This window comes from Sphingomonas sp. DBB INV C78 (genome assembly GCF_042693015.1).
GTDB lineage: Bacteria > Pseudomonadota > Alphaproteobacteria > Sphingomonadales > Sphingomonadaceae > Sphingomonas_E.
This window is the reverse complement of sequence record NZ_CP170544.1, coordinates 2,273,526-2,331,196: the sequence shown is the minus strand read 5'-3', so window position 1 is coordinate 2,331,196 and position 57,671 is coordinate 2,273,526. Positions and strand designations below refer to the sequence as shown.

The following is a 57,671-nucleotide window of genomic DNA, read 5'->3' as shown; positions in this document are numbered from 1 at the left end:
GATCCGTACCGCGCGACGACTCGAAAAGGGGCCGGGCGTTGGAATTCCTGCGAGGGAACCCGATGCTTCGGGAGCGGCCCGTGCCGACGACCGCTTGCGCAATCATCCCCTGGCTGTCGACCGCGCCTTATCTCACGGCGCCCGGCTCACACCTCGTAGCGGCGGGACAAACGGAAAAGCAAGGGATCCGTGTGCGGTACGCTGACAGGCGCAAGTCGTTGGCTAGGCGTCCATTAACCGACCCCGCGAGTTCAGCGTGAAGTTGCCAGCCGGCTCTATAGAAAAAGGGGCGACGCCAGTGTCGTGGCGTCGCCCCAGAGTGTGAGAAAGACCGCGCTGGAGAGGAGAAGCGCGGCCCGTCTCCCCCGGCTCTCAGAACTTGAAGCTGGTCGTGATCCCGAACTCCCGCGGATTGGTTGCGGTGATGATGCGATAGCCGGACAAATAGTCGCCGCCATCGGTCGCCGTGCGGGATTCGCCCTGCGATATGTTGGTGATCCGCTTCTGGTTGAGAATGTTCTTGGCGAACAGGCTGACTTCCCATCCGTCTCCCAGGCCGCGCAGACCGACATACAGGTCGAGCAGTTCACGACTTTGATAGTCGAAGTTCGAGCGCTGCGAGAACACGCTCGGACGATAGGAGAAAAGGCCGCGAACGAACGGCTCGAGATCGCCGACCGCAAAGCGAATTTCGGTATTGGCGGTCAGGCTGAAATCAGGAACGTCGCCAAGACGGCCCTTGCTGGCGCAATAGCTGACATTGCCTGGGCCAGTGATCACCGCGTCGCCCTCGGCATCGGGTTCGCCGTCGCCGTTGAAGTCGTTGCACGGCAGGACGGCGTCGTCGAAGCGAGCCTCGACGTAGGAAGCGCTCACCGAGAAGTCCCATGCGTCAATCGGACGGCCGGCGATAGTCGCTTCGATGCCCTTCACGGTCGCATCGCCATTATAGTTGAAGTCGAAGGCGCCATCGACGTTGCCATCGGGCGGTCCGACCGGCTGGCCGAAGACGTTGAGCGCCCCATTGTCGTAGCTGATGCCGGGGAAGCGCGAGATGTAGCCATCGAACTTTTGATAGAAAGCCGACAGGTTCAGCGTGAGCCTGCGATCGAAGAGGGCCGTTTTCAGGCCAATTTCGAAGGCGTCGGAGCGTTCCGAATCTGACTTGATCAGGTCATTGGAAAGATTGACCGGAACACCGACACCCGCTGTACCGGCGCGGAAGGAGCGACCGTAGGCGGCGTAGGCGGTGAGATCAGGCGTAAACTCATAGGTAAGCGTCGCGCCACCCGTCAGAGGATGGTTTGTCGTCTTCGAGAGTTCGGGAGGAATGGCGTCCGAGGTCGACGAGAAAGCCGGAATGAAAGGAATCCCAAAGGCCGGGAAGCCGGGGAAGCCAGGCGAGGTTGCCGTGACGGATGCGCGCTGGATATTCTTGAGGTCCGAGTAGCGCGCGGCAACCTCAAGTCTCAGCTTGTCGGTGAACTGGAAGCTCGAGCTTGCGGAAATCGACCACTGCTCGCTGTTGACCGGGACGACGATGTCGGCGGTGATCGGCAGGAAGAGGCCAAAGGATACCGGCGTGTTGACGAAGAACCTGTCGGCCTTCTGGTTCACCGTCACGGTACCGGTCTGCTTCGAGTAGAATGCGCCTACCGACCAATTCCAGAAAGCATTGGAATTGGACACGAGGCGAAGTTCAGCGACGTCCACATTATAGGGTGTCTTGGTGGTCTGGATGGACGTGTAGTTCGGAATGGCATTGCCGACATCCGAATCTCCCACCTGGACGAGGCGGGAGTCCTGGTGACCGCCTACGAAGTTGAGAGTCGCAAAGTCGAGATCCCAATCGAACGCCAGATTGATGAAGTGCGAATTGTTCTGGTAGCGGCGTGGTCCCTCGTGGACGGCAATATAGTCGTCGACGTCGGCGGGCGGTCCGCTAAGCGTCGGGTCGAAGAGCGCAGGCGCGTTGCCCTCGCCGAAGACCTGATATTGCTGCCGGTTATCGGCATGGAGATATTGATAGGTCAGATTGGCGTTGAAAGCGTCGCTGGGCTGCCAGGCGAGCGAGAGACGAGCGCTCTCGGTGCGGCTGCGCGAACGTTCGTCGCGATTGACGTTGTAGACCTGGTTGAGGCGATTGCCGTCCACGAGCGCTGAAACGCGCATCGCCAGTTCACCCGGAACGAGCGGCAGCGACACGCCGCCCTGCACATTGTAGGCCGACCGGTCCGTGGCAGTCGCCTGGATGTAGCCGTCGACATCGTCGAGGTCGGGACGACGAGTGCGGAAGGTGATCGCACCGCCCGGCGCCGTTCGTCCGCGCAGCGCGCCCTGCGGACCGCGCAGGACTTCCACCTGTTCGAGGTCATAGATCGCGGTAAAGGCCGTCTGGGCGTCGACCGGGATTTCGTTGAGATAGATGTCGACCGACGGCGATGTGCCCTGGTCGGGATTGAAGGTGATGCCGCGAAGCGTGGCGGCATTGCTGCGGCCGTCGGTGTTGGTGAGCTCAAGGCTTGGCGCGAGGCGCTGGATATCCTTGGCGTCGAACAGATTGAGCTTCTCGATCTGATCGCCCGTGACCACATTGATGCTCATCGGCACGTCCTGGAGTGCCCGGGCGTCGCGGGTCGCCGTTACGACGATGTCATCCAGTTGGCCCGTCGATGCCGCGGGCTGCTGGGTGGTTTGCGCCATGGTGGTCCCGGGCAGGGCCGATACACCGGTGCACAGCATTGCGATCAAGATGCGCTGGTTGTGCGATTTCATAATTGCCTCCCCTTGTTAATGTTCCGGTGGCATCTCGTGGCAAATTAGGATGCAACCTTAGCGAGTACTGACTCACATATTTTATGTAGTGACTACTTACATAACGCAACTTGCACTCGGGTGACGGGTCTCGAACCGCGTCACGGATACCGTAGGTCTTAAAAATCGAGATCAAAGCTCTGGTCGAAGCGTACGAAGCGACGCGAGATCTTCCAGCCGTCGGGCGTTCGCTCGACAGTGTCCCGGTTTCGACCGCTTGTGACGATCTGTCCGGTGAGCGGCTGCGCCCCGGCATTCACGTTCAGGAAGAAATATTCCGCGATGACCGCACCGTCGGCCTCACCCACCAGGAAATTGAAGAAATAATGCCGGTTCTTGCCATTGGTCTGTTCGGCCGAAACCTGTGCGTGCCGGATCTGGTCGGCGATGCCTTCATAGCGAATGGCATGGCCTTCGAGCTCGGTGACGACATCGGCCGTGTAGAGGGTTTCAAGCGCAGCCCAGTCGCCATAGTCGGAGCAGTGCGCAAAACGCGATATCAGTTCGATGATCGCAACCTTGTCGTCAGCCGTGAGACTAGCCATCATGTGTCGTCCTCGTCCCGGATTTAGGCGTCGCCCCTGAGACGCGGCGGTGCGATCCCCGCCCGTTCGCACGCCAGATCAAGCAATGCGGAATAGTCCTGCGATGCGAAGGGTGTGGCGCGCGCGCCGCCCAGGACCGCGTGAGCGGCCGCGCCGACCGGCAAGCCGATCCGCTGTTCCGCCGCCGCCGTCATCGCCAGGGTCAGGTCCTTGAAGGCGAGGTCGATGGTGAAGCCGGGCTGCGTGTCGCCTTTCAGCACCTTGTTGACCATCAGCGTATGGAACTGGCCATTTTGCGCCGTCGTGGCACCGGTCACGTCGCGCATCGTCTCGACATCGAGGCCAAGCTTGCTGCCAAGCGTGATCGCCTCGGCGCAGACCTCGGCCACGGTGAGCAACATAAAATTGTTAACGAGCTTCATTCGCGATCCCATGCCGGCGGGGCCACAGCGATGGATCGCGGTTCCCATGGCATCGAGAAGCGGCTTCACCCGCTCGAACGTCGCGTCATCCGCGCCGACCATGAAGAGGCTTTCGCCTCGCTCGGCATGAAGGACCAGGCGACCAACGGGACAGTCGGTGAAGGCGACGCCGATGTCCGCGCAGGCCTTGGCGACACGATCCGTTCCGTTCGCATCGATGGTCGACATGTCCATCAGCACGGCGGTCCGATCGATGTGGGCGAGAACGCCGTCGGGACCGAGTACGACGCTTTCGACATGGGGTGTCGCCGGCAGCATTGTCACGACGATGTCCGCCCCGCGCGCGGCCTCCGCAATCGACGATGCCCTGCGCGCGCCCAGCTCCGCGAGCCTGTCGATCCGCGCTGGATCAAGGTCGAAAACGTTGAGGTCGAAGCCTTTCCGCTGGAGATTGGACGCCATGGGAAGACCCATCGCGCCCAGTCCGATAAATCCTACCTTCGTAACCAATGTCCGCTCTCCCCAGGCGCTCAGAGGACGCCGTGATTGATGTAGGTGGTCTTGATCTCGGTGAAGAATTCGGCGCTCGCGGAGCCCTGTTCGCGTCCCCCGAAGCCGGACGGCGCCCGCCCTCCGAACGGAACATGATATTCGACGCCGGCCGTCGGCGCATTCACGGTCACCATGCCCGCCGTGGATTCGCGGCGATAGCGTTCGGCATTCCTGAGACTGGTCGTCGCGATCCCCGATGAGAGGGCCAGCTCGCAGTCGCCGGCGACCGCAATCGCCTCATCGAAATCCTCGACCTTGATGATGCCGGCGACGGGACCGAAGATTTCCTCGCGATTGAGTTCCATCCTGTTGTCGGTGTCGAGGAACAGCGTCGGCGCCAGGAAATGCCCCCGCGTGCGCGCCTCGACCAGGTGGCCGCCGACCGCAACTTCAGCCCCGCTTGCTCTCGCGCGCTCAATGAAGCCGAGATTCTTCTCGAGCTGTGCCAGATTGGCGACGGGCCCGATCTGGGTGCTGCTATCCAGCGCATGACCGACCCGGAACGCGTCAACGGCCTTGATCAGTCTCTCGACAAAGGCATCGTGAATGCCCTTGGTGACGATGATCCTTTCAGAGCCCGTACAGCGTTGCCCGGTCTGACCCCAGGTTCCTTGCGCCGCGGCCTCGACGGCAACATCGAGGTCTGCATCGTCGAGAACGATGAAGGGATTCTTGCCGCCCAGCTCGAGCTGGACCTTGGTCATCGCAGGTGCGGCCATCTGGAGGATGTGGCGGCCGGTGGGAGTTGCACCCGTGAAGGTGACGGCGTCGGCTTCCTCAACAAGCGTCTGGCCGATAACGCGACCATTGCCCAGGAGCAGATTGAACACGCCTGCGGGCAGTCCTGCCTCGACGAGCATCTCGGCAAGCTGCACGGCGCATCCCGGAGCGAATTCGGACGGCTTGAGAATGACGGTATTGCCATAGGCAAGGGCTGCCGCGGTCTTCCAGGCCGGGATCGCGATCGGAAAATTCCAGGGTGTAATCGCGGCGACCACGCCCACCGGCTCGTAGCTGACGATGACATTGTGACCGTCACGAAGCGAGTCGTGCCATTGCCCGGGATGGCGAAGCACTTCGCCGGCGAAATAGTGGAACACCTGTGCTGCCCGAACCGTCTCGCCAATGCCCTCGGCGAGGGTCTTGCCTTCCTCTCGCGCAAGGAGTGTTCCCACATCATTGGCGCGCGCCAGGAGCAAATCGCCGGTCTTTCGCAGGATATCGGCCCGCTTCTGGATATTGGTGCGCGACCAAGACGGGAGCTGGGCCCGCGCAACGGCAAGAGCCTCCTGCGCATCCGCCAGGCTGGCCTGCGGATATTGGCCGACGATTTCGTCCAGATCCGACGGATTGACCGTCGGGATAAGCGTGCCTTCGCTGCGCCATTGTCCATCGATGAGCTGACGGCCAAGCATCAAAGGGACTCCGCGATAATGCCATCGGCCTTGAGCCGGGCGATCTGCTGTTCTGAGATGCGGAGCACGTCCGCGAGCACGCTCGCGGTGTCCTCGCCTGAGCGTGGCGGCGCGCGACGATAATCGGCTGGCGTCCGCGAGAGCCTGGCTGGAAAGCCGAGGACGCGGATCTCGGTGCCATCGGAGCGCGTCATGTGCCGGATGAGCCCGCGCGCCGAAATTTGCGGGTCGGCGAGAATCTCGGGTATCTCGTTGACCTTGCCACCCGGAAGCTTGGCCAGTTCCATGGCGGCAATGAGCTGGTCCGACTGCCAGGTCGCGACCGCAGGGCGAATTGCGTCCTGCAGCGCTTGCCGGTTGCGATTGCGAGCGCCGTTGTCGACAAAGCGCGGATCCGACGGCAGGTCGGGCAAGCCTATGAGGCTGCAGAAGGATTGAAACTGGCGGTCGTTACCGAGCGCCACCAGCACATCACCGTCCGCGCAGGCAAAATCCTGGTAGGGCACGGTATTGGGATGTTCATTGCCCAGGCGGCGCGGTGTCATTCCCCCGTTGAGATAATTGGAGGCCTGGTTGGCGAGGAGCCCGACCTGCGTATCGAGAAGGGCGCAGTCGATATGCTGCCCAAGGCCGGTCCGATGCCGGTCCTCTATCGCTGCCAGGATCGCGATCACGGCATAGAGACCCGTGAAGAGATCGCTGATCGGGATGCCCACTTTCATCGGGCCGCCGCCGGGCTCGCCGTCGGGCCGGCCGGTGACGCTCATCAGGCCGCTCATGCCCTGGATGAGAAAGTCATAGCCTCCCCGGTCACGATACGGGCCGTCCTGTCCGAACCCGGTGATCGAGCAATATATGAGACGTGGATTGAGCGCGCTGAGCGAGGGATAATCGAGCCGGTACTTGGCAAGACCGCCCACCCTGAAATTCTCGACGACGATGTCGGATTGCGCGGCCAGTTCCCGGATGAGGTCCGCGCCTTCGCGATTCGACAGATCGACCGCGATCGATCGCTTGTTGCGATTGGCGCACAAATAATAAGCCGAATCCCCCGACCCATCGTCGAGAAAAGGCGGGCCCCAGCGTCGCGTATCATCACCCTGGCCGGGCTGCTCGACCTTGATCACCTCAGCGCCCAGGTCACCCAGGATCTGTGTCGACCAGGGTCCGGCCAGCACGCGCGAGAGATCAAGCACCTTGAGCCCGGCGAGCGGACCGGAAGCGGTCGCGGTCATCGCGGGCTCCGCTTGGTCATTCTTGTCATGGATAAGGCCGGGCAGGGCAGGCGCAATTCGCTTCTCCACGGAAATTGGTCGATCGTAGAGGCGGGACGCCGAAGCATCTCGCCCGGGCATCTCTTCAGGCCGCCAGCTGCTGGTGGGGACCGGGCGCTTCGAGCGGGTAGATGCGCGGCGTTCCGAGGTCATAGACCGACGTCAGCAACTTGATGAACGCGCGGTCATGGAGCGGATCGGTCGGAACCTCGAAGCGGTGGCCACGGTCGACCATATCCTTGATGAACATGTCGAAGACCTGGTCGTGGGTGAGGTCGTCGCTATGCTCCATCACCATCCGGAGCTCGTCGAGGTCGGAATAGATCTCGGCGCCCCAGTGGACCAGGAAGCGCATTTCACCGGCCGGTATTTTCTGGATGACTTCGCCATCGGTGGTGATCTGCCAGCCGTCTGCGACGGCCGGGTCGGCCGCGAACAGGGAGTTGAATGCCAGCCCTTCGGGCATCCTCTGGTCGACCGGGCCATTGGCCTCGCCCCGGTGGTACATCATCTCGTTCTGCACGACGACGGCCCGGTTCCACATGGGCGCGGCAAGCCGCTTCGGCTCTGCGAGAGGGCCCTCCGGCCAGTATGTGAAGCCGCCGCCGATCGTCCCCTTGTAGAACCAGGCGATGACCTGCGCCTTCTTCATGAGCCAATGCTGGAAGAGACCGGATTTGGTCATGGTGTTCATGAGCCAGATCGGAGTATTCTTCTGGCTGATCCCGCGGAACTGCGTCGCATCCAGGTGGGCCGGGTCGTGGCTGTGCGACGGTCCCTGGATGTTGAACAGCATGTTGTCGGGACGCGCATAGTCCGCCTTCCAGTAGGAGCGGGCAAGCGCGAGGAACTCCGAATTGTGAAAGCAGTCCTCGAGTTCCGGGTAGAGGCAGGTGCCATATTTGGCGAAATAGCCCCGGAAGTTGGGGGTCAGGAACATGTCGAAGGTGGGGACGACGCCTTCGGGCATCGCGCCCGACATGGTCGCGATCACCTCTTCGGCGGAGGCGAAATGCTGGGCAAGGATCAATTGCCAGGGACCCTCGCGACGGACGACGTCGACCATTCGGCGATGCTGGTCCGCGCTATAGGCGCCGTCCACGATGCGGGGCTCGGCAACCGGTCGGATAGCGGATGCGAGATCTCGTGCCACTTCTGTTTCCTCTCGTCGCGATTCTTGTAGTTAGTGAGTGCTTACCATTTTGTGCGCCGGCTGCAAGACGGGATTGGCTCCGACGCCCGAATTCCGGGACTAATTGTCATTCCAGGGATGGAATGGGGGAAGCTCGGATGCTCGTCCCCTGAAGACGGGTTTGCGCTTGGCGACAAAGGCGTCGACGCCTTCCCGGCCGTCGGCAATGCTGGTGTAGAACATTGCAAGCGACTCCACCCGATGGGCGTCGATCGGATGGCGAGCACCTGCGTTCCGATAGATCATCTGCCGGATCAAGGCGGTGCTGACGGGCGAGCGGTCCGCGACCAGCCGGCGCGCAAAGGCGCTGGCCTCGTCCAGTAGTGTCTCGGGCGCATGCACCGAACGAACGAGGCCGGCCGAGAGGGCTTCCTCGACCGGCAGAATGCGCGCGCTGAAGAGCCACTCGAGGGCTTTGTCGAAGCCAATGATCCGGGGCAGGAACCAGGTGGAGCAGGCCTCGGGCGTGATGCCAAGGCGGCCGAATACGAAGCCAAAGCGGGCGTCCGACGATGCGAGGCGGAAGTCCATGGGCAGGGTCATGGTGGCGCCGATGCCTACCGCGGCGCCATGGATCGCGCCGATGATCGGCTTGGTGCACCCGAACATGGCCAGGGCGACCGGTCCCCCTGTGTCGCGAACGCCGCGCTGGATGTCGGCATCCTCGAGCCGGTCCTGCATGTCCGCCAGCGTCGGGTGCAGGCTTTCGTCCAGACCGAAGACATTGCCGCCTACCGACAGATCCATGCCTGCGCAGAAGGCGCGACCGGCGCCACTCACCACGATCGCCTTCACCGCATCGTCGGCACTGGCGCGCGTATAGGCATCGACCAGCTCATCGGCCATCTCGACGGTGAAGGCGTTGAGATGGTCAGGCCGGTTCAGCTGCAACTGCAGCAGGCCGTCGTCCATGTCGTAGCGGATGGTCGCGTAAGACATGCTTTCCCGATCCTCAGGCCGCCAGCCGCGCCGCGGCGTCGAGCGACGCGCGGCAGTCGACGACAATCTGTTCGATCAGGTCTGCGCAGCTCGGGACATCGTCCATCAGCCCGATCGCCATGCCGGCCCACAGGAGCCCCGCATCGACGTCGCCCGATTCCAGCGCGCCGCGTCCTCGTGCGCCCGCGACGAGCGGCTGGACGTCGGCAAAGCTCGCGTCGGGCAAGCGCTCGCGCGTCGCCACCTCCTCGGAGATGGCGTTGCGGAAAACCCGCGCAGTGTTGCGGAACGGCTTGAAGATGATCCTTGTGTCGCGCTCGGTGCCCGCGACGATCGCCTGCTTGATGCGGTCGTGGATCGGCGCCTCTCTGGTGAGCATGAAGCGCGTACCCATGTTGATGCCATGAGCACCGAGCGTCAGCGCGGCGGCAAGACCACGGCCGTCGGCAAAGCCGCCCGAGGCCAGGATGGGGATGCTGAGCGCGCGCGCCGCGGCCGGGATCAGGACAAGGCCCGGGACATCATCTTCACCGGGATGGCCGGCAGCCTCATATCCGTCGATGCTGACCGCATCGACGCCATTGCGCTCGGCCGACAGCGCATGGCGAACCGAGGTGCATTTATGAACGATCCGAACCCCTGCATCCTTGAAGCGGGCGACGAATTCCTTCGGATTATTGCCGGCCGTCTCGACGATCGTGACGCCCGCCGCAATGATCGCCGAGACATAGTCGGCATAAGGCGGCGGGTTGCTGCTGGGCAGGAAGGTCAGGTTCACGCCGAACGGCTTGTCGGTCATGGACCTGCAGCGCTCGATCTCCTCGACAAGCGCGTCGGGGGTCGGCTGGGTAAGGCTGGTCAGGATGCCCAGGCCTCCGGCATTGGAAACGGCAGCGGCGAGTTCGGCGCGGCCGACCCACATCATCCCGCCCTGGACGATCGGATAGCGGATGCCCAGCAACTCGGTAATCGGTGTTCTCATGCTGCCATGTCCGTGTCGGTGATATGCCGGCGAACGAAATTGACGCTCGAGAGCGCCGGCGCGGCCAGCCGCAATCGGCCAAGCTCCGACGCCCAATAGCCTTCGCTGCCCCCCGCCAGCCGCCATTCGCGCAAGCGCCGCGAATAGAGCTGTACGTCGCTTTCCTCGCTGATGCCGATGGCGCCATGGATGGCATGAGCGATGTCCGCGACCACGAGCGCCGCCGCACTCGCCCGGCATTTTGCGGTTGCTGCCGCTGCCCGACCGCCGGAGATCCCTGCGCGGCAACCGATCTCGGCGGCCATGCGCGCGGCAATCACTTGCTCTGCCATGACGGCCATTTGCTGCTGGACCGCCTGCTGACGCGCGATCGGCTTGCCAAACTGCGTTCGGTCATTGGCATAAGCGATGGTCATCTCGAGCAGACGCCCGGCGGCGCCCGCGATGGCCGCGCTTGCGACGATTGCGGCAAGCTCTCGCAAATCGCGCGACGCCGGAAACGAGGGGCCCTTCAGCCTCGCCGGCCAGCGCAGGATTGCGGTCAGAGGATCCGAAGTGCTGGCCGGAACAAGCTCCGCCTGAGCGAGCGGCGCAAGGATGTAATGATCGCCGAACTGGACGAGCGCATCACCTGCAGCACGCGCCATCGGTATCGGCGCGCTGCAATGCTCCGGAACGAGCAGCACAGGACCCGACGGCTGTTCGGAGCGCTTGCCGGCGATGAGGGCGCGCGCGATCATCGTTTCGCCGACGGGAAGCGGGACTGCGTGGCGCCCGAGCGCCATCAGCAAGGGGGCTGCGTCGGCAAGCGACAATCCGGCGCCGCCAGCGTCTTCGGGCACGAGCGCGTCGAGGAATCCCGAGGCGTCGATCAGCGTCCATAAAGCTGTGGACGAGCCCCCGGCCTCGATTGCGCGCGCGACCGACGGCGGACAGCTATCCTCCAGAAGTCGATCGAAAGGTTCAAGAAGTTCGTCTCTGGTCATCAGCGCAATCCCAGTCCGCGCGCGATGATGCCGCGCAGGATTTCGCGCGTGCCGCCGCGCAATGAGAAGCTCGGCGCGATCTGGCTCAGATAGGCGACGGTCCTATGGAATTCGGGCGCGACGCTTTCCTCGGGATGCGCTGCGAGATCGTCGCCGATCCAGGCGGGCAATGCCTGCTCGAAGCTGGTGCCGAGATCCTTGACCAGCGACGCTTCGAAAACCGGGCTCTGGCCCTGTGCAAGCAGGGCGGTTACCGCGATCGACATCGTCCGCAAGGTCGCAATCTCGGCTGTCAGGCGCCCGACGAGGGCGCTAGTCGCGCGGTCGTTGCGTCCGGCGCGAGCGACATGGGCGATCCAGGCATCCGCAAGCACGATGCTGGAATAGATGCGCTCGGGGCCGGATCGCTCGAAGGCGAGTTCGGCAGTGACCTGCTTCCAGCCCTCGCCCTCCGTGCCGATGAGCGCGTCGTCGCCAAGTTCGACATTATCGAAGAACACCTCGGCGAAATGAGCGTCGCCGGTCAGGTCGACGATTGGCCTGATCACGATGCCGGGCGTCTTCAGGTCGATGATGAACTGCGACAATCCCTGCTGCCGATCGCCCGCAGTTCCCGACGTGCGCACGAGAGCGATCATATAATCGCTCTGGGCAGCATTGGTGGTCCAGATCTTCTGTCCGTTGAGCCGCCAGCCGCGCGCCATTCGCTCGGCCCGGGTGCGCACGCTCGCAAGATCGGAGCCCGAACCGGGCTCGCTCATGCCGATGCAAAAGAATGCCTGCCCTGCGCAGATGCGAGGCAGATAAAATTCGCGCTGCGCCTCGTCGCCATAGTTCAGGATTAGTGGCGCGCTCTGCCGGTCGGCGATCCAGTGGGCCGCGACCGGAGCACCGGCCTGCAGAAGCTCTTCCACCACGACGAAGCGGGCAAATGGACCGTAGCCGCCGCCGCCATAACGGGGCGGAAGCGTCAGGCCGAGAAACCCTGCCTCGCCCAGTCGCCTGCTGAAGGCTGCGTCGAAGCCCTGCCAGGAACGGGCCCGTCGATCGAGCGCGGCGAAAGGCATCGCCTCCGTGATGAAGGTTCTGATCTTCGCCCTCAGATCTTCGTCTGGCGCGGATATGGAAGTGGGCGCTAGGCTTTCGAACAAGGCGGTCACTGCACTCATGGGCCATTTCGGCGATGGGCAGCGATAATCTGTTTTATTGGTCGCGATCGTCCAATATTGTTTTGGCCTCCGGCGATACTGACTGTGTATCACTCCGGGCGAGCGCGAGAAAATTCAGGGCGGCAGGGCTTGCCCCTTCCGCCCGGATTGCGACACCGGCTTCGATGGGTTTGGGGTGATCGAGGCGGACTAGGCGGACGCCCTCGGGTACGTGGCGCGTGGTGCGCGCCGGCACGAGCGCGACGCCGAGGCCGCTTTGCACAAGGCTCAATATGGTGTGCACCTGGGTCGCCTCCTGGGCGACGCGGGGCATGAACCCTGCCTCGTGGCAGGCCATCAGCCCGATCATGTGAAGAACGCTGATGCGGGTATGGAGGATGAACGGCTCGCTCGCGAGCGAGGCGAGGGCGAGGCTGCCGGAAGCCGCAAATCTGCTGGCGGCCGGAACCGCGGCGATCAGCTCGTCGGATTCCACCACCTTCACGATCAAGTCCCTGCCATCAAGCAGAGGAAGCCGGACCAGGCCTACGTCGAGATCGCCGGTTCGGATCCGGCGCGCGATATCCACGCTCGTGGAGTCCTCGAGGACGAGGTCGACCTGCGGATATTGACGACGGAAAGGGGGAATGATCCGGGGCAGAAGCGAATAGATGGCCGAACCGACAAAGCCCACGCGCAACTGGCCGCGCTCGCCCGACTGCCCCTGTTGCGCCGCCAGACGAACCTCCTCCGCCCGCGCAAGGGCCGCCCGCGCCGGCTCGAGCGCGGCCTCGCCGGCAGCGGTCAGCATCACTCCACGTGAGCCCCTCACGAACAATTGTGCGCCGAGATCCAGTTCCAGCTTGCGGATGGCGACCGTCAGCGGCGGCTGGGATATGTTCAGCTTCTGCGCGGCGCGATGAAAGTTGAGCGTCTCGGCCAGCGTCGTGAAATAGAGAAGCTGTCGGAGATCCATGATATCCAAATCATATCGGCGAAAGAAAAATCGATATTAGCTCGGAGCGCAAGGCACGCCTAGCCCTTTGCCGTGAAACCCAGGAGGAGAGTGAAGACCGTGGAAAAATTCTTGTTGGTCGAGCGAGACGGTGCGGTCGTCACTGCGACGCTCAATCGCCCGAACGAACGGAACGCCATTTCCGAGCAGGAGCATATCGGCGAGATCGAGGAATTCTGCGCGGACGTGGCTGCGGATTCGAGCGTGAAGGCGGTGGTCCTGACTGGTGCGGGTTCCGCCTTTTGCGCCGGTGGCAATGTGAAGAGCATGCGAGATCGCAAGGGCATGTTTGCAGGATCGCCGCTGGATCTGCGCAACAAGTATCGTGCCGGGATCCAGCGCATTCCGATGGCGCTCTACGAGCTTGAGGTGCCGGTGGTCGCCGCGGTCAACGGCCCGGCGATCGGCGCCGGCCTCGATCTTGCCTGCATGTGCGATATCCGCGTCGCCGCGGACAATGCGGTCTTTGCCGAGAGCTTCGTCAAGCTTGGCATCGTTCCAGGTGATGGTGGCGCCTGGCTGCTGCCACGCGTCATCGGCATGGCGCGCGCCTCGCTCATGACCCTGACCGGAGACATGATCACGTCCGCCCAGGCGCTCGAATATGGTCTGGTAAGCTCCGTCGTCCCGGCCGATCGGCTGCTCGAAACGGCACAGGAGATAGCGAGGAAGATAGCCGCCAATCCCGGGCATGCCACGCGTCTTGCCAAGCGGTTGCTCCGCGAGGGACAGGATATGAAGCTGGGACCATTGCTCGAGCTATCCGCGGCCTATCAGGCGCTGGCCCATCATACAGCCGATCATGAGGAAGCGGTCGCGGCCTTTCTCGAAAAGCGCGCGCCAGCCTTCACCGATCGCTGACGGCGAGTGTCAGGTGGCGCACCTAAGGGTGCGCCACCTAACCAACCCAGAACCAGATGGCGCCTGCGAGCGCTGCCACGATCAGCAAGGCGGACAGGTTGGACGCTGGCCGCATATCTTCTTCTCCCGCAACCTGATCTGCCCGGCCATGGATCATCGGAGCGACGAGATTCTTCCCGCCATAGAGGCGATGAAACAGGATCGCGCCAAGATGAAGGCCGATCAATCCGAGGAGCAGATTGAAGGTCAGGGCATGTGTTTCGGCAGCGAGGCGGCCGGCGTCGAAGTCCACCAGATAGGATAAGGGGCCGGATTCCATCCCGTCGACATCGACCGCGAACAGACCGAGCAGGACCTGCGCTGCCAGGAGGCCCAGCATGGCCAGCACGCTCCAGCCGCCCAGCGGATTGTGCCCCGAGCGGTGCCACGGGCGACGCAACGGTAGCCCGGACAGATAGTTTCGGACGGCGACCGGGCTCGCGACAAAATGGCTGAAGCGCGCGGTCGTGCTACCCCATATGCCCCAGGCCAGCCGGAACAGGATAAGCGTCAGAATGGCGTAGCCCGCCAGGCGGTGCCACTCGAGCTCGCGCTGCTCGGCTGTCCACCAGGCCGCTCCGATCAGGAGGACGAGCGACCAGTGGAACAGCCGAACCGGCAAATCCCAAACCAGGACGCGTCGAGACGGGGCGATGGCCGCCGGCTCAGTCGGTTTCGCGATATCGGTCATGGCAGGTCTTGCAGGTGGTGCCGAGCGCCTTTTGCGCCTGCGCGATCTGCGCCGCATTGCCGCTTGCGATCGCCGTATTGAGGCCGTTGGCCGCGGTGACGAAGCTTGCGTGCGCGCGGTTAAAGCCAGCCATATCGGTCCACACCGTGGATTTGGCGCGGGTTTTTTCGCCGGATTCCGGGCCGCTGCCCTTCGGAAACCATTTGAGCTGCCCCTGGGCGCGCGTAGCGATATCGCGCGCGAGCGGTCGGATGGTGGCGAGGTCAGGGCTGCCCGTCTTCACCTCATCGCTGATGGTTTTGAACGCGCCGCCGATCTCCTTGTAATTGGCCTTTCGAGCCTTGACGGCAGCGGCGATGCCGGGTGGCGCCGCCTGGGCAGGCAAGAGCAACGTGCTCCCTGCGATCAGGGCAGCCAGAACCCGCCCGGTAAGATCGAATTGCATTCCAGTCCTTTCCTGCTCAAATTTGGAGTCGTCGCCCGGCTCAGGCGAGAATCTCGTTGATCGGCCGGTTCGTGCGCATGGCATCGGTGCCCCAGCTGTCGACCGCGACGCCCATGACCTGCTGCGCTGTGAGACCGACACGCGATATCGGCTGTCCACCGCCGCGCACATGCAATCCCGGCTTGACCTTGCCACCCGCGCGTCCAGCCAGCATCACCGGGACGCCGGCGACATCATGGTTCTTGGCATAGGACACGTCGGAATGGGCGACGATCAGCATGTTGTCGAGCAGCGTCCCGTCGCCTTCACGAATGGCGGCCATCGCCCCGACAAAATCGGCCCAGGCTTCCATGTTGCGAACCGCAAATGCGTCGACCGTGCGCTGGTAACCGACCGAGCGATCGATCAGCTCCTCATGCGTCGTCTGATGATATCCTGTGGTGTCGCCTGCCACGCGCAGATCCGAAGCGGCGGTCGTCAGGTTCATGTTGAAGACACGAGTCTGGTTGCACGCGACGGCCATGGCGAGAAGCTCGGCCATCAGTTTGTGGTTGGCACGACGCGTGTCGAAATCGGTGAGATCGGCCCCGGCCGCGAGCGCGCGAGGCGCCTCGGGGCGGACACAGGCTTCGGCGGGCGGCGGCTTTTGAAGCTGCAGGCTGAGCTTTTCTTCCATTTCCCGCACCGAGGTGAAATATTGGTCGAGACGCGCCCGGTCCGCGGCCCCAAGCCGCTTCACCAACGCGGCGCGTTGTTCGGTGACGCCTGAAAGCACGCTCCGCCGCACGATGAACTTGGGGTCTGGAGTGAAGGACGCGGCATTGGGATCGCGAAAGTCGGGTCCGAATATCCGTTGGTACAGCTCGACCGCGTTCGGGATGGTCGCATTCATGCTGTTGCCGTTCCTGAACGAATGGCTCGTGCGCGGATTGCCGTCCGCGCTGAGCTCCAGCGAACGAAAATAGGCACCGCTGCCGATCTGGTCGGCGATGGTGACGTCGAAGGTCGGCCCCTGGATCGCCTGCCAGATATCCGCAGGCGCGCCCGTGCGAACCGCCGTGTTGCCCGAGATGTGCGGGAGATTGCCCTTGCCGTCGAGCAGCACGTCGAAGCCGGTGAGCACGCTTACATGCTGGCGCACCGGCTCGATGGGGGCGAGTTGCGGTGGCAGGTCGTAATTCGCGCCATCGCTCTTGGGTTCGAACCGGGCCGGGATCATGCCACAGCCCCAGAACCATGTGCCAAAACGGACGGGAAGAGGCGCTCCGCCCAGCGTGGCGGCGAAAGCGGTGCCGCTATTGTTCAGCATTGCGTCCAGAACGGGAAGTCCGAGCGTGACGCCCGCGCCGCCGAGCATCCCCTTCAGCATGAAACCCCGTCGGCTCAGATCGCGCCTCATCACAATGACCCCTTGGTGGAATTGCCGGGATTGTCAGCCAGTCGCGCCGCCCGTTCGCCGGGAGCGAACTCGTAGAATTCGGGTCTGAGCGCGATTGCTCGCATCAGATCGATGAAACGGTAACCCGACTGCGCGAAGCCGGCCTTCAGCCCTGCGACCGCAGGCGCGTCAAATCCGGCGAGATTGCGTCCGTTGGCGAAACGCCAGCTCGACTGGACGAGGCAGTTGATCGGGCCATCGTTCCGCTTGAACAGCCATCCGAGCGCTGCGGCACCATCGAACGTCGTCTTGGCGAAGCTTCCCGTCGTGTCGATCGGCTCACCATGTTCGGTTTGGCGAAACTGCCCGGCGCCGTCGAACTTCTCGAGCGCAAGACCCATCGGATCGGTCAACTTGTGGCAGCTGGCGCATTCCTCATCGTCGAGATGGGCGGAGAGTCGCGCTCGCGTGGTCTTGAGCGTCGGATTGTCCACGTCCTGGACGACGGCGAAATTGACGTTGGCAGGCGGGGAGGGGATCTTTTCGCACAAAAGGATCTCCTGGATCGCCTTGCCGCGGAGCGTCGGAGAGGTTCGGCCGGGATGCGAATGCTGCGCGAGAAAACTGACCTGGGTCAGAATGCCGGAGCGCGGATCATTTTCCGGAAACTCATGGAATGTCCAGCCGCGCTCCGCCACGGGGACATCATATATGGGACCCAGCGTCCGGTTCATTGCCATCCGCCTGGTCGTGAATATGTCCCGATAATCGCCGCGTCGGTCGAGCAAGAGATCGAGGATCGTCCGGAGCGTCTGCTCGCGCGCGTCCGCGGCAACCGCGCTCGAGAAGGCCGGATAGATCCGGGCGTCTTTTGCCAGCGTGTCGATGTCGTCGAGCTGCAGGAAGTCCGTGAAGAAGGCGCGGACACCGTCAGCCAGCCGCGGAGACGCGAGCATGCCGTCGATCACCCTGGCGCGGCTGGCCGGATGATCGAGGTCGCCATTCCTGGCGGCAGCGAGGAGGCCGTCATCGGGCGGCGCGTTCCAGAGAAAGAAGCTAAGCCGGCTGGCTTTTGCCCAGCCGTCGACCACCCGACGGCCTTGCTCCACGCCACCTGGCCGGTCGATCCGGAACAGGAAGTCCGGACTGGTCATCAGGCCCGTAAGCACCGCGGCGACGCCCGCATGGAAGTCGCCAAGTGTCGCGCCGCTGGCCAGTGTATCGGCGACAAGGCCGGCGCGCTCTGTCGTGCTCAAGGGGCGGCGGAGCAGTCGCGGTGCGACCCTGTCGAAGAATTTGCCGGCGCAAGCAGCGCCTTTGGGATCGGCGGCCTCCGGCGCGCAGCCAAGCAGTTGCGCGCGATGGTCGGGCGAGACAACCTGCTCGGCGACATTGCGGGCGATAGCCTCATATTGCTCGAGACCGCTGCTGGTAACCGATACCGCGCTCGTGCCCACCGCGAGGAGGCCCTCGATGCGCAGGTCCGGTTCGAAGCGACCCACGACCTTGATATCGGATCCGAACGTGTCGGCGATTGCCCGGCGATATTGCGGCTCCGTGATCCGTCGGACGGTTGAAATGGCTTCGCCTTCCGGGGCGGGCGATGCGCTGTCGGCCGTCGCAAAGGCGATCGGGACGATTGTTGCGGCGCAAAGCAGGAGAGCAAGGCTTCGGGTAGCGATCATCGGGCCTCTTCCAATGTGCGGGTCGTCGTCGCGGCGATGCCGGTAGCGGGGCGATCATTGATGAAGGCCGCCACGCCCACGAAGCCCAGTGCCGAGGAGATCGCAGTATTCCGGCGGCTCTTTGGATCGCGATACCCATCGGCAAGCTTGTCGATCGCCTGGCGCACGCCTGGACAGGATACGCGCGAAAGATTGGCGCCATTGATCGTCATCTGCTCGATCGACTGATAAAAGCTTGCGAGCGTGTAATAGCCGTAGAAGCCGCCCTCGATCCCGCCATCCTCGAGGAGCTTTGCACGGATGCGCGCGCCCTTGAGCACGCGCGGGGCGTCGACGATCTGCTCCTTGTAATTCAGCCTGACATCGACCGGATCGGTGGTCAGCACGCCGTCGACGATGCGTCCGCGCGTGGTCGCCCGAAATGCCGGGTCGGGACTGGTATCGAACGTCGCCCGCGCCAGCGCGCCGCCAACCGAATTCTTTGCGATGGCGTCGGCACTCGCGACCACGGTGACGGTGACATCGGCGTCGTTTTTCGGGTCGTCGATTCCGGAGATCGAGATCAGCGTCGGCGCCCGCGCGGAGAAGAGGGTGGCTTTGGCCGTCGCCGGATTGCCCGATTCCCGAAAGGCCGAGACGCAGCCGATCGCCCGCCACAACTGATTGTCGACGCCCGTCTCGCCCTCCGGACTGGAAAATGAGGATCGGCCGGCCTGATCGTCCAGATTCAGCCCCGAAGCGATCTTGCCGTCATAGGTTCGATAGCCGCGTGCGAGCTGAGGAAAGTCCTCCGGATAGGTGCAGCTGTCATAGGCCAGGAAATGGTCCTGGAAAGCCAGCTTGCCGCGCCCCTTGGGGAAATCATTGAGCTTTGCGATCTCCCGGACCTGCTCGAGGGTGGGCGCTGCGCCGTCCTTCAAATCGGAGGGCAGTCGGGCGAGCGGCGACTTGCTCGACGAACCGCCGCGAAGCACCATGCGCCGGAACCCGAGACGCTCGCCCATCAGCTTTTCGAGCTCGGCGCGCTTGCCCTGGGCGCCGTAGATCGCCTGCTCCTCAGGTGACAGCGAAGCCAGGAACGACTCAAGGCCGCCTGCGGCCAATGGCTGGCAGACGCCCTCCTCGGGCGCCGATGCAAAATAGATGTTGCTGAGCACGAAGGCGCGTTGTCCAGGATCCCCGCCGGTCGGAGCATTGGCGCCGCCCACAAGCATGGAAACGAGCGGCAAAGCTGCAATCAGGTACCGACGGCGACGCGGCACTTTCCCTTGTTGCACGGTCCTTGCGCCCATCATTCCCCTCCTGCCACCCATCTGAGTGACTACTTGCTTAGGTGCCATGATCGTGCAGAATGGGCTTTAGCGACCACCCATTTTTCGATCAGGTGCCCCGGTGATGTTGACCAGATTCTCTTGTGACAGTCGTGGTTCGGCGCAATCTTGCGGGAAGTCCTGAGCGGAATATGGAGGGCGAAATCTCGCGGGCGCCCGCAGGCAGTGTGCGATTTGCCTGCGAAATGCTGGACCTCGCTCTGGCGATGGGCGTGCCGGCGACGGAAATCCTGCAAGGATTGAACCTCGCAATTCCGTCGGGCGCCTTGCGCCGATCAACCATCGAGGGTCTCGACCCGAATGCGGTGAAGCGCCTCGGTTCGCGCCTCGCTCACCTTCTCTCCCGATATTCCAGTCTCGCAGAAGGGCGGGAGCCGCTTCGTCCGCCCGACTGGCAGGTGATCCTCTATTGCCTCCTCGCAGGCAGGACGTTGCGCGACGCGATCCTCCACGCCGCTCAGGCGTTTGAGGCCATAGATGGTCGCTGCGGCAAAATGGCGCTTTTTGAAAAGGGTGCGGTGGCCGAAGTCAGGATCGATTCCCTGCGGCCCGCCCCGACACGCGTGGGGTGCGTCGTCGATCTGCATGGCCTTGCCAGCATCCACGGTCTGATCGAATGGCTGATCGGTTCCGCCTTGCCACTGAGATCGATCCATCTTGGCTATACCGGCGCCTTGTGCGCGCCACTCGATCCTGGTTTTCTGCCATACCCCCTTGTCATCGACGCGCCCTGGACAGGCTTTCGACTTGCCAGCACCTGGCTCGATTATCCCGTCGTCCGATCGCTCGGCGAATTGAGCGACCGCCCCCCGAGAAGCTTTCTGTTCGGGATGGATGCGCAGGCTGCCAATCTGCCATTACCCGACCGCGTTCGCCGGTTCGCGATAGAGACGCTGCGTTCCCGCGCTCGCCTCCCGTCCTTTGCCGAGGTTGCAGCGCATCTGGGAGCAAGCGAGCCGACGTTGCGCCGACATCTGGCGCATCGTGGCGCGTCATATCGGTTGATCAAGGCCAGTTGCCGCCGAGAGCTGGGGCTTGAACTTCTGCGCCAGCCGCACCTCAGCATTGAGGATATCTCCGCCCGTCTCGACTTTTGCGACGCCGATGCATTTCGCGAGGCGTTCCGGGAATGGTTTGGCAAACCGCCAGGAGCATATCGTAGGGACCTTGATGCCATGTCGGACCAGCCGGCGAGGTGACCGGTGCGGATTACCGATCCTGCCTAAGCGAGCCTGACAGGGTAGATTGCGTTCGAGCAGGTCGACGAACCGCGCGGCAGAGTGCGGACGGTGCCGGGCAAAGTGCGCGCCCGATTTGGCGGCATGCGCTCAGGACGGGCGGTGGGACCGGCGGGGATCTTGGCCAGCCGATTGCAATGCCGCCATTGCGCAATTAAGTGCGTGTAAGTGACGACTCACTTGTATCCAGAGGATTCTACCCATGCTCGACCAGGCCGCGCGTGAACATCTTTCCAATGTGCTGAAGCCGGTGGCGCCGCCGCGCGAGCTGGAGAATGTTTACACGCCCGACCAGCACGCCCGGTTGCTCGACGTCGTGCGGCAGAACGGACCTTGGAAACTCATTCTTGCGCAGCATTTTGCCTCAGCCGAAGAACTTGTTGCGACGCTTTCGGGCGGGTTTCCCGAAGGGGTCACCCCGACGCTCGACATGTTCCTCACGCCGACCTTCCGTGGGTTCTACGCCAATTATTCGTCCTGTCTCTTTCCCGAGATCAGCGACTGTTTCTACAATGACAAGTTCCTCGAGCTCGCCAAAAGCTATTGGGGGGCGCAATATGCCAAGCCGCAGATGATGCTTTTCAACGTCAATGGTCCCTGCGCCAATAACGATCCGGGGCATCTCGACTCGCCGAGCTTCCGCGGCATCCGCTATGAGAATTCGCCCACCTGGCTGTGCTCGGTGATGGGCAAGTCGGGGCTCTTCAAGGATCATCTGATCAAGATGGCCCAGGTCATCACCTGGTTCTCTCACGATGGCTCGTCCGGCTTTACCTATTGGCCCGAGGGTCCGCTGAAAGCGCCCAGGCGCCTGCAGCCGCCGATCTACAATCGGGGCGTTCTCGTGCAGAACGAAATGATGATGCATCGGGGCGAGGCGAACGGACCGCTCGACCAACAGCGTCCCGCGGGCCTTGCCTTCCAGACCCTGTTTTCGGGCGACCCGACGAGCAGCGACCATTGGCTCCTCAAAACCGGTGACCAGGTCATCGCGCGGCATCACACCGACGAACTTCGTTTCCTTGTGCACTGGTCTGCCGAAGTGTTCGAGGACTTCGCGGAGCTGAAGAAGAACATGGACGGCTCCGACGACCTCACCCACGATCGTGTCTTCGATACGCTTATCAAGGACGTCCGCTCGCGCGGCATCGCCATCGAAACGCCAACGGATCCGTTGCGCGATCCGCTCTTCATCCGTTCGCTCCATGCCGCCTATGACGGTGGTGCGCCGGCGCAATATCCCGTCGAGGCCCCCGTTTCTCCACTCCAGCTACAGGCGGCCTGATCTCGGCAGTAGCGCGCGCCTTGCGACCGCGCGCAAATGCAGAGTCATCGATCGGGTCAGTAGTTCGCGTCCGCATCACCGCCTGCGGACGCGAATTCGCGCCGAGGCGCGATGGCCTCACTGTCGCCTCGCATTCTCGTGTCGAGCTTATGGGGTGGATAGGCGGCAGCCGCTGAAGCCATTTCGGCCGGCGGGGGCGCGGCGACCTCCAGCGCGCTTGTCGCGGCGAGGTGACTGCGGGAGGTCTGGCGATCGTTCCAAGTCTGCTCAGGCGGCCTTGGCGCGAGCCTTTCTCGGCTTTGCCTTCGGGACCTTCGACGAGGCTGTTGTCCCTTTTCCAGCTTCGATCGCCCCGGTCGTGCCAGCCTTCCGCATGAGGTGCGCGTGGGCCTCGAGCGCCGCTTCGGTCATGCCAAGGCCGCGGGCGCAGAAACGGATCGCATCTTCGAGCAGGGCCTCGTCCGTGCCTTCATAGGATATGGTGCCGTTCTTATGGGTCCGCGATATCAGCATCATCGTGCTGATATGCTCGATGAAGGCAAAGGCGTTGCGCGCCGGGATGGGCGCGCCGACAAGGTCGCCCGCGGCACGCGCCTGTTCCATCGCATGTTCGAGGGGTTTGAGCCACAGGCGCAAAGACCGTCGATAGGCGAGCGAGGCATAGCTGCTGTCGCCGCCCATGCTCGAAACATAAAGGCGGATACCCTCGGCATTTGGCGCATTCAGACCGTTGAGGCTGTTGCGGAAGGTACGACGCAGGATGTCGATCATTCCCGCGGCGTCCGGCGTCATGCCACTCAGAACGCTGTATGTCTCATCCTGGGTTCGGATGATGCGCCGCAGAACCGCGCGATAAATCGCCACCTTGGAGGGAAAGTGCCGGAAGAGAAGTGCTTCCGACACTTTGGCAGTCTTCGCGATGTCGTTGGTTCGGGCACCGCTGAAGCCTTGCTGCGCGAACACGCTTGTCGCGGCGGCAATGATGGAATCGCGACGGTCACCGCTCGAGAGGCGCTTTCTGCTCATTCCGGTTCCGTAACCGTGTGGGGGCGGCCGTCAAATTGCCAATTCACGCGTTCCGCCGCCAGGGCTCCCATCGGGAGCATGGCCCCGTCCTCGCGTCTCGCGGATGGCTGCGAAGCCGTGGATCTGGCGGCACGACCGGAGGTGAAACCCCGCCGTATCCTTCGCCGGGCAAAATAGGGTTCGAGGATAGTCCAGGCATTGGCGGCGACGCTCAACGGCCGAACCCCGACGTCGGCTGTGCCACGAAGTCGGGCCAGGTGCGCAGATAGTCGACGAACGACGGGCTTACACTTTCGCCGGCAAGATGCGCCGTGGAGACCGGCAAGGAAGGGGACGCAAAATCATGCTGCTCCCGCACCCGCGCGGGAAAGTCGTGGCGGAGGATGGCCGCCCTCCCGATGCTGACAAAATCGCATCCCGCATCGAGAACCGATGCTGCGGCGGTCCCCGTCATGATCTTGCCGGCCGCCCCGAGTCGCACCGATCCGCGATCCAGTTCGGTGAAATAGCTGAGCAGGCTTCGGCCCCGGAAGCGCTCATCCTCGGGTTCCTTGGCGACGTCCCACAGCGACATGTCGAGATAGTCGATCTTGCCGTCCGCCATGACCCGCCCGGCCAGGGCCAGAACCTCGTCGAGCCTTTGCGCATAGCGTTCGGGCGAGAGACGAAGCCCGATCTGGAAATCGGAGCGGGATTGCGCGCGGATCCCGTCGATTATCTCCAATATCAGTCGGGCGCGATTGGCGGCGTCGCCACCATAATGGTCGGTACGCCGATTGACTTCGGGTGAAAGGAATTCGGCAAGGATATAGCCGTGAGCGCCATGGATCTCGACACCGTCGAACCCGGCGCCTTCCGCGCGCCGCGCCCCGGCGATGAAATCATCCCGAAGCTGCCGAACCTCGTCCAGGGTGAGGCCGCGCGCGCCTGTCTCCTCATGATCCGAAGGACAGACCGGCGTGCCGACAAGCGCGGATGGGGCACGATACCCGGCATGGTGCAACTGCAGCGACGATAGGGCGCCCCGCTCGCGAATTCCCGCGGCGAGGTGGGCAAGTCCTTCGACAAGGTCGTCCGCAAACGCGCCGAGTTGGCCGGGAAAACCCTGTCCGGCGGGCTGGACGTGCGCAGCGCACGTCATCACAAGGCCGAAGCCGCCTTCAGCGCGTCGCGTCAACCAGTCGAATTCTTCTGGCGACAGGCGGCCATCGGCATGGCTCTGCTGGTTGGTCATCGGCGCCAGCATGAAGCGGTTCTTCATCGCCGGTCCGCGGCTGAATGACAACGGTGCGAACAGGTCGGCCATGAGGTTCCTTCTACGGCTCGCGCGGAGCATCGCCGGTGATCCGGGGCGCCAGGGGACGCGCTCGTTGTCGCTCCCTGATTTTCCGGAACGCCCGCACTACTATGTAAGTAATAACTTATAAAGTCGGATTGGCCAAAAAGGCATGATGCGACGGGCGTCGACATTCCGTCGGGCAGGCGCGCGCGCCGCCCCTGCTCGCTTTTGATCGGTCGCGAAGATCCGGCAGCCGGCCGGGGCCGGATCAGTAGCGCTGACCGATGCCGCCGTCATGATAGATCGAGGTTCCGGTCACGAACCGCGATTCCTCGGAGGCGAGATATACGAAGGCATGCGCGGTATCTTCCGGCTGGCTCGATATTCCGAGCGGTCCCATGCCTGCGATCGCCGCCTCGGCCGCTTCGGGCGTTTCCCACAGGCCCGCCGCGACATAATCGTTCAGCCCGTCCCGTATCAGCGGCGTCATCGTGAGACCTGGATGAACCGAGTTGACGCGGACCTTCATCGGTCCGAATTCGACGGCGCCACAGAGCGTGAGCATTCGTCCGGCGGCCTTGGACACATGATAGCCGATATTATTGGCGTTGGGCATGTACGAGGCCATCGAGAGGTTGTTGATGATGCTGCCTCCGCCCGGAAAACGCCGGACGGTTTCGGCGAGCAAGGGCGCACACACCTTCATGCCCAGGAAGAGGGCGTCATGGTTCACCGCCATCACCTTGCGAAGATCCTCGAGCGACGTGTCGATGATCCCTGCGTGAATTGAAATCCCCGCATTGTTGACCAGGACATCAAGCCCTCCAAACTCGCCGACCGTCGCCTTGATGACCCGTTCCCAATCGTCTTGCCGGGTGACATCCTGCTCCAGCAAGCGGAACCGCAAGGGGCCGAAGCTGGCCTCGACGCGGGCCCGAATTTGGTCCGCTTCGTCGGTCCGCAGATCCGTGCCGATCACCGCGCTGGCGCCCTCGCGTAGAAACGCTTCGCATATCGCGAGGCCAATATTGCCCTCCCGGCCGGCACCCGTGACGATCGCGACCTTGCCGTCCAGTCTGCCCATGCCTGCTTCCTCCTGATCGTCCAGCGCTTTCAAGACAATTCCTCGTCGCGCGTCGCATGTTCGCGTCGACCCTTTACATCGGCGGGCGGTCATTTAAAATGGACAATGTTGTCCAATATGGTGTCGGATCGCCCGGACGCGCGATCATGAGCACGGATGAGGAGGGGCCATGAACAGGTGTGCAATGGAAGCTTCGTGGCCATTGGTCGGACCCGAATCCGCCGATCGAGCAGCCGCGCTGCCTGCGGTGCGGCGCGCCGATGGCCCTGGCGCTGACGCCTTGCCGGAGAGCATGTTCGATGCCCGTTGATATCGCGATCAGTCGCCGGGCCTTTGTCGCGTCGGCCATGGCCGTGCTGCCGACGGCCGTGGCGGCCAAGCCGAGTGGACGTCCAATTTACCGTGATCCCGCCGCACCGGTTGCGGACCGCGTGCGCGATCTCCTCGGGCGGATGACGCTCGAGGAGAAGGTCGCGCAGATGCGGTGTATTCAATACACCAAAGGCGACATCCTCGACGAAGGTGTCTTCTCGGCCGCCAAGGCGCAGAAGGTCCTGCCTGAAGGGATCGGGCAATTCGGAAGTCCGAGCGACACATTCGGAACGCCGCGCGCCAGCAAGGACTATTACAGAGAAGCGGGCGAGACGGTCGACTATATCAATGCCGTTCAGCGCTTTCTGGTGGAACAGACGCGCCTCGGTATTCCAGCGCTTTTCCATGAGGAAACGGCCCATGGCCTGAAGTCGCGCGACGCCACGATCTTTCCCATTCCGCTGGGACTTGGCAGCACATGGGATCCGGCGCTCGTCGAACAGATATTCACCCTTGTCGGTCGCGAGGCGCGGCTGCGGGGGGCGACGGTGGCGCTCAGTCCGGTGCTCGATCTGGCGCGCGATCCGCGCTTTGGCCGCGTCGAGGAATTCTTCGGAGAAGACCCCTATCTGGTGGCCCAGATGGGTATCGCGTCGGTGCGAGGCCAGCAGGGGCGTGCGCGGCCACTTGGCCCGGACAAGATTTTCACCACCCTGAAGCATTTCGTCCATGGCGCGCCACAGGGCGGTCTCAACACGGCGCCGGCCGACATGAGCGAGCGCACGCTGCGCGAAGCCTATCTCGTCCCGTTCGAGGAGGTCATCAAGGTCGCCGATCCGGCGATCATCATGCCCTCCTACAATGAACTGGAGGGAGTGCCTTCGCACGCGAATGTCGAGCTTCTTGAAAAGACGGGTCGGCAGCGGCTGGGTTTCAAGGGTGCCTATTTCAGCGACTATGGCGGGGTCACCAATCTCGTGACCGACCATCATGTGGCGGAAGATGATTCCGGGGCGGCGGTGCTGGCGCTTGAGGCGGGCATCGACGCCGAGCTCCCGGACGGCAAGGCGTACAAGATGTTGCCCGAACTCGTCCGCGCCGGCCGCGTTTCCGAAGCGCGTATCGATGCGGCCGTTTCGCGCGTTCTCGCGCTCAAGTTCGAGGCAGGCCTTTTCGAGAATCCCTATGTGGATCGCGCCCGCGCGCTCCGCCAGATCAATACGCCTGCGGCCATAAAGCTCGCCCGGACCGCCGCGCAGAAAGCGCTGGTGCTCCTGAAGAATGACGGCGTGCTGCCGCTCGACCCCAACAATGCTCGCAAGCTCGCTGTCATCGGTCCCAACGCGGTTGAGCCCCTGTTCGGCGGCTACTCGGCCGTCAACGCCAAGGCGGTGGGGATATTGGACGGTATTCGGGCGGCTGTCGGACCGCGCATTTCGGTGACCCACGCCGAGGGCGTGCGGATCATCAAGCCCGATCTGACGGGGCAGCATCTTCCCGGCAAGTCTGCCCGGTTCGCGGACCCCACGGAAAATGCCAGCCTGATCGAGGAGGCGGTGAAGGTCGCGCAGGAGGCCGACACCATCCTGCTTGTCGTCGGCGATGTCCCGGAAATCACGCGCGAGACGATCTCGACCAGTTCAGCGGGCGATCGCAGCACGCTCGGCCTTTTCGGCGATCAGGACAAGCTCGTCGAGGCGATGATCGCCACCGGCAAGCCGATCATAGCCTTGCTGATCAACGGACGGCCGCTCGCCGTGACGCGCCTTGCCGAAAAGGCGAATGCGCTCGTCGAGGGCTGGTATCTCGGTCAGGAAGGCGGAAACGCCTTTGCCGACATGCTGTTCGGCAGGATCAATCCAGGCGGCAAGCTGACCGTCACATTCCCCCGATCGGTGGGCGAGCTGCCGCTATTCTACAATGAGCATCCCTCCGTCAAAGCACGGCGGAGATATGTGGAAGGCAAGTCGGCGCCCTTGTTCCCGTTCGGACACGGCCTCAGTTATACGAGCTTCGATCTCTCCGTGCCGCGACTGCCGAAGGCCGCGATCAAGGTCGGCGAGGCCTTCATCGTCGAGGTCGACGTGACCAACACGGGCGAGCGCGCCGGTGACGAAGTCGTGCAGCTTTATATTCGCGACGATGTGAGTTCGGTGCCCCGGCCAGTCCTTGAGCTCAAGAGCTTCCGGCGCGTGACGCTCGCGCCGGGAGAAAAACAGACCCTGCGCTTCGAGCTCGGCGCCGATGCGCTCGCCTTCTGGAACATCGACATGAACCGGGTGGTGGAGCCGGGCACCTTCACTCTCTCGACCGGGCCGAGTTCGGCCAGTCTGAAGACCGTCAAGCTGACGGTCACCGCCTGACCGATTGGCACGCCGCACGCGCGCAAGGAGCAGAATATATGTGGAATCGTCGAGACGTGATCGGAGCCGGTGTCGCTACGGCCGCGGTTCTGGCCAGCGACAGCGTTCGGGCCCAGCCTGCGACCGAGCGCGTGGAAATCGACCTGAACGACGAGACCGGTCCCCTCGATCATATCTGGTCGAGGTGCGCCGGGTCTGATCGCGCCTCGATAACACTGCGCGAATCCTGGCGCCGCGATCTCGAACGCTTTCGAAACGAAGCCGGGCTCGAACGCGTGCGCTTCCACGGGATCTTCAACGACGATCTCGGCGTCTGGCCGGGCGGCATGGGCGGCAAGGATCCCAATTTCCAGAATGTCGACGACGTCTATGATGGATTGCTCGCCCGCGGGGTGCAGCCCTTTGTCGAACTGAGCTTCATGCCGCGCAAGCTGGCCAGCGGAACGACCCGACTGAATTTCACCTATAACGCCAACATCACGCCGCCCGCATCGCCTAGCGACTGGGGAAATTTCATCCAGGCCTTCGTGCGCCACCTGCTCGACCGCTATGGCGCCCGGGAGGTCCGTCAGTGGTATTTCGAGGTCTGGAACGAGCCCAATCTCAAATGGTTCTTCTCAGGCAGCCAGGCCGACTATTTCGAGATGTACAAGGCTGCCGCGCGGGCGATCAAGGCCGTTGACCCGGCCTTGCGTGTCGGAGGCCCATCGACGGCCGCCGTCCAGTGGATCCCGGAATTCCTGAACTTCTGCGCGCAGGAGCGACTTCCGGTCGATTTCGTCTCGACCCACATCTATGCGGGCGACGATCAGAAGGAGATGTTCGGCACGGCGGCGCTCCACCCGACGAGTGAGGTCATCCCGGCGGCGATGGCGCAGGTTCGCGCACAGATCGACGCCTCTCCCTATCGCGGTGCCGAGCTGTGGCTCAGCGAATGGTCCTCCGACAGCCCGGCCATGATCGCGCACATCATCTCGCGCTGCCTCCCATATTGCCATGCCATGTCGCAATGGGCGCTGAGCAACGTGTTCGAGGAGATCAACTTCCCGAACTTCATCCTGAAGGAAGGCGACGGCGGATGGGGCATGATTGCCCAGCGCAACATCCCGCGACCGTCGTTCAACACCTATCGGCTGCTTCATCGGCTGGGGCAGCGCCGCCTGGCGGCGACGGGGCCGGCGCTCGCCAGCAAGACCGGAAAGGGAGCGGCCGCCCTGGTCTGGAACCTGGCGGAAGTACAGCAGCCGTCGGGCATTCCCGGCAGAAGCTCGGAACGAACCGTGACGGGCAGCGCCAGGCGTTTCGCCATTGCCTTGAAGGGTGCGCGCCCCGGCGCACGGGTGAAGGTCAGCTTTGTGGACCAGGAGCGCGGATCACCGCTCCCGCGGTGGCGGGCGCTCGGTTCGCCGCAATATCCGACGCGCACTCAGGTCGAAGAGATCCGCAAGGCAGCGGAACTCGCGCCTCCCGAGCAGCGCAGGCTCGATCGCAACGCGGGTCTGCTGATCGACCTGCCAGCCGAAGGCGTCGCGCTGATCGAGATCGAAGCCTGACGACGAGCGTCAGAAAACCGGTTTGAGAAAGGGCGGCACCGCGTCGCCTGCCTGCCCGCCTTATGTTCGAGGATTTGATGAAAAGACGAACCCTGCTGCAAGCCTTCGGAGGCGGCCTCATCGCCGCCTCGCTTCCGCGGCCCGCGATGGCTGGGGGCAGGGTCAAGGTTGGTGCCGTGCCCGGAACCGTGCCGGCGCCGGGGGCTTCGCTCAATGTCGGCTGGCGATTTCATCCCGGTGAAATCGAACCCAAACCCTTGCGGGGCCAATCCGCCTCTTATGTCGCGGCCAAGGCGGGCGGGGCACGGGGGGCGGCAGCCCCCAATCATGATGATGCGTCCTGGCGGACGGTCGACCTTCCCCATGACTGGGCGATCGAGGCGCCGCCGGTGCAAACCGAAAATATCGCGCAAGGATATCGCAAGCGAGGCATCGCCTGGTATCGGCGGGCCATTACCCTCGACCGCTCGCTTGAGGGGCGCTACCTGGAGATCCAGTTCGGCGCGATCGCAACCAACGCCACCCTCTGGTTCAATGGCACGCCCGTTGAACATAACTGGTCAGGCTATAACGGTTTCAGCATCGATATTACGTCGATGGCGACCTTCGGCGAGACAAATAACATGCTCGCGATCCGTGTCGACGCGGATGCCGCCGAAGGCTGGTGGTATGAAGGCGCGGGGATTTACCGCGATGTATGGCTCGTCGATCGCGCACCGGTCAGCATCGTGACCGACGGCGTCCATGCCGATCCGCGCCGACAGACGAGCGGTGAGTGGCGGATTCCGGTCGAGGTCACGCTTTACTCGATCGAACGGGAGCCGCGATCCGCCGAGATCATGGTCGATCTCCTGGACGCCGATGGCAGCGTCGTGGCGTCCGCCAGAGGCCAGGGCACCGCGCTGCCCCTCGAACGCAGCATAATCCAGACGGAAATTGGCGGTATTCGTCCAAAGTTGTGGTCCGTCGAAATGCCCAATCTCTATTCGGTGCGGACGCGGCTGCTGCGCGACGGGAAGGTCGTCGACGAACGGACGACGCCCTGTGGATTTCGGACGATCCGGTTCGATGCGGAGCGCGGCTTTTTCCTCAACGAAGCGCCTCTCAAGCTCAAGGGCGTTTGCCTCCATCAGGATCATGCCGGCGTTGGCGTGGCGGTTCCTGCCGCGATTGTCGAATGGCGCGTGCGCCAGCTCAAGGCGATGGGTTGCAACGCCATCCGCTGTTCGCACGGAGCCCCGGATCCGGCGCTGCTTCATGTCTGTGACCGTCTCGGCATGCTGGTCATGGACGAGAACCGCAATTTCAATGTGAGCCCGGATTATATCGAGCAGCTCGAATGGCTGGTCCGGCGCGATCGCAACCACCCGAGCGTGATCCTCTGGTCGGTCTTCAACGAGGAACCCTTCCAGGGAACGACCGTCGGCTTCGAAATGGTCCGGAGAGCCACGGCGAGGGTCAAGTCGCTCGACGACACGCGCCCGGTCACGGCGGCGATGAACAGCGGCATGTTCACGCCCGTCAATGTGAGCCAGGCTGTCGACGTCATCGGCTTCAATTATCAGCATGCGTCCTATGATCGCTTCCACAAGGAAAACCCGCATCTGCCGATGCTGAGTTCCGAAGATACCAGCGCGTTTATGACGCGCGGCGAATGGCGAACCGACAAGACCAGGCAGATCCGATCGAGCGACGATAGCGAGGCCGCAGGCTGGGGGTTGACCCAGCGCAAGGCGTGGCGGGCCATCGACACGCGGCCCTATCTTGCAGGCGGCTTCGTATGGACGGGTCTCGACTATCATGGCGAGCCGACCCCGGGGTCCTGGCCCGCCAATTCGAGCTATTTCGGCATTCTCGATCTGTGCGGCTTCCCCAAATCCGCTTTCTTCATCCGTCGTGCCCTGTGGGTGAAGGATCGTCCGCTCATCGACATCCTCCCGCACTGGAACTGGGATGGGCGCGACGGCGAGATGGTTGCGGTGATGGTCGCCACCAATCTGGAGCGCGTGGAGCTGCGGTTGAACGGCAAGCCGGTCGGAAGTGGCACGCCCGATCCCTATGACATGATCAGCTTCGACGTGCCGTACCGACCGGGGACGCTCGAGGCGGTGGGATGGAAAGACGGACGGATCGCCGCCACGTCGAAAGTCGAAACCACCGGCAGCCCGATCCGCCTGCGCCTGACGCCCGATCGCGCCGCGCTTGCCGGTGACGGCGTCGACGCGCAGCCCGTCAGGATCGAGGCGGTGGATGCGAAAGGCAGACCGGTCCCGACCGCCAATCTGGCGGTCGAGCTTTCGATAAGCGGTGGCCGCATCATCGGGGTTGGCAATGGCAACCCGGTTTCGCTGGCGCCATCCAAGGGCAATCAGGTCCAGCTGTTCAACGGGCTTGCCCAGGCGATCGTACAGACCATGCGCGGAGGAACGGGCAGGATGACGCTCACCGCCGCGTCTCCCGGGTTGCGGCCGGCGCTCGCAACGGTCACCGTTGTCCCGGGCGCGATCCGCCAGGCGCTGCCACCGTCGCTGCGGCAAGCGGTCTCGGGCTGGCGGCAATCGCCCGTTCTCGTCGAACGGCCGAGGGCCATCCCCGAGCTTGCCGACAATGACATGAATAGCTGGGATCCGATCATCGCTGGTGAACGGCCGGCACCGGCCGCAGGTGATGGGTTCGTCATCCTGGCCGCCCGGATCGACCTGGGCGACGCCATGGCGAGCCAGGGCGCGCATCTCAAATTTTCCGGCATCATGGGGAGCGGGGAGGTCATGCTCGACGGCGAGGTCGTTGCGCGCAAGCCCGACAAGACGCCGGGACCGCTCGTCGTTCCCATCGCCGCTGGCCGCCGCCAGGTGACTGCGGCCCTGATCCTGCGGGCGATCGGCGGCGAACCGGCGGGCCTGTCAGGCCCGGTCTTCGTCGAGCCATGAGCGTGCTTTTCGCAATTCTAATCAAGGGCGCCATGGGCGCGGATGAGGCCTCAGGATGAAGCGAGCGCTAAAATGGTCCCTGTTTGCCATCGGAGGCGTCCTGACGCTTCTCCTCATATTGTTCGCGCTGTTTCTTCACGGCTTCGGGCTCGCCAATTTCGGTCGCATGGCCTTTGGAATCGGCCAGGGCTACGACAGCGTGAAGCCTGATCTGCCCGCAATGCCCGCCGGCACCGCGGTCCTGATTTTCTCCAAGACCAACGGGTTTCGCGACGACGAGCAGATCGCCGCCGCCAAGGCGGCGCTTGGCGATATCGCGCGCGAGCGCGGCTGGTCGAGCTTCGACACCGAGAATGCGGCGGTTTTCAATCCCGACCAGCTGAGACGGTTCAAGGTGGTCGTCTGGAACAGCGTCAGCGGCGATGTCCTGACGCCGGCACAGCGTGAGGCCTTCCGAACCTGGCTTGAAGCGGGCGGCGGCTATGTCGGCCTTCATGGGGCCGGCGGAGATCCGGACTATGCGTGGCGCTGGTATGTCGACGATCTCGTCGGCGCCCAGTTCATTGGCCACACCATGAATCCGCAATTCCAGCAGGCGACGCTCAGGATCGAGGATCATGACAATCCGGCGACCCGCCATCTCGGAGCGACATGGAAGCGCACGGATGAATGGTATTCCTTTGCCTCCAATCCCCGTGCCAGGGGCTATCGCATTCTCGCAACCATCGACGAGCGGACCTACGTCCCGCGGATGGACCTGCCGTGGCCGTTCACGGATCGCAACATCGGGATGGGGGGCGATCATCCGATGGTCTGGACCCATTGTGTCGGAAATGGCCGGGCATTCTATTCGGCGCTTGGCCATACCGCATCATCCTATGGCGAGGTCGCCCATCGACGCCTCATCGGCGGCGCCATCAGCTGGGCCGCCGGGCTCGAAGGGTCCGGTTGCGCAAACGGCGTCGAGATTCCGTCGTCGGCCGTGCATAGGAAGGAGGCGGGCCGATGAGCGCCAGCGCAATGCCCGAGCTTAGCCGCCGCGCCCTTTTCCTCGGTTCGGCAGCTTTTGCCGCGTGGCAGGCATCGCCGTTGCGTGCCGCGATCGCGATGCTCGAGGGGGGGGCGCACGCCAGCCGGATACGGTCGCTGATCGATCGCATGTCGATCGAGGAGAAGGCCGGGCAACTGACCCTCATGCCATCGCCCTGGACGTCGGCGGCGGCGGCCAGTATCAATCCGGCCGCCGCGAAGCGCAATGTCGACAATCTCATGGCGGATGCGCGCGCCGGGCGACTTGGCGGCATCTTCAACGGCTATGGCGTGGCGATGCAGACCGAACTGCAGCGCGCCGCGATTTCATCGCGCCAGGCGATTCCCCTGTTGTTCGCCGCCGACGTCATCCACGGCTATCGGACCGTCTTTCCCGTTCCGCTCGGCGAAGCCGCGACCTTCGATCCGGGACTTGCCGAACGAACGGCACGCGCCTCGGCCGACGAGATGTCGGCCGCCGGCATCGACTGGGTCTTTGCTCCAATGGTGGACGTCGGCCGGGACGCGCGCTGGGGCCGCACCGTCGAGGGCGCGGGAGAAGATGTCCTTCTGTCGTGCGACCTCGGCAAGGCCCGAACGCGGGGATTTCAGGGCGCATCCTTGTCCGATCCGCATTCCGTGGCGGCCTGCATGAAGCATTTTGCGGCTTATGGCGCGGCCGAGGGTGGGGTCGACTATAATGTCGCGGACATTTCCGAACGGACCTTGCGCGAGGTCTATCTTCCACCCTTTGCGGCGGCGCTCGAAGCTGGATGCGCCACCGTCATGGCGGCCTTCGAGGACCTGGCCGGCGTCCCCGCCCACGGCAATCACTGGCTGTTGACGGACATCTTGCGCAAGGAAATGGGATTCAAGGGCCTCGTCGTCGGCGACTATAATGGTGATGCCGAGCTCGTCGAGCATGGCCTGGCGCAGGACGCGCGGCAGGCCGCAAGGCTCGCCATCATGGCCGGCGTCGACATGAGTATGGCGAGCGGCCTCTTTCGCGACCACATCCCTTCGCTGGTGGCTTCGGGGGATGTGCCCATGTCCCGGGTCGACGAGGCCGTTGGACGGGTTCTCGCGCTCAAGGCCGCGCTCGGTCTGTTCGACGATCCGTTTCGTAGGCTCGACGCCCGTCGCGAGCGCGCGCGCACCCGACAGCCGGCAACCATCGCCCTGGCCCGCGAAGCTGCGCAGCGGTCGATCGTTCTCTTGAAAAACGAAGGCGACATCCTGCCTTTGTCGCGAACCGGCAAGCGCATAGCGCTGATCGGTCCGTTCGCGGAGGGGCAGAAGAATCTGCATGGACCCTGGACGTTATTTGCCGACAACAAGGAAGCCGTCGATCTGGCCTCGGGCATTCGTGCGAGCCTTGCCGATCCGGCGATGGTGACGGTGGTGGCCGGCTCGGAGGTCGAGACGGAACTCGAAGGGGGCATCGCGGCCGCCGTGGCCGCGGCCAGGGAGGCCGATATCGTGATCCTTGCGCTCGGCGAACGCGAGGCAATGTCGGGTGAAAACGCGTCGCGCGATCTCGTCGTCATCCCCCCAGCGCAACAGGCGCTGGCGGAGGCAATCGCCCAAACAGGCAAGCCCGTGGTCGTCGTCTTGCGCAACGGTCGTGCGCTTGCCCTTCAGGGGGCCGTGCTCGCCGCACCCGCGATCCTGGTCACCTGGTTCCTGGGATCGGAGACCGGCAACGCCATTGCCGATGTCCTGTTCGGAAAAGTCGGCCCATCGGGCCGCCTGCCGGTCAGCTTTCCAGCCTCGCCGGGCCAGGTCCCCTATTATTATGCCCGCCGCCGCTTTGGTCGGCCGAAATCGACACGCTACATCAAGGTCAAGTTCGCGGCCGCCTTCCCGTTCGGACATGGGCTGACCTATGGCAAGATCGAATATTCGGGCCTTGAACTGTCGAGAACCCGCATGACTTCGGACGGCGAGGTGGTCGTGCGGCTGACCGTTCACAACCGGGGCACGCAGGCGGCGACCGAGCTCGTCCAGCTCTATGTCCAGGATGTCGCCGGCAGCGTCACCCGCCCGATCCGCGAGCTCAAGGCATACCGCCATGTTACCCTGAAACCCGGAGAGTCCCGCGGCGTGAGCTTCCCGCTCTCGGCCGGCCAACTGGCGCTGCTGGACGCCGATTTCCGGCCGGTCGTCGAGCCGGGCCGGTTCGTTGTGACGGTGGCCCCATCGGCCGAGGCGGCCGGACTGTCCGCCGATCTCGAGGTGACAGGCTGAGGCTACCAGGCGTCGCGCGCAGCAAGCACGAGGTCGGCGCAACGCGCCGCGGCAGTCTCGGCCTCGGCAACCGTGAGGTCGCGGCCGCTTGCCTCCTGGGTCACCCAGCCAAGGATTGCGCTGGTGAAATGGCGCGCGACACCTTCCGCATCCCGGACCGGGCGGGAATCCCGGAGGGCGGCCTCTTCGATATCCTGGCGGATGAATTCGACCATGTGCAGGTAGCCTGTTTCATACATGGTTCGCGACAGGCGCGGAAATCGCTCCGCCGTCGCATAAACCAGCCGTCTCAGATCCTGGGCCTCGGTCGACATCATCGAGCGCGCGAGGTTGCGTGCGTGATAATGGAGTCGCCCGCCGATGTCCTCGGGCAGCTCATGATCGTGCAATGAGGATTCGCGCGACCATTTCGAGACGCGCTCGCGGATAACGGCATCGAACAGCGCCTCCTTGGTCGGGAAGCGCGAATAAAGCGTGCTCTTGGAGAGACTGGCGGCCTCGGCGACCTTGACCATGGTCGCGACGTCGAACCCCTCTTCGAGAAAGAGGTCGAAGGCCGCGGAGAGAATGATCGGCTCGATGGCGGCGAGCCGCGCCAGGCTCGGACGACCGCGCTTGGACCGGCTTGGCGATTGAGGCTTGGACATGAATTTCTTGTGGCAAGGTCCCACAAGCAATTCAATCAGGACGTTGCGCATGGCCGGCGCGGGAACCGAGCGAGGTTGACCGGGAGACGCGCAACAGGCAACGGACCTCCTTGTCGGATAAATAAGATATGGATGGTTTTGCCGTCGCTCGTGGCATCCGTCTGTTCAGGGGACATCAGGTGCAGGAAGATCTCGGCCGCAATCTCACCTATGGACTGCAGGAAATCCTGGGACGCGCGATCGTGGTCGGGGATTTCGCCGCGCGCGCTTTCCCCAGCGAAGCGGACATCCTGAAGGAACATGGCATCAGCCGCTCGGTCGCGCGCGAGGCGATGAAGATGTTGACCGCGAAGGGCCTTTTGGGTTCGCGGCCCAAGCAGGGAACGTTCGTCCGTCCCGAAGAATCGTGGAACCTGTTCGACACCGATGTTCTGCGCTGGCTCCTTGACCGGCCAGTTTCGATCGGGCTCCTGCGCCAGTTCAACGAGCTGCGGGTCGCGGTCGAGCCCGAGGCCGCGGCGCTCGCCGCAGCGCGGGCCAGCGGCGAACAGCTCGATACCATCCGCCAGGGGCTCGATCGCATGCGCGCCGCCGAAAAGGGAAGGGATGACGCGCTCGATGCCGACATCGCCTTCCATGTCGCCGTGCTCCGGGCCTCGGGAAACCCCTTCTACATCCAGTTCCGCGACATGGTCGGCACCGCGCTGCGCGTATCGATCCGGTTCACCAACCGCATTGCCGGTCGGACAGCCAATATCGATGAACATGAGGCGGTTCTTGATGCAATCGTCGCGGGCGATGGGGACCTTGCCCGCTCCTCCATGCGCGGCCTCATCGGCGACGTCCTGTCGCTGATCGATCGTGCGGAACAACCGGAATAAATCATGACCATTGCCATCGGGATCGTCGGAATCGGCAAGATTGCGCGCGACCAGCATATTCCAACGATCGCCCGCGATGATCGCTTCCGGTTTGCAGGCGCCGTCTCCCGACACGCCCAGGATCTCGGCGTCCCCGTCGCCGCAACGCTCGTCGAGCTCAAGGACCAGGTCCCGGATCTCGGCGCGATCGCTGTCTGCACGCCTCCCAGCAACCGTCTGGCCCTGCTTCGCGAGGCCTTCGCACTCGGCCTTGACGTGCTCATGGAAAAGCCGCCGGCGGCGACCTTGTCCGAGGCGGAGCATTTCCTTCCTCTCGCGGCCGCGTCGACCTCAATTCTCTACCAGAGTTGGCATTCGCGCGCGGCGCCGGCCGTCGAGCCCGCGCGCGAATGGCTCGCCTCGCGGCGCATCAGGAAGGTCCGGGTCGACTGGCTCGAGGATGTGCGGGTCTGGCACCCTGGCCAGGAGTGGATCTGGAACCCCGGTGTCGGCGTTTTCGATCCGGGCATCAACGCGCTTTCGATCCTCACTCAACTTTTTGCAACGCACCTTTCGATCGAATGCAGCAACCTGGCTTTTCCGTCCAACCGGTCCGCGCCCATCCGCGCCGATCTGAGGCTAGTTGCGGATGCAGGCTTCGATGTCGACCTCTCCTTTGCGTTTGACCAGGCAGGGCCGCAGACCTGGACGATCGCGGTTGCAACGGAGGAGGGCATGCTCGTGCTCGGCGACGGTGGCGCGAGCTGGTCGATAAACGGCACACCTCAGGCCGTTGTCGACAACCGACCGGAATATGCCCGGGTCTATGATCGGTTCGCCACCCTCATCGAGGCGCGTGCCGACGATATCGACCTCAGCCCGTTCCGGCTTGTCGCCGATGCATTCCTTCTCGGAGACCGTGCCGACATCGGTCCCTTCGACTGGTAGAATCATCTTGTCATATTAATATGATAATGACAGACAGGCGCGTCTGGGAGCGAGGGAAAGCAGATGGACGAAAAGCCCGGCGGGAAAGGGACCTCCGCCGCCGATACGGCACGACCGCTGCGCTCGAGGGCCTGGTTCGATGATGCCGCCAACCCCGACATGACCGCGCTCTATATCGAGCGTTATCTGAACTTTGGCTTGAGTCTCGAGGAGCTTCAGTCCGGCCGGCCGATCATCGGCATCGCGCAGTCGGGAAGCGATATCGTGCCCTGCAACCGCCATCATCTGGTGCTCGCCGAGCGGGTCCGTGACGGCGTTCGCGAGGCAGGCGGCATCGCGATCGAATTTCCAACGCATCCATTGCAGGAAACAGGCAAGCGCCCGACAGCAGGCCTAGACCGCAATCTGGCCTATCTCGGCCTCGTCGAACTTCTCTACGGCTACCCCCTCGATGGCGTGGTGCTCACCATCGGGTGCGACAAGACGACGCCGTCCGCACTGATGGCGGCAGCGACCGTCAATATTCCCGCGATCGCCTTGTCGGTCGGGCCGATGCTCAACGGCTGGTACAAGGGCGAGCGGACGGGATCAGGCACGATCGTCTGGAAGGCCCGTCAAATGCTGGCCTCGGGCGAGCTCGACTATCAGGGTTTCATCAAGCTTGTGGCCTCCTCCGCGCCGTCCACCGGCTATTGCAATACGATGGGCACGGCGACGACCATGAACTCGCTCGCCGAGGCCCTCGGCATGTCGCTGCCTGGATCGGCCGCAATCCCGGCGCCGTATCGCGACCGCCAGGAAATGGCCTATGAAACCGGTCGGCGGATCGTCGAAATGGTCCTGTCCGATCGCAAGCCCTCGGACATATTGACGCGCCCTGCTTTCCTCAACGCGATCCGCGTCAATTCCGCGATCGGCGGATCGACGAACGCACCGATCCACCTGAACGCCATTGCCCGCCACATGGGCGTTTCGCTCGACCTCGCCGACTGGGAGGCTCAGGGCGCCGATGTGCCGCTGCTGGTGAACCTCCAGCCGGCGGGCGAATATCTCGGCGAGGATTATTATCGTGCAGGGGGCGTGCCCGCCGTGATGGGCGAACTGTATCGCGCCGGGCTGCTCGATGGCGAAGTGCTCACCTGCAATGGGCGGACGGTCGCCGAGAATGTCGCCGGCGCCGTCATCGAGGATGAGGCCGTGATCCGGCCGTTCAAGCGGCCCCTGAAGGTTGCGGCCGGCCTGACCATTTTGTCGGGCAATCTGTTCGACGGCGCCGTGATGAAGCTCTCGGTCATTTCCGAGGAGTTTCGTGCGCGCTATCTGGACAATCCGGCCGATCCCGATGCGTTCGAGGGCACGGTCGTGGTCTTTGACGGGCCGGAAGATTATCATCGTCGGATCGATGACCCGGCGCTTGGCGTCGACGAAAGCTCGATCCTCATTATCCGGGGGGCCGGTCCCGTCGGCTATCCCGGGGGCGCCGAAGTCGTCAACATGCGCCCTCCTGCCGCCCTCATCCGGGCGGGCGTCCACGCCTTGCCCTGTATCGGCGACGGGCGACAGTCGGGCACGAGCGGCAGTCCGTCCATATTGAACGCCGCGCCCGAGGCCGCCGTCGGCGGTGGTCTCGCACTCGTCCGGTCCGGCGACCGGATCCGCGTCGATCTGGGACGACGGTCTGTGAACCTCCTGGTTCCAGAGGCCGAGCTTGCGAACCGCAGGGCAAATTTTGCTGGAGGCGAGGGCGAAACCTACCCTGTCTCCCAGACGCCCTGGCAGGAAATCCAGCGGCAACTGGTCGGCCAGTTCGACCGCGGCGCGGTTCTCGAGTCCGCCGTCAAGTATCAGCGTATCGCCCAGACCCGGGGCCTCCCGCGCGACAGCCATTGATGACGAAAGTGCGCACGATCAGTCGACGTGACGCGGACCGTCTCGGCGAGGGACCGCTCTGGTCCGAGGCCGAGCAGGCGCTGTACTGGGTCGACATTCTTGGCCAGCGGCTCAACCGCTATCACCCGGCGTCAGGCGCTCACCGGGACTGGGCGATGCCCGACACAATCGGCTGGGTGATCGAACGCCAGGACGGCACCGGATTTGTCGCCGGTATCGGGGGCAAGATCTGCCTCCTTTCCCTCGACCCGTTTGCAATCACCCCGATCGCGACGCTTCAGCCGAACCATCCCGGCAATCGGCTGAACGATGCCAAGGCAGATGCCGCCGGCCGCATCTGGGCCGGAACCATGCCGATGGCGGGCGATCAGCCGAGCGGCAGCCTCTTTCGACTGGGCTGGGATATGCGCGTCCATGAAGTCGATCGGGGATATTGCATCGCAAACGGCCCGGCCATTTCGCTGGACGGGCGATGGCTCTTCCACACCGACAGCCGCCTCGGCCACGTCTATCGTTTTCCCGTCCGTGACGATGGCTCGCTGGGGAAGCGAACGCTCTTCATTGCCTTTTCCAAAGACTGGGGTTCGCCCGATGGGATGACCTTCGATGCCGAAGGAGGCCTGTGGATCGCGCATTGGGGGGCGGCCCGGATCACATGCTTCGATGCCGTAGGTGTCGCGCAACGCCATGTGGATTTGCCCGCGAGCCAGATCACGAGCCTCTGCTTTGGCGGGCGCGACCTGGACCGCCTCTACGTGACGTCGGCTTCCGACGGCGTGACCGAGCCCCTCGCGGGGCAGCTTTTCGAGCTGGATGCGGGTGTTCGCGGTCTGCCCGCGCATCGCTTCGCAGGCTGAAACGAGATTCGATCGGCCGTAAGCGCCAAAGGGGAGAGGCATGATGGGGCTTTCGCAAATCGACCTGATCGTCGTCGCGGCATATGCGATCGGGATCTTCGTTCTCGCCCAATGGGTTTCGCGTGACAAAGGCGGCGTTGAGAAGGACAGCGCGGACTATTTCCTCGCGTCCAAGTCGCTTCCGTGGTGGGCGATCGGGGCGTCGCTGATCGCCGCCAATATCTCGGCCGAGCAGATCGTCGGCGCATCGGGTTCGGGCTACGCGCTCGGCCTGGCAATCGCCTCTTATGAATGGATGGCTGCGCTGACCTTGCTCATCGTCGGCAAATATTTCCTGCCGATCTTTCTGCGGAACGAAATCTATACGATGCCGCAGTTCCTTGAGCAGCGTTACGGTCCTTCCATCCGCACGCTGATGGCGATCTTCTGGCTCGCGCTCTACATCTTCGTGAACCTGACCTCCATCATCTGGCTGGGGTCGATCGCCGTCGCCCAGGTCGCGGGCGTCGACCAGGATCTTGCGCTCGCGGGGCTGGGCATCTTCGCGCTCGTCTATCAGTTGCGCGGCGGTCTGCGGGCGGTCGCGCTGACCGACATCGTCCAGGTCACCCTGCTCGTGCTGGGCGGGCTGACGGTGTCCTGGCTGGCGCTTTCGGAAATCGGCGGGGGTGAGGGTGCGCTTGCCGGCTTTGCGGAACTGACCCGTCGGGCACCGGAAAAGTTCGACATGATCCTGTCGCCCGACAACCCCTTCTACAAGGATTTGCCAGGGCTGTCGGTGCTGATCGGGGGCATGTGGATCGCCAATCTCTCCTACTGGGGGTTCAACCAGTATATAATCCAGCGTGCGCTCGCGGCGAAGTCGCTGGGAGAAGCGCAAAAAGGCATCGTCTTCGCCGCCTTTCTCAAGCTCCTCATGCCGCTTGTCATTGTTCTGCCGGGGATCGCCGCGGTGGTCCTCGCGCCCGGTCTCGATCGTCCCGACCAGGCCTATCCGACGATGTTGCGCCTGCTCCCGCCCGGCCTTCTCGGCCTTGTCTTCGCCGCGCTGATCGCCGCGATCGTCGCTTCCACCGCGTCCAAGATCAACTCGATCGCGACCATCTTCACCCTCGACCTCTATGCCAAGCACCTGCATCTCAAGAGCAGCGCCGAAGATGGTGCCTCATCCGGCCATGAGCGCCGGCTTGTCCTGGTCGGCCGGATCGCCGCAACCGCGTCGATCCTGCTGGCCATCCTGACCGCGCGGCCCTTGCTCGGAAAGGCGGAGCAGGCTTTCCAGTTCATCCAGGAATTTTCCGGTTTCTTCACGCCGGGGATCACGGTGATCTTCCTGCTCGGGCTGTTCTGGAAGCGGGCAAGCGAAGCCGGCGCCGTCTCGGCCGCCATCGCGTCGGTCCTGCTCTCGACGATCTTCTGGTTCGACTGGGGCTCGGTCGGGATCGGTGCCCTGCAGCCGCTCAACAGCGTTCCGTTCATGGACCGGATGCTGATCGTCTTCTTCCTGGCGCTCTTCCTCTCGGTCGCGGTGTCGCTGCTGTGGCCCGCGGGCGCAGGCGCCAACCGGATCAGGACCGACGACGTCTTCTTTGCAACATCGCGGGCTCTCAACCTTGCCGGCCTTGGTGTGATCCTGATCCTGATCGCGCTCTATGCGACCTGGTGGTAAGCGCATGCCCGCCTTTCTTGCCATAGACTGGGGGACCACCCATCGGCGCGCCTACCGGATCGAAGGCGGTACGGTTGCCGCCGCTGTCGGGGACGGGCGTGGTGCGAAATTCCTGTCCCGTCCGGACTATCCTGCGGAACTTGCAACGATACGCGACCAGCTCGGCGATCTGCCGGCGCTGCTCGTCGGCATGGTCGGCTCAAGTCTGGGATGGCAGGAGGTTCCCTATCTGGCCCTGCCGGCCGATATCGGCGATCTCGGGCGCAACCTTCACCCGGTCGAGCATCGAACGGCAATCGTGCCGGGCTTGATGGTCGACCAGGACAAGCGGTTTGACGTGATGCGCGGCGAGGAGGTCCAGATACTCGGCAGCATCGCATCGGGCGACCTTCCGCCGGACGCGCTGGTCTGCCAGCCAGGCACGCATTGCAAATGGGTCCGGGTCCGAGAGGGCAAGATCAGCGATTTCACGACCGCCATGACCGGCGAGATGTTCGCTCTCCTGAAGACGCAAAGCCTGCTTGCCCCGCAGCTGGTCGAACAGCCATTGGACGACGGCGCCTTTTGCGAAGGCGTCCTCGCAGGCGCCGGGGGGGACCTTCTGGGCGCACTGTTCGGTGTCCGGGCCGCGGCGGTCCTCGGCAAGCGCGATCGTCAGGCATCGGCAAGCTATGCGAGCGGCCTGCTGATCGGAAGCGACGTCGCTGCCCGCTTTGTCTCCGGGCAAATCGTCTACCTCATCGCCGATGCGGAGCTGGGATCTTTATATGCCCGTGCCATCGGCCTTCTCGGCGGGGACCCTCGCCATATCGACAGCCAGACCGCCTTCGTCGCCGGAGCGACCGCTATCCAAGAGATGTCATCATGACCGCAATATCTTCGTTCGAAGCTGGCTTTGCCGCCTGTCCGCTTGTCGCGATCCTGCGCGGGGTCCAGCCGGATGAGGTTGTCTCGATAGGCGAAGCCCTGGTCGGAGCGGGCATCCGCCTCATCGAAGTGCCCCTCAACTCGCCCGATCCGCTGGACAGTATCGCGTCACTTGCCAAGGCGATGGCCGGCCGTGCGATCATCGGCGCCGGAACGGTCCTCGACACCGGGGCCGTCGAAGCTGTCGGAAAGGTCGGCGGTACGCTCATAGTTGCACCAAATGCCGATGAAGACGTAGTCGCCTCCGCAAGGGCGAGAGGCATGATTGCCATTCCCGGCTTCGCGACGGCTACCGAGGCTTTCCGCATGCTGCGCGCAGGGGCGACGGCCCTCAAGCTCTTTCCCGCCGAAGCGGTGCGTCCGGCCGTCGTTTCCGCGATGCGCGCGGTGTTGCCCGAAGGCACCCGGATCCTTCCCGTCGGCGGGATCAGCGTCGAAACGATGGCGCCGTGGCTAAAGGCCGGCGCGGCCGGTTTCGGGCTCGGCTCAGCGCTCTACAAGCCAGGCATGACGGCCAAGGAAGTGAGCGCAAACGCGCATGCCCTGGTAAAAGCCGTGAGGGCTTGAGCGCCCGACCGGTTCGCCGTTCCAGCTAAAAGCCCTGGACGGGGCCCCGCCCGCATTAGCGGGCCGGGATGGCTTTGTTCGAAAAAAAAGCGCCAGTCCGAGCCTCAGGCAAGGACCGGCGCGAGGCTGCCGGGCAGTTTGTTATTTACCGAGCTTTGCAAAATCGGCGTCGATCGCAGCGAGCCGGGCGTCGGTCACTTCGTCAGGAGCATATTGCTGGATGGCCTTCAGGGTCATGGCGCGCGCCATGTCGACCTGATCGCTCGTGGTCATTCCCGGAATATGCTTTTCGACGATGGCCTTTGCGGCCGGATCATCGAGAATGTCGCCAAATTCGGTCTCACTAGTCGAGAATTTGGCGCTTGAAACCGCCGTGCTGCTGGCCTGGGCATGGGCCATGACCGGGGTCACGCCGAGCAGAAGAAGCGCGGCAATAGCTGAAACTCGCATGAATTCAGGTCCTCTCCATTCAACGCACTCTATATTGCACAGTTGTGTCCAAATTACAAGATGGCGGCTTGGACGGCCGGGAGGCCGCGGCGGGGCGGGGGCGTCCCGTGGTCGTCTTGCCAGGCCGCATCGTCCTGCCGGGCCAACGCAGGCTCGAGGCCCAGGCCGAAAGGCGGCGCCGCTCCTATTGCGAAGACGAAACCGAGATCGACACCAGCTCGATCGATGGTGGGGCGAGAATCTGGGAGATTTTCAGGGCGCTTCCCTTGACCGTCACGGTGCTCAACAACCGATAGTCCCACACATCGCTGATCCTGTAGCGCTCCACCCGATACAACTTGTTGGCCTCGAGGCCGGTGACGCGAAGATCAAAACCGTCGTTGCGCTCGTAGGTGATCGCGCGGCGCGGCAGGAGGTTGATAGCGTAGCCGCCGCCTTCGATCCTGTCGCCCGTCGGCCTCGGGCCCCGGAGGCTGGCCGGGACCTCATAGTTGCTGATAATGATGTTGATCGCCTGACCATCGGCAGATTTTCCGGCCTGGACGGCAAAACCATAGGTGTCGGCACCCTGGACAGACAGCCGGATCGGCGTGTCCTTCATCTTGCCCAGGACTATGAGCGCCTGGCCCATCTTGTTGGACGTCTTGCCGTCCTCCCCAAAAAGATTGGGGGCCATGTAGAAGGTCTGATCATCGATCGGCGAATCCTGCATGTAGATGATCGCCGATGCTGTGAAGGCCGCGCGTCCGCCCAGCGTCAGAAGCTCCGGATTGATACCGAGGACGTTCCACTCGCTCATGATGATGCTGGTCTTCTGGAACCCATGGGAATCGAGAAGCTTCCGCATGTCCTCGCCCAGGCGCACGTAAAGATAAGGGTCCGCCGCATCGACATTATAGTCGTGGAAGGTCCAGAAATCCAACGGCAGCCGATTGGCGCGCAGATACTTCAGGAAGCTCTCCCGATAATCCGGCCCGTTGTGGGTGAACATCAGCGCGGGGCCGCCGATCAGGGCATCCCTGTCCGCAGATTTTACGGCAGCGGCGAGCTTTCCATAAAGCTTGTAATATTTAAGAGGATCGAACCTGCCATCAGGCTCGTTCAGAACCTCCCAATATTTGACATTATAATGGAATCCCTGATTCCAGCCTTTGTTGTAATGCAGGACAACATGACGGGCTATGTCCGCATAATGCTCAAAGTCGCTTTCTGTCGTGAAGGCATTCGGCACTCCGCTGCGCTCGCCTGCACTCGCGCCAATCCGGAACAAGGCTCGCCCGCCGATGTCGTAGATCGACTTCATCAGTCGGTCGGTCGGTCCGAAATTATAGTTGGCCGGATGTGATGGATCCGCGGCCAGATTGGGAAACATCACGAGAGCATTGAGCGACGACGCCGGCACAACCGTTCCGTCGGCCATAAGGCGCGTGCCCTGGAAGTTTGCGTAGATATCGCCCGTACCATAATTGTCGTGGATCCGGACGAGATCGACGTTCGCCTGGCGGTACCCGGCCGAAGCATCGGCGCCCAGCGAGCGGTAACCCGTTCGGTCGGAAACCTCGACCTCGTCGCTCAGCCTTTCGACGGCGGGCCGGTCGCTCCAGGGCAGCGGCCCCGAATTGACGCCACGCAACGCTTTCATCGGTCCGAGGGATTTCGCCGCATCGACCGTCACCGTCCGCAAGGCCGGCGGGACGGCGTCACTGATTTGCTGGGCCACGGCGGATGTTCCCAGAGAGATCAGACAGGCAAAAGCCGTTATCCGGGCCAGATGGGATTTCTTCGGCATGCCGATTGCTCCTGTCTCTTTCTGTTTTCAGTTGGCACGATCGAGGCGGCGCAAAGCCGATTCGGGCCGCCTGCCCGATACTCCCTTCATGTAAGTGAGTAATCAATTACTATTGAGCGGGCGCTGAGGACGAGGTAGGCAGGGATCGCAAGCCCGGGGATGCATCCTCCGCGATCCACATCGTGGAACGGGTCGTTGAGCTCCATCCCCTGCTGTAAGTATATACTTACAGGGTGCCCGCCCACAGACGAAGCAGTTCAGACGGTAAAGAAGGGAGCCAAAACGCCCAAACAGCTCGTCAACGCATGCGCAGTTGAAGGCGATTTTGAGAACGATCAATCCGCCATGATCTCCGCGCTGGAGCGCGCTTCAAGCCATCGGCTCGCGCGACCCTGCGAGAGCGCTGTGTCGATCAACCGTCTTTTGTCCGGAGGAAAATATGATCAATTCCCGTCTCATCGGCCGTCGCATCATCGTGTTCGGCAGCGCCACAGGCATAGGTGCCGCAACAGTTGCACGGCTGGTGGCGGAGGGCGCGCGGGTATGCGCCGCCGACATTAATTTCGAAGGCGCGACCAAGGTCGCAGAGGCGGCGGGTGGGGAAACCTTCGCGGTTCATGTCGATATCGCTGACGAGACCTCGGTCACTCAGGCTGTGAACGCGGTGGTGGAACGTTTCGGCGGGCTGGATGGCGCGCACATCAATGCGGCGGACCTGCGCGTCATCCTTCAGGACAGCGACGCGCTCAATGTCGATCTCGACGTGTTCGACCGGACAGTGGCGGTCAACCTGCGGGGGCACTTGCTGTGCACGCGTGCGGTCCTTCCGCACCTTCTCAAGAATAAAGCCTCCGCCATCGTCTACACGAGTTCGGGATCCGCTCAGGGGGCGGAGCCGACCCGTCCTTCCTATGCCATGACGAAAGCGGGCGTAAACGCGCTGATGCGGCATGTCGCTTCGCGCTGGGGCCGGGAAGGGGTGACGGCGAATGTTCTTGCCCCGGGCTTCACGGTCACCGGCGAGATGAAAAGCCAGATGGAAGCCAATCCCGAGGAGGCGGGCAAATGGGCGGACTTTTTCATGGCGCGCACACCGCATACCCGGCTTGGTGAATCGGAAGACCATGCGGGGGTGGTGGCCTTGCTCCTCTCCGATGACGGGCGATGGATCAACGGTGCCATAGTCGACGTCAATGGCGGTTCCCTGATGCGTGGCTGAGGGCGCTCGCGCCGGCCGGACCCGACACCTGGCAGATGTCCGGCGCTCGGTCTGCGGGCATAATAGCCGATCGGATGCCTCAGATCATGAACCGACCATGCGAGGTGTGCTCATGACGATGGATCAATATCGGGAAGGATGAAGATGCCCGCTGCAACGGCATTCGATTGCCGGATGACGATCGCGCTTGGAGAACAAGCGCGGATGGATCGAGGTCGACGTCCTGAAAATCCACGTTCATGCGGTCGGCGCCCTGGATCTGCTCTGACGTCAAACGGCGATTTCAAAGCGAAAGGATCGCCATGATAGATCGTCGGGACATGCTGGCCCTGAGCGTGCTGAGCGTGCTCGTACCGGGCGGCGGAGGCGGGCGAGCCAAAGCCGAAGCCGGGACTCCGGATATGACCACCCGGCCGCTTCATGGTCGAAATCTCACCGTTCTCGACCTCACCCACAAGTTGACGCGCGCCTTCGCCTTCACCCCTGACCGTTTGTCCGTGCAAGCGGTCGACGGCTCGGGAAAAGCGGCCGGCATGGCCCTAAACCGGATTTCGTTCGTCGAACATACGGGCACTCATCTCGATGCCCCGCGCCACTTCGCCCCGGAAGGAGCTTCGGTCGGCGACCTGCCCGTCAGCGAATTGATCGGCCCCCTTGTGGTGATCGATATAAGCGCAAAGGTGAAGGCGGATCGCGGGGCACGGATAATGCCCGACGATGTTGCCGACTGGGAGCGACAATATGGTCCCATCCCGGCCGATGCTTGCGTCGCTATGTCGTCCGGCTGGGATCCGCTGGCGGAATTGCGCCGCTTTGGCAGCCTGCCACCGACGGAGCGACGCAAAAGCCCGGGCTTTAGCGCTGAAGTCCTTCCCTTGCTGATTGCGCGCGGGGTGCGTGGAATAGGCGTGGATACGCTGTCGCTCGATGCCGGTGAGTCCATGCCCGCTTTTCCGGTGCATCAGGCCTGGCTCCGAAGTGGCCGGTGGGGTTTGGAGGCGTTGGCCAATCTCAACCGGGCGCCGCCCTCGGGCGGCCTGGTGTTCGTCGGAGTTCCGCCAATCGAAGCAGCGACAGGCATGCCTGCTCGGGTTGTCGCATTGTTCTAGCGCCAGTTCGAAGCGTATCGGCTGCCTCTTTTTCTGTTCGCTCTTGCAGGTGGAACGTACCGAGGGCCTGGTCCTCTATCGCCTGATTATCGTTGCACGTTTTCGGGTCGAGCACGCCTGTATCGGCTTGGCGTCAAAAGTTCAGTGGGTACTCACTATAAGGAGAGATGGTTGGCGGGGCTCAGGGTGGAAAGGGAACGCGGCACACGATCTCGGTCAGACCGCCCAACGTCGCGAGCGACCGCGCGGAGCCTCGTGACGCGCGCCAGACTGATCCGTGTCGCCGAGTGCCTGTTCGCCGAAAAAGGCGTGCAGTCGGTCTCGCTCAACGAGATTAACAAGGTGGCCGAGCAGCGTCACGGCAGCGCCTGCCAATATCATTTCGGAAACAAGAAGGGCCTGATCCAGGCGATTCTGGACAAGCATGGTCCGGATATTGCCGAAGAGCGTGACCAGAGATTCGACAGGTTATCGCACCATCAGCCCAGAGTTCGACTCGAAGAGGTCGTGGCCGCCCTTGTCGAGCCGGTTGCGACCAAGCTGCTCGACCTTGACGGTGGCAAGGATTTCGTCCGTCTCATTGCCCAAATGATCGCCGTTCCTACGCTTGGCATCCGCACACTCCTTCAACAGTCCTTCGTGACGCCGCGAACGACCTGGCTGAACGAGATGCTGGCTGCTGCGCTCGCTGATCGGGACATTCCGTCTGCGATCGCCGACCAGCGCCTCATGGTCGCGTCCGTCATGCTCTATCACGGCCTAGCCGGCTATTCGTATCTTCTGGAGGCCACGGGCTCGCTCGACGAGCACCACGTCAGGGCATTTTCAGCGGACCTCCAGACCATGGTCACGGCCACCCTTGTTGCGCCAATCCCCAACCTGCTACCCCTCCATGTCGAATGAAATCTCGATGGATGATCTGCTCCTACCGCAATTGTCCCATGTCCAGCGCAGCGCGCTTGCCTGGGGCGATGCCAATCCGGTGTTGCTGCCCGAAGCGGATATTCTCGAGGCCGCTCGTATGAGCACGGGCCAGACGGATTTCGGTCTGGACGATTTTCGCGAGGCCCTCAAGCTACTGCTCGATGCTCCACTGACTGCGACGAGACCATTGCTCGGGGCCTTGTCCCTGTCCGGCCGATCTGGGGAACCGGGGCAGGGGCCGTTTTCCTGTGCCCGCGCGCGGTGCCAAGCGGCATTTCACGCTGCTGGAAGGTGGTGCCCGGGCGCGAAGGGCCGGCAGGATGGACCCGCGGTCGCTCCGCGTTGCCGGCGGATCGCGGTGACACGCCCCACCCGGGCCTAAGCGGGGAACAGGCTCTCCGGCGGATGTGTCACGGCGGGCGACGGAGCGGGGGCTTGCGGCGCAGCGAGGGATCGAGCGGCGCGCCGGCCTGAGAAGATGCAGTCGGCAACCGAGAGACCGCTCACATAGATGTTCGAACAGATACCGACAGCGGTCCGGCCGGCGGCGTACAGACCTGTAATAGGCTTGTCCTGCAAGTCGACGACCGCACCGGTTTTCTCGTCAATTTTCAGGCCACCGAGTGTCAGGACAGGAAGAAAGCCGAGCCTGGCGTCGATCGACATGTTGATGGCATGGAAAGGTGGTTCGATCACTGCGACGATATCCTCTTGCCCTTTGCCGAAGGGATCGCGCTCGCCGGTCTCCGCCAGCAGATTGTACCGTGCAACCGTTGCTTCAAGGCCGTTGGAATCGAGCCCGCATTTTCGCGCGAGCCTCGCGATTGTGGGAGCACTTTTCGATCCCAGCATCATAGCCAGGAGCGCCGGATATCGCTGGAAGCCGAGGATGCTCCTGTCCCGCGCCTGCCGCCTGGCCTCGCGAAACTGCTTGTCGTCCAGGATGATCCAGCAAACACCTTCCCGGTGCTCCACCATCGCCATCCCGATCGATGCGCCGTAAAGCATCTCGTTGACATAGCGATCGCCCTTGCGGTCGACGACGATCCCCTGTGCCCACGCCGTCGGCGGATTGATGAAACGCCATGCGCTGCCATGGTGCAATCTCGAAACCGCCCCGCCGGCGCTCTGGCCGAGGCGAATCCCGCTACCGTCGTCGCCGGGGGTGCCGAGCGGCATTCCCTTCAGATATTTGGGGGCATGATGCGCGACCATCTCGCGGTTGAAGATGAAACCGCCGGCCGAGAGGCACACACCACGACGCGCCCGGATGAATTGCGTTTCCCCGATTGACCGCTCGATCGCGCGCGCGCTGGCGAACAGTCGCCCGGCCAGGCGCGCTATGGCGCCAGCGCCCGGAAGCGATGGGGGTAATCGCTGGATCAGCGCGGTGGCGTGCCGGGTCAGGACTTCGTAGCGCCGGCCCTTGCGGGTACCAGTCGGAACGCGGGTCGCGCGGACACCCACAACCCTGCCCGACGTATCGACGACGAGCTGGCGAACGGTGGTTGAAGTCATGGCAAGCACGCCCGCGCGATCCGCCGACGCGCGCAAGGGATCGTACAAGCCCTTGCCATAGCCCATCGGCGCGTCGAGGCGGTCCACCAATGCCCGATGGCCGCGCGCGGCAGGCCTGGCGAAAGCCTTGTAATCCGGCGCGAGGCTGTTGTCCGAATGATAAAGCGAGTAATCGGTGTGGGGGTAGCTTGTCTTCTTCGCATAGAGCCGCCCTTCGAACCGAACGCCGTGGCGCGCCAGCCACTCTGCGGTTTCCGCACTCTCCGCACAGAATCTGCGCAAGGTGTCGTCGCGCACCACCCCTTGCGTTTCCATGCGCAGATAATTGAACATGTCTTCCGGTGTGTCCTCCACCCCGGCTTCGCGCTGGGCCGGGGTGCCGCCGCCGCCATAGAAGATACCGCCGTTGATCCGTGTCGCTCCGCCGCCCGTAGCCCGGTCCAGCGCCAGCACGGACAGGCCGGCTTCGCGCGCTTCCAGGGCCGCAGCAACGCCAGCCCCGCCATAACCGACGATCACGACGTCCGCCTCGAGGTCCCATGCGAATGCTTCGACCGTGTCGATGAGGAGCGGCGCCTCCACGTCGCTCGACCAGTGGGGAGTGCCAGGGCCAGTTACGTTGTCAGCCTGCCCCGTCATTTTCATTCCTTCCCACTCTCACACAAGGAACTGTGCGTTAAAACGTACAGCATTGTATAATTTAATTGGCAAGCACCTGGCGGCGCTTTATCCGTCCTTCCTCGAGAAGCCGGGGTTCTTAGAAGGGCGGAAATGAGACGACGGCAGGCTGTCGCCGTCGCGACGGGCGACATAAGCGGTGCGCCTTGCCTCTCGACTGATTGCGCCGTTGAGGCTCACAGGCCGAGGAGGAGCGCGCGAGGCCTTCTGCGCGACAACGGCTTCGATCAGCGCGCCCGCCCAGGGGACGAGGTGATCAGACGACAGGTTTGCGACGCGCCATCCGTGACAAGGTAAATGTGCCAGCAGGTCTGGACGGATCTCAGCCGTTTAAACGGGGCGCAGGGAATCCGGGCGGCGAATTGGCCGATGAACGGCCGCTTGGGGAGCGCTCAAAAACTCTTGCCACTTGCCTTCAACGAGCCCGCACCGGGCGACGGGGGGAAGAAGCCTTGGCCGGCGTGGCGGAGGAAAGTTCGCGAATTTCTTCGGAGGTGATCGTTTTGGCCAGATCAACCAGGAATTTGACCGCAATACCTTTTATCTTGGGCATCATGCCGCTCCAAGGCTTGCCATATCCCGCCAGCATGGTCGATCCCTCGATCGAAGCGCTGATATAGACCGATACGATTTCCACTTCATCTGGCGACAGAGCCGGGTTGAGGTCTGCCACAAAACTGGCGATCAATTTGTGGACATATCGATATACGAGCTCGACCCGTTCCGCCACGAACGCGTTATGATTGGCCATGGCCCATAATTCCGTGAACAGGTGGGTCATCTTCTTCGTCTGGATTTCATCCAGACTGCCGCCGATGACGAGGGCGAGCGCTTCATCCGCCGGCATGCCCGAATTGACGATCCGGCGTCTGACCTCTCCCTCGCTCGGGCTGAGCAGTTCCTCCAGAAGCACTTGCACCAGCATTTCCTTGCGCGGAAAATGACGGCTGACATTGCCGACCTTCATCCCGCATTCCGAAGCAATCCGGCGCAGGGTGAAGGCCGAGGCGCCTTCCTCAATGAGGACGTGCAGGGCGGCCTTGAGAATGGCATCGACCGTGTCGGAGCCGCGAGAATAGACCCCTGGCCGAGGTGGCGCAGCGAGCTTGGCCTTCTTCGCTTTTTTCTCGGTCATGTTGCTCCGTAGCCCTGATCCGAATCCATGAAAAGTGATCTACTTCTGCCCGCGGTCCGGCAAAGTGTGAAGCGCGACGTCCGAAGCTTTTTTGCCCACTAAGCCGGTGGCCGAGCGAAAGCCGGCTGCACGTGGAACGGCAGCCGCATTATCGGCAGGTTGTCGCCTGCAACGCCGCAAACTGATGTTCCGGTCGACGCTTGGCCCGACTTGGTCGCACCCTCCGGCCGCCGCCGTGCCGCGACCAGGATCGCGGAAGCGGTAAGAAATTGAGACGAGCACACGTCGTCGCCGTGACCGCAGCGACCAAGCCCTTCGATCCTTCCGTTCGCTGCTACCGGCCACGCTCGATCCAGAGGTTCGGCGGCTGCCCCTCTCTGTCGGATCCCGCCTGCCGCAGCCACACCGGCCAGGGGATCATCAGGGATCTGCGAGAACAGCGTTTCGACATGCCTTTGAGGGAGCGCCCAACTGTTGCCAGTCTGGCGCTCCCTTGGGCGCAGGATATGTGTCATCGCCATCCGGCTCAGCCGATGACCGGACGGCTATGCGGCGTCCCAGGATGGCTGCCGCATGATCCTTTTAAAATTCGCGCAATATTTCGCGCAGCGTGGTTCCGCTATATTCCGTGCGGACGGCGCCCGCCTTTTGCAGCGCGGGAATTACGCCGTTCACCAGATCCGGCAGCTGGCGATTATAGCCTGATCCCTCGATGAGGAAACCGTCGCCGCCGACCTCGTCCATCACGGCCATCAGTTTATCGGCGACCTGTTCGGCCGTGCCGCTGAAATCCATGCCACTTGCGCCCTTGGCCGTGGAAAACAGATCCCGAAGAGACTTGCCTTCCTCGCGCCCCGCTTTCTTCATGTGCTCGAGCGCACTGGTATGGCCACCTGCCACAATGTCTTGCGGAACCGGGGCATCCACGTCGTAGAGCGAGAAGTCCACGTCAAGCGAGGATGAGGCCATGACGATATTGTGCTCGAAGGCCGATTGCTTGTCGGCGTCGCTCATCTCCGGCGGCTCGCCCCCGTCAGGATAGATGTGAACCGGCGTCAGGTAGACGACCTTGATATCGTCGGGATTGCGGCCGAAGGACTCGGCGCGCCGCCGGATATCGTCACGATAGGCCTTCATCCCGGCCACCCCGCCGGTCATCATGCCCAGGATAACTTCAGCATTCTTGGCGGAGAAATCACGCCCACGTTCGGAAGCGCCTGCCTGACAAAGGACCGGATGACCTTGAGGACAACGCAGGGCGTTGAGCGGGCCGCGCGATCGGAAATGCTCGCCTTCGAAATTGATGGTGTGCACCTTGGTGTGATCCACATAGACACCTGTTTCGGTGTTCGCGACCAGGGCACCGTCTTCCCAGGAGTCCCAAAGCTGTCTGGAAAGTTCGACGAACTCGTCGGCAATGTCATAGCGGACCGTCGGCGGAAGCAACTTGTCCATCCCGAAATTCAAGGCGGCATTCTTCTCGCTCGACGTGACCATGTTCCAGCCCGCACGCCCTTTTGTCAGGGAGTCGATGGTGGAGAGCAATCGGGCGAGCAAATAGGGCGGATAGAATGTCGTGGAAGCCGTCGCGATCAGGCCGATGTGGGACGTGTCCTGCGCCATTACGGGCAGCAGCGGAAGCGGATCCAGCTTGGGCGACAGGGTCGCATTTTTCAGGTCGAGTTCCATCGAGCCGCCGTAGCGGTCACCCACGATAAGACTGTCCTCGAATAGGATGAAGTCGAACTTCGCCGCCTCCAGCATCTTTGCGAGTTCTTTGTGATAGGACCCGTCCGTCCATTGCGACCCGAATTCCTTACCGTCCCCTGGCCAGGACGTGGCGCCAAACTTGGTGAAATATCCGAGGTGAAATTTTGTATGCGCCATAGCTTGGACCTCTCTTGTTTAATCTGATCAGTGTCGCCGGCCGGTCCGAAGCAATCCTTGGACGACCTTGCGAAGGCTCATCTCTGAAACCGCATTTCGTGCCGCCCGGCGAACAGGATTCATGGAACTCCAATTGTTGAAATGTATCAACATTTGTCAAGACGGAGAGCGCAGGCTGTTCACAGGGATCAACGCGCCCAGCCGGCTCAGCCCGGCTTCGCGGTCGATAAGGCAGCGCTGGCGAGATCGGCATCTTCTGCCGCCTTGCGCACGAGATGTCGGCTCATCCCGAGGAACGTCGCCGCCGCGACCAGGCATGTCGCGATCAAGGCAGCGAAGGCGGACCCATAGCCTCCTGACAGATCGTGCAGCCAGCCAGTGGCCGGCGCCATCATGAACGTGAAGGGAAGAGTCATGACACCCACCAGGCCGAGAACCTTCGGCAGCGCGTCGATGCCAAAGACCTCAACCACCAGCGCGCTGACAGGCGGGAAAACCGCGGCTCCGCAAAGCCCGATCAGGAAGGCCGACAGGGTGAGGACGGGTAGCCATCCCGTTGCCGCAATCAGCAACCAGGCAAGCGCGAAGCCCATTGCCGCGAGTGCGAGCGTTTTTGCCGAGCCCAGGCGGTCGCAGGCATAACCTGCCAGGAGAGACCCCACGATGCTGGATGCGCCGGAGACGGATAGGAGTATCGCGCCGGTTTCCACGGAGACGCCATATCCTTCGACTATCGGGAGCATATGAGCGGAACCGGCGATTGCCGTGCCATTCAGAATGCCGTCTCCCAGCACGATCAGCCAGAAAAGGGCGCTGCCAAGGATAAGAAACGGTCCGGAGCCCTGGGCAGGCGTCTCGACGATGCCTTGCTCTTCCCGGCACTCCGCCGGTGGATCCTTCACGCCTAGCATCAGCGGTAGCAGCAGCAGGTGAATGGCAGAAATCGACAGGTAGAAGGCGGTCAAGCCATATCGCTGGATGATGCTCACGCCCAGCAACGGTATGAATGTGACGAACAAGGGCAGGTACGCAATTCCCATCACCTTTCCGCGCTCATCGGGATACCAGCCGCTTGCAAGGACCGCGGGCGGCAGGGCTGCAAAAAGGGCAGCTCCCGGACCTATCAACAAGGCGCAGGCAGCGAGCGCGAGCGGCATGGTCGAGGCGTAGGCTAGCGCGACATATCCGAGCAAAGACGTCACGACGCCGACCGACATCACGGATCTCAGGCCGCACCGCGAGATGAGCCCGGCGGTAACCGGACCGAGGGCTGTCATCGAAAAGACCGTGAGCGACAGCCCCATCGTGGCCATCCCCAATGAGGACTGAAAGCGGTCTTGCAGCGCCAGAACGCTGACGCCCAGTCCGCCGAACGCGCATCCCGTCCCGACATTTTGCGCGAGCATGGCGCGAAGCAGCATGCCGCCGCGTCCTTGCAGGCCCATGGCCGGCTGATCGGCGCCCATCTGGTCCGTCATCGTCTAACGCCTTGATCCTACCGGGCCGGGGCCAGGCGTTTCCGGCGGCATGGATATCGATTGCGTTGAAGCGGAATGTGCCGTGGCCTGCATGGGGTTTGCTCCCGAAATCGAGGCCAACTGTTGACAGATGACAACTTTTAGTCAAGCGGATTCATCCGCCGCAGCCACCGGACGTTCGGGGCGGGATATTCAGATGAAGGACAGGGCAGACATGACAACCGGAAGGCAGACCGACACCGCGCTGGAGTCCATGTTCCTCGACCGCTGGTCGCCCCGCGCCTTTGATGCATCGCTCATGCCCGGGAAGGATCTGCGCACCATATTGGACGCAGCGCGCTGGGCGCCGTCATCCTTCAACTATCAGCCCTGGCGCTTCTTGTACGCGACGCGCGATGACACGGCGAACTGGTCGCGATATCTCGATCTCCTGATGCCTTTTAACGCCATCTGGGCAAAGGAAGCATCGGTCCTGCTGTTCATCCTGAGTGAAACCACGATGGGTGCGCCGGACAAGCCGAGCTATTCCCACAGTTTCGACGCAGGCGCCGCCTGGGCGGCCATCGCCCTGCAATCCCATCTGCTTGGCTATCACGCCCATGGAATGGTGGGGATCGAAATGGACCAGACAAGGGCGACACTGCACATTCCCGACGATTTCCGGATCGAGGCTGCAGTGGCGATCGGCCGCCTGGGTGATCCCGCTTCGCTGCCGGAGAAGCTGCAGGCGCGGGAAGTGCCCAGCGGTCGCAAATCCCTCGATGAGATCGCTTATCCGGGCACTTTCCGCGGTTGATCGCCGGCTGCGACGTCGTCGGGTAGCCGGGCCGTCAAATGATCTCGACAATTTCGATCAGATTGCCTTCGATGTCCTTGACGAACGCGACCTTGACGCCATGTTCCGGGCGCGTTTGCGGGGCGTCAACGATTGTCGAACCGGCTGAGACGGCGCGCTTGAGGAAGCCGTCGAGATCGCTGGCCACGAAGCCCAGAATCACGGCTTCCGATGGAGCCCTTGGCGCGTCCAGAAACTTCGTCAGTGTGAACGTTCCGGTTCCG

At 63.2% G+C, this 57,671-nt stretch carries 46 protein-coding genes (1 of these 46 only partly in view); 19 read left to right on the top strand and 27 right to left on the bottom strand.

The genetic code is table 11. The annotated features are described in order from the left end of the window. Window positions 1-372: 372 nt before the first annotated feature. From ACFB49_RS11050 to ACFB49_RS11000, 11 genes are all read right to left on the bottom strand, one after another. Window positions 373-2,775: a TonB-dependent receptor gene (locus tag ACFB49_RS11050; protein WP_380879390.1), complete on the bottom strand. Its 2,403-nt coding sequence runs from the start codon at window positions 2,773-2,775 to the stop codon at window positions 373-375. 158 nt (window positions 2,776-2,933) lie between these two features. Next, window positions 2,934-3,359: a nuclear transport factor 2 family protein gene (locus ACFB49_RS11045; RefSeq protein WP_380879388.1), complete on the bottom strand. Its 426-nt coding sequence runs from the start codon at window positions 3,357-3,359 to the stop codon at window positions 2,934-2,936. Between the two features lie 23 nt (window positions 3,360-3,382). After that, window positions 3,383-4,291: an NAD(P)-dependent oxidoreductase gene (locus ACFB49_RS11040; RefSeq protein ID WP_380879386.1), complete on the bottom strand. Its 909-nt coding sequence runs from the start codon at window positions 4,289-4,291 to the stop codon at window positions 3,383-3,385. A gap of 20 nt (window positions 4,292-4,311) precedes the next feature. Further along, the gene (locus ACFB49_RS11035; protein ID WP_380879384.1) at window positions 4,312-5,748 is read right to left on the bottom strand and encodes an aldehyde dehydrogenase family protein; all 1,437 of its coding nucleotides are present in this window, start codon (window positions 5,746-5,748) and stop codon (window positions 4,312-4,314) included. Further along, the gene (locus ACFB49_RS11030; protein WP_380879382.1) at window positions 5,748-6,983 is read right to left on the bottom strand and encodes a CaiB/BaiF CoA transferase family protein; all 1,236 of its coding nucleotides are present in this window, start codon (window positions 6,981-6,983) and stop codon (window positions 5,748-5,750) included. The genes ACFB49_RS11035 and ACFB49_RS11030 overlap by 1 nt, the downstream gene beginning before the upstream one ends. 124 nt (window positions 6,984-7,107) lie before the next feature. Continuing rightward, entirely contained in the window at window positions 7,108-8,175 is a 1,068-nt protein-coding gene (locus tag ACFB49_RS11025) for a hypothetical protein (RefSeq protein WP_380879380.1), read from the bottom strand. A 99-nt stretch (window positions 8,176-8,274) separates the two neighbouring features. Then, on the bottom strand, window positions 8,275-9,153 hold the full coding sequence (locus ACFB49_RS11020) for a crotonase/enoyl-CoA hydratase family protein (RefSeq protein WP_380879378.1): 879 nt from the start codon (window positions 9,151-9,153) through the stop codon (window positions 8,275-8,277). A 13-nt stretch (window positions 9,154-9,166) separates the two neighbouring features. Next, a complete protein-coding gene (locus ACFB49_RS11015) occupies window positions 9,167-10,135 on the bottom strand; it encodes an NAD(P)H-dependent flavin oxidoreductase (protein WP_380879376.1) in 969 nt (322 codons plus the stop codon). Next, window positions 10,132-11,121, bottom strand: a complete 990-nt coding sequence (locus tag ACFB49_RS11010; protein WP_380879374.1) for an acyl-CoA dehydrogenase family protein — start codon at window positions 11,119-11,121, stop codon at window positions 10,132-10,134. Before ACFB49_RS11010 ends, ACFB49_RS11015 begins: the two co-directional genes overlap by 4 nt. Further along, the gene (locus tag ACFB49_RS11005; protein WP_380879372.1) at window positions 11,121-12,290 is read right to left on the bottom strand and encodes an acyl-CoA dehydrogenase family protein; all 1,170 of its coding nucleotides are present in this window, start codon (window positions 12,288-12,290) and stop codon (window positions 11,121-11,123) included. Before ACFB49_RS11005 ends, ACFB49_RS11010 begins: the two co-directional genes overlap by 1 nt. Window positions 12,291-12,324: 34 nt before the next feature. Further along, a complete protein-coding gene (locus ACFB49_RS11000) occupies window positions 12,325-13,245 on the bottom strand; it encodes a LysR substrate-binding domain-containing protein (RefSeq protein WP_380879370.1) in 921 nt (306 codons plus the stop codon). A gap of 99 nt (window positions 13,246-13,344) precedes the next feature. On the opposite strand from ACFB49_RS11000, the gene ACFB49_RS10995 reads away from it, so the two are divergent. Further along, window positions 13,345-14,145, top strand: a complete 801-nt coding sequence (locus ACFB49_RS10995) for a crotonase/enoyl-CoA hydratase family protein (protein WP_380879368.1) — start codon at window positions 13,345-13,347, stop codon at window positions 14,143-14,145. 37 nt (window positions 14,146-14,182) lie between these two features. Here the strand turns inward: ACFB49_RS10995 and ACFB49_RS10990 are convergent, their stop codons facing one another. The 5 genes from ACFB49_RS10990 to ACFB49_RS10970 are packed head-to-tail and all read right to left on the bottom strand — an operon-like array spanning window position 14,183 to window position 19,675. After that, window positions 14,183-14,875, bottom strand: coding sequence for a cytochrome b/b6 domain-containing protein (locus ACFB49_RS10990; protein ID WP_380879366.1), 693 nt, complete (start codon window positions 14,873-14,875; stop codon window positions 14,183-14,185). Then, entirely contained in the window at window positions 14,850-15,320 is a 471-nt protein-coding gene (locus ACFB49_RS10985; RefSeq protein ID WP_380879364.1) for a c-type cytochrome, read from the bottom strand. The genes ACFB49_RS10990 and ACFB49_RS10985 overlap by 26 nt, the downstream gene beginning before the upstream one ends. A gap of 40 nt (window positions 15,321-15,360) precedes the next feature. Continuing rightward, on the bottom strand, window positions 15,361-16,719 hold the full coding sequence (locus ACFB49_RS10980) for a DUF1552 domain-containing protein (RefSeq protein ID WP_380879362.1): 1,359 nt from the start codon (window positions 16,717-16,719) through the stop codon (window positions 15,361-15,363). After that, window positions 16,719-18,383 carry a DUF1588 domain-containing protein gene (locus tag ACFB49_RS10975; protein WP_380879360.1) on the bottom strand — a complete coding sequence of 555 codons (1,665 nt, stop codon included), beginning with the start codon at window positions 18,381-18,383 and terminating at the stop codon, window positions 16,719-16,721. The genes ACFB49_RS10980 and ACFB49_RS10975 overlap by 1 nt, the downstream gene beginning before the upstream one ends. Beyond that, window positions 18,380-19,675 carry a hypothetical protein gene (locus ACFB49_RS10970; RefSeq protein WP_380879358.1) on the bottom strand — a complete coding sequence of 432 codons (1,296 nt, stop codon included), beginning with the start codon at window positions 19,673-19,675 and terminating at the stop codon, window positions 18,380-18,382. Before ACFB49_RS10970 ends, ACFB49_RS10975 begins: the two co-directional genes overlap by 4 nt. 170 nt (window positions 19,676-19,845) lie before the next feature. Between ACFB49_RS10970 and ACFB49_RS10965 the strand changes: the two genes are divergently transcribed. Together ACFB49_RS10965 and ACFB49_RS10960 are read left to right on the top strand one after the other, a co-directional pair. Beyond that, entirely contained in the window at window positions 19,846-20,913 is a 1,068-nt protein-coding gene (locus ACFB49_RS10965) for a helix-turn-helix domain-containing protein (protein WP_380879356.1), read from the top strand. A 241-nt stretch (window positions 20,914-21,154) separates the two neighbouring features. Continuing rightward, window positions 21,155-22,237 carry a hypothetical protein gene (locus tag ACFB49_RS10960; protein ID WP_380879354.1) on the top strand — a complete coding sequence of 361 codons (1,083 nt, stop codon included), beginning with the start codon at window positions 21,155-21,157 and terminating at the stop codon, window positions 22,235-22,237. A gap of 267 nt (window positions 22,238-22,504) precedes the next feature. Here ACFB49_RS10960 and ACFB49_RS10955 read toward each other — a convergent pair whose 3' ends face one another. The 3 genes from ACFB49_RS10955 to ACFB49_RS10945 all read right to left on the bottom strand — a co-directional run bounded on the left by ACFB49_RS10955 (window position 22,505) and on the right by ACFB49_RS10945 (window position 25,719). Beyond that, window positions 22,505-23,263: a TetR/AcrR family transcriptional regulator gene (locus ACFB49_RS10955; RefSeq protein ID WP_380879352.1), complete on the bottom strand. Its 759-nt coding sequence runs from the start codon at window positions 23,261-23,263 to the stop codon at window positions 22,505-22,507. 211 nt (window positions 23,264-23,474) lie between these two features. Then, window positions 23,475-24,569, bottom strand: a complete 1,095-nt coding sequence (locus ACFB49_RS10950; RefSeq protein ID WP_380879350.1) for an NADH:flavin oxidoreductase — start codon at window positions 24,567-24,569, stop codon at window positions 23,475-23,477. 241 nt (window positions 24,570-24,810) lie between these two features. Beyond that, the gene (locus ACFB49_RS10945) at window positions 24,811-25,719 is read right to left on the bottom strand and encodes an SDR family NAD(P)-dependent oxidoreductase (protein WP_380879348.1); all 909 of its coding nucleotides are present in this window, start codon (window positions 25,717-25,719) and stop codon (window positions 24,811-24,813) included. A 206-nt stretch (window positions 25,720-25,925) separates the two neighbouring features. Here ACFB49_RS10945 and ACFB49_RS10940 point away from each other — a divergent pair, with 206 nt between their 5' ends. The 5 genes from ACFB49_RS10940 to ACFB49_RS10920 all read left to right on the top strand — a co-directional run bounded on the left by ACFB49_RS10940 (window position 25,926) and on the right by ACFB49_RS10920 (window position 36,060). Beyond that, a complete protein-coding gene (locus tag ACFB49_RS10940) occupies window positions 25,926-28,301 on the top strand; it encodes a glycoside hydrolase family 3 N-terminal domain-containing protein (protein WP_380879346.1) in 2,376 nt (791 codons plus the stop codon). 38 nt (window positions 28,302-28,339) lie between these two features. Beyond that, complete coding sequence (locus ACFB49_RS10935; protein WP_380879344.1) at window positions 28,340-29,854, top strand: hypothetical protein; 1,515 nt, start codon at window positions 28,340-28,342, stop codon at window positions 29,852-29,854. 77 nt (window positions 29,855-29,931) lie between these two features. Then, entirely contained in the window at window positions 29,932-32,784 is a 2,853-nt protein-coding gene (gene galA, locus ACFB49_RS10930) for a beta-galactosidase GalA (RefSeq protein ID WP_380879342.1), read from the top strand. A gap of 55 nt (window positions 32,785-32,839) precedes the next feature. Continuing rightward, window positions 32,840-33,793 (top strand): ThuA domain-containing protein, encoded by a 954-nt coding sequence (locus ACFB49_RS10925; protein ID WP_380879340.1) that lies wholly within the window; start codon window positions 32,840-32,842, stop codon window positions 33,791-33,793. Continuing rightward, window positions 33,790-36,060 carry a glycoside hydrolase family 3 N-terminal domain-containing protein gene (locus ACFB49_RS10920; RefSeq protein ID WP_380879338.1) on the top strand — a complete coding sequence of 757 codons (2,271 nt, stop codon included), beginning with the start codon at window positions 33,790-33,792 and terminating at the stop codon, window positions 36,058-36,060. The genes ACFB49_RS10925 and ACFB49_RS10920 overlap by 4 nt, the downstream gene beginning before the upstream one ends. A gap of 2 nt (window positions 36,061-36,062) precedes the next feature. On the opposite strand, the gene ACFB49_RS10915 is transcribed toward ACFB49_RS10920, so the two are convergent. Further along, window positions 36,063-36,707, bottom strand: a complete 645-nt coding sequence (locus tag ACFB49_RS10915; protein ID WP_380879336.1) for a TetR/AcrR family transcriptional regulator — start codon at window positions 36,705-36,707, stop codon at window positions 36,063-36,065. A gap of 128 nt (window positions 36,708-36,835) precedes the next feature. Between ACFB49_RS10915 and ACFB49_RS10910 the strand changes: the two genes are divergently transcribed. From ACFB49_RS10910 to ACFB49_RS10880, 7 genes are all read left to right on the top strand, one after another. Further along, entirely contained in the window at window positions 36,836-37,588 is a 753-nt protein-coding gene (locus ACFB49_RS10910; protein WP_380879334.1) for a FadR/GntR family transcriptional regulator, read from the top strand. 3 nt (window positions 37,589-37,591) lie between these two features. Beyond that, window positions 37,592-38,515 (top strand): Gfo/Idh/MocA family protein, encoded by a 924-nt coding sequence (locus ACFB49_RS10905; protein ID WP_380879332.1) that lies wholly within the window; start codon window positions 37,592-37,594, stop codon window positions 38,513-38,515. A gap of 63 nt (window positions 38,516-38,578) precedes the next feature. Next, window positions 38,579-40,405, top strand: a complete 1,827-nt coding sequence (locus tag ACFB49_RS10900; protein ID WP_380879330.1) for an IlvD/Edd family dehydratase — start codon at window positions 38,579-38,581, stop codon at window positions 40,403-40,405. Then, window positions 40,405-41,262, top strand: coding sequence for an SMP-30/gluconolactonase/LRE family protein (locus tag ACFB49_RS10895; RefSeq protein WP_380879328.1), 858 nt, complete (start codon window positions 40,405-40,407; stop codon window positions 41,260-41,262). The genes ACFB49_RS10900 and ACFB49_RS10895 overlap by 1 nt, the downstream gene beginning before the upstream one ends. Window positions 41,263-41,305: 43 nt before the next feature. Beyond that, complete coding sequence (locus ACFB49_RS10890; protein WP_380879326.1) at window positions 41,306-42,931, top strand: sodium/sugar symporter; 1,626 nt, start codon at window positions 41,306-41,308, stop codon at window positions 42,929-42,931. A 4-nt stretch (window positions 42,932-42,935) separates the two neighbouring features. Beyond that, window positions 42,936-43,799: a 2-dehydro-3-deoxygalactonokinase gene (locus tag ACFB49_RS10885; RefSeq protein ID WP_380879324.1), complete on the top strand. Its 864-nt coding sequence runs from the start codon at window positions 42,936-42,938 to the stop codon at window positions 43,797-43,799. Then, on the top strand, window positions 43,796-44,425 hold the full coding sequence (locus ACFB49_RS10880) for a 2-dehydro-3-deoxy-6-phosphogalactonate aldolase (protein WP_380879322.1): 630 nt from the start codon (window positions 43,796-43,798) through the stop codon (window positions 44,423-44,425). Before ACFB49_RS10885 ends, ACFB49_RS10880 begins: the two co-directional genes overlap by 4 nt. A gap of 141 nt (window positions 44,426-44,566) precedes the next feature. On the opposite strand, the gene ACFB49_RS10875 is transcribed toward ACFB49_RS10880, so the two are convergent. Together ACFB49_RS10875 and ACFB49_RS10870 are read right to left on the bottom strand one after the other, a co-directional pair. After that, complete coding sequence (locus ACFB49_RS10875) at window positions 44,567-44,875, bottom strand: hypothetical protein (RefSeq protein ID WP_380879320.1); 309 nt, start codon at window positions 44,873-44,875, stop codon at window positions 44,567-44,569. Window positions 44,876-45,059: 184 nt separating this feature from the next. Beyond that, window positions 45,060-46,595, bottom strand: coding sequence for a hypothetical protein (locus ACFB49_RS10870; RefSeq protein ID WP_380879318.1), 1,536 nt, complete (start codon window positions 46,593-46,595; stop codon window positions 45,060-45,062). Window positions 46,596-47,103: 508 nt separating this feature from the next. Here ACFB49_RS10870 and ACFB49_RS10865 point away from each other — a divergent pair. From ACFB49_RS10865 to ACFB49_RS10855, 3 genes are all read left to right on the top strand, one after another. After that, complete coding sequence (locus ACFB49_RS10865) at window positions 47,104-47,883, top strand: SDR family NAD(P)-dependent oxidoreductase (RefSeq protein ID WP_380879316.1); 780 nt, start codon at window positions 47,104-47,106, stop codon at window positions 47,881-47,883. Between the two features lie 320 nt (window positions 47,884-48,203). Beyond that, entirely contained in the window at window positions 48,204-48,992 is a 789-nt protein-coding gene (locus ACFB49_RS10860) for a cyclase family protein (RefSeq protein WP_380879314.1), read from the top strand. A gap of 255 nt (window positions 48,993-49,247) precedes the next feature. Next, entirely contained in the window at window positions 49,248-49,895 is a 648-nt protein-coding gene (locus tag ACFB49_RS10855) for a TetR/AcrR family transcriptional regulator (RefSeq protein ID WP_380879312.1), read from the top strand. Window positions 49,896-50,294: 399 nt separating this feature from the next. Here the strand turns inward: ACFB49_RS10855 and ACFB49_RS10850 are convergent, their stop codons facing one another. The 4 genes from ACFB49_RS10850 to ACFB49_RS10835 all read right to left on the bottom strand — a co-directional run bounded on the left by ACFB49_RS10850 (window position 50,295) and on the right by ACFB49_RS10835 (window position 56,612). Continuing rightward, entirely contained in the window at window positions 50,295-52,073 is a 1,779-nt protein-coding gene (locus ACFB49_RS10850; RefSeq protein ID WP_380879310.1) for an FAD-binding protein, read from the bottom strand. A 454-nt stretch (window positions 52,074-52,527) separates the two neighbouring features. After that, window positions 52,528-53,247: a TetR/AcrR family transcriptional regulator gene (locus ACFB49_RS10845; protein ID WP_380879308.1), complete on the bottom strand. Its 720-nt coding sequence runs from the start codon at window positions 53,245-53,247 to the stop codon at window positions 52,528-52,530. Between the two features lie 582 nt (window positions 53,248-53,829). Beyond that, window positions 53,830-55,134: an NtaA/DmoA family FMN-dependent monooxygenase gene (locus ACFB49_RS10840; RefSeq protein WP_380879306.1), complete on the bottom strand. Its 1,305-nt coding sequence runs from the start codon at window positions 55,132-55,134 to the stop codon at window positions 53,830-53,832. Between the two features lie 206 nt (window positions 55,135-55,340). Continuing rightward, window positions 55,341-56,612, bottom strand: coding sequence for an MFS transporter (locus ACFB49_RS10835; RefSeq protein ID WP_380879304.1), 1,272 nt, complete (start codon window positions 56,610-56,612; stop codon window positions 55,341-55,343). Window positions 56,613-56,826: 214 nt separating this feature from the next. On the opposite strand from ACFB49_RS10835, the gene ACFB49_RS10830 reads away from it, so the two are divergent. Further along, entirely contained in the window at window positions 56,827-57,408 is a 582-nt protein-coding gene (locus ACFB49_RS10830) for a nitroreductase family protein (protein ID WP_380879302.1), read from the top strand. A 34-nt stretch (window positions 57,409-57,442) separates the two neighbouring features. Here ACFB49_RS10830 and ACFB49_RS10825 read toward each other — a convergent pair whose 3' ends face one another. Beyond that, window positions 57,443-57,671 carry the 3' portion of a VOC family protein gene (locus ACFB49_RS10825; protein WP_380879300.1) on the bottom strand. It continues 176 nt past the right edge of the window, so only the last 229 of its 405 coding nucleotides appear in the window; its start codon lies off the right edge, out of view; its stop codon occupies window positions 57,443-57,445.

Excerpts from the sequence above, each read along its gene's own strand:
- ACFB49_RS10865 (WP_380879316.1), top strand. The coding sequence starts at position 47,104 with ATGATCAATTCCCGTCTCATCGGCCGTCGCATCATCGTGTTCGGCAGC.
- ACFB49_RS11020 (WP_380879378.1), bottom strand. The coding sequence starts at position 9,153 with ATGTCTTACGCGACCATCCGCTACGACATGGACGACGGCCTGCTGCAG.
- ACFB49_RS10980 (WP_380879362.1), bottom strand. The coding sequence starts at position 16,719 with ATGAGGCGCGATCTGAGCCGACGGGGTTTCATGCTGAAGGGGATGCTC.
- ACFB49_RS10875 (WP_380879320.1), bottom strand. The coding sequence starts at position 44,875 with ATGCGAGTTTCAGCTATTGCCGCGCTTCTTCTGCTCGGCGTGACCCCG.
- ACFB49_RS10910 (WP_380879334.1), top strand. The coding sequence starts at position 36,836 with ATGGATGGTTTTGCCGTCGCTCGTGGCATCCGTCTGTTCAGGGGACAT.
- ACFB49_RS10835 (WP_380879304.1), bottom strand. The coding sequence starts at position 56,612 with ATGACGGACCAGATGGGCGCCGATCAGCCGGCCATGGGCCTGCAAGGA.
- ACFB49_RS10990 (WP_380879366.1), bottom strand. The coding sequence starts at position 14,875 with ATGACCGATATCGCGAAACCGACTGAGCCGGCGGCCATCGCCCCGTCT.
- ACFB49_RS11015 (WP_380879376.1), bottom strand. The coding sequence starts at position 10,135 with ATGAGAACACCGATTACCGAGTTGCTGGGCATCCGCTATCCGATCGTC.
- ACFB49_RS10970 (WP_380879358.1), bottom strand. The coding sequence starts at position 19,675 with ATGGGCGCAAGGACCGTGCAACAAGGGAAAGTGCCGCGTCGCCGTCGG.
- ACFB49_RS11000 (WP_380879370.1), bottom strand. The coding sequence starts at position 13,245 with ATGGATCTCCGACAGCTTCTCTATTTCACGACGCTGGCCGAGACGCTC.
- ACFB49_RS11045 (WP_380879388.1), bottom strand. The coding sequence starts at position 3,359 with ATGGCTAGTCTCACGGCTGACGACAAGGTTGCGATCATCGAACTGATA.
- ACFB49_RS10840 (WP_380879306.1), bottom strand. The coding sequence starts at position 55,134 with ATGGCGCATACAAAATTTCACCTCGGATATTTCACCAAGTTTGGCGCC.
- ACFB49_RS10920 (WP_380879338.1), top strand. The coding sequence starts at position 33,790 with ATGAGCGCCAGCGCAATGCCCGAGCTTAGCCGCCGCGCCCTTTTCCTC.
- ACFB49_RS10950 (WP_380879350.1), bottom strand. The coding sequence starts at position 24,569 with ATGGCCGACCTGTTCGCACCGTTGTCATTCAGCCGCGGACCGGCGATG.
- galA (WP_380879342.1), top strand. The coding sequence starts at position 29,932 with ATGAAAAGACGAACCCTGCTGCAAGCCTTCGGAGGCGGCCTCATCGCC.
- ACFB49_RS11010 (WP_380879374.1), bottom strand. The coding sequence starts at position 11,121 with ATGACCAGAGACGAACTTCTTGAACCTTTCGATCGACTTCTGGAGGAT.
- ACFB49_RS10850 (WP_380879310.1), bottom strand. The coding sequence starts at position 52,073 with ATGACGGGGCAGGCTGACAACGTAACTGGCCCTGGCACTCCCCACTGG.
- ACFB49_RS10975 (WP_380879360.1), bottom strand. The coding sequence starts at position 18,383 with ATGATCGCTACCCGAAGCCTTGCTCTCCTGCTTTGCGCCGCAACAATC.
- ACFB49_RS10845 (WP_380879308.1), bottom strand. The coding sequence starts at position 53,247 with ATGACCGAGAAAAAAGCGAAGAAGGCCAAGCTCGCTGCGCCACCTCGG.
- ACFB49_RS10885 (WP_380879324.1), top strand. The coding sequence starts at position 42,936 with ATGCCCGCCTTTCTTGCCATAGACTGGGGGACCACCCATCGGCGCGCC.
- ACFB49_RS11005 (WP_380879372.1), bottom strand. The coding sequence starts at position 12,290 with ATGAGTGCAGTGACCGCCTTGTTCGAAAGCCTAGCGCCCACTTCCATA.
- ACFB49_RS10940 (WP_380879346.1), top strand. The coding sequence starts at position 25,926 with ATGCCCGTTGATATCGCGATCAGTCGCCGGGCCTTTGTCGCGTCGGCC.
- ACFB49_RS10830 (WP_380879302.1), top strand. The coding sequence starts at position 56,827 with ATGACAACCGGAAGGCAGACCGACACCGCGCTGGAGTCCATGTTCCTC.
- ACFB49_RS10890 (WP_380879326.1), top strand. The coding sequence starts at position 41,306 with ATGGGGCTTTCGCAAATCGACCTGATCGTCGTCGCGGCATATGCGATC.
- ACFB49_RS10900 (WP_380879330.1), top strand. The coding sequence starts at position 38,579 with ATGGACGAAAAGCCCGGCGGGAAAGGGACCTCCGCCGCCGATACGGCA.
- ACFB49_RS10860 (WP_380879314.1), top strand. The coding sequence starts at position 48,204 with ATGCTGGCCCTGAGCGTGCTGAGCGTGCTCGTACCGGGCGGCGGAGGC.
- ACFB49_RS10935 (WP_380879344.1), top strand. The coding sequence starts at position 28,340 with ATGTGGAATCGTCGAGACGTGATCGGAGCCGGTGTCGCTACGGCCGCG.
- ACFB49_RS10960 (WP_380879354.1), top strand. The coding sequence starts at position 21,155 with ATGCTCGACCAGGCCGCGCGTGAACATCTTTCCAATGTGCTGAAGCCG.
- ACFB49_RS10925 (WP_380879340.1), top strand. The coding sequence starts at position 32,840 with ATGAAGCGAGCGCTAAAATGGTCCCTGTTTGCCATCGGAGGCGTCCTG.
- ACFB49_RS10965 (WP_380879356.1), top strand. The coding sequence starts at position 19,846 with ATGGAGGGCGAAATCTCGCGGGCGCCCGCAGGCAGTGTGCGATTTGCC.
- ACFB49_RS10880 (WP_380879322.1), top strand. The coding sequence starts at position 43,796 with ATGACCGCAATATCTTCGTTCGAAGCTGGCTTTGCCGCCTGTCCGCTT.
- ACFB49_RS11050 (WP_380879390.1), bottom strand. The coding sequence starts at position 2,775 with ATGAAATCGCACAACCAGCGCATCTTGATCGCAATGCTGTGCACCGGT.
- ACFB49_RS10985 (WP_380879364.1), bottom strand. The coding sequence starts at position 15,320 with ATGCAATTCGATCTTACCGGGCGGGTTCTGGCTGCCCTGATCGCAGGG.
- ACFB49_RS10955 (WP_380879352.1), bottom strand. The coding sequence starts at position 23,263 with ATGAGCAGAAAGCGCCTCTCGAGCGGTGACCGTCGCGATTCCATCATT.
- ACFB49_RS10895 (WP_380879328.1), top strand. The coding sequence starts at position 40,405 with ATGACGAAAGTGCGCACGATCAGTCGACGTGACGCGGACCGTCTCGGC.
- ACFB49_RS11035 (WP_380879384.1), bottom strand. The coding sequence starts at position 5,748 with ATGCTTGGCCGTCAGCTCATCGATGGACAATGGCGCAGCGAAGGCACG.
- ACFB49_RS10915 (WP_380879336.1), bottom strand. The coding sequence starts at position 36,707 with ATGTCCAAGCCTCAATCGCCAAGCCGGTCCAAGCGCGGTCGTCCGAGC.
- ACFB49_RS10945 (WP_380879348.1), bottom strand. The coding sequence starts at position 25,719 with ATGACCGCCCGCCGATGTAAAGGGTCGACGCGAACATGCGACGCGCGA.
- ACFB49_RS10905 (WP_380879332.1), top strand. The coding sequence starts at position 37,592 with ATGACCATTGCCATCGGGATCGTCGGAATCGGCAAGATTGCGCGCGAC.
- ACFB49_RS11030 (WP_380879382.1), bottom strand. The coding sequence starts at position 6,983 with ATGACCGCGACCGCTTCCGGTCCGCTCGCCGGGCTCAAGGTGCTTGAT.